General features: G+C 63.2%; 40 protein-coding genes and 1 pseudogene (1 of these 41 running past the window's edge). 22 read left to right on the top strand and 19 right to left on the bottom strand.

The window, feature by feature from the left end; all coding sequences use genetic code 11:
- Window positions 1–5613: kinesin (locus X733_RS03900; protein ID WP_023819876.1), on the bottom strand; the 5613-nt coding region annotated here is incomplete at its 3' end.
- A gap of 313 nt (window positions 5614–5926) precedes the next feature.
- Between X733_RS03900 and X733_RS140305 the strand changes: the two genes are divergently transcribed.
- From X733_RS140305 to X733_RS140315, 3 genes are all read left to right on the top strand, one after another.
- Entirely contained in the window at window positions 5927–6265 is a 339-nt protein-coding gene (locus tag X733_RS140305; RefSeq protein WP_023706163.1) for an Hpt domain-containing protein, read from the top strand.
- 157 nt (window positions 6266–6422) lie between these two features.
- Window positions 6423–6743 (top strand): 2Fe-2S iron-sulfur cluster-binding protein, encoded by a 321-nt coding sequence (locus X733_RS140310; RefSeq protein ID WP_023673507.1) that lies wholly within the window; start codon window positions 6423–6425, stop codon window positions 6741–6743.
- Window positions 6744–6847: 104 nt separating this feature from the next.
- Complete coding sequence (locus X733_RS140315) at window positions 6848–7879, top strand: NAD(P)/FAD-dependent oxidoreductase (RefSeq protein ID WP_023715858.1); 1032 nt, start codon at window positions 6848–6850, stop codon at window positions 7877–7879.
- Between the two features lie 20 nt (window positions 7880–7899).
- Here X733_RS140315 and X733_RS140320 read toward each other — a convergent pair whose 3' ends face one another.
- The gene (locus X733_RS140320) at window positions 7900–9384 is read right to left on the bottom strand and encodes an MDR family MFS transporter (protein WP_023754921.1); all 1485 of its coding nucleotides are present in this window, start codon (window positions 9382–9384) and stop codon (window positions 7900–7902) included.
- A 233-nt stretch (window positions 9385–9617) separates the two neighbouring features.
- Window positions 9618–10238, bottom strand: coding sequence for a DUF922 domain-containing protein (locus X733_RS140325; RefSeq protein WP_023728091.1), 621 nt, complete (start codon window positions 10236–10238; stop codon window positions 9618–9620).
- Between the two features lie 148 nt (window positions 10239–10386).
- Here X733_RS140325 and folP point away from each other — a divergent pair, with 148 nt between their 5' ends.
- Genes folP through folK form a run of 3 tightly spaced genes read left to right on the top strand, consistent with a single transcriptional unit; the run spans window position 10387 to window position 12111 of the window.
- On the top strand, window positions 10387–11232 hold the full coding sequence (gene folP / locus X733_RS140330) for a dihydropteroate synthase (RefSeq protein ID WP_023728090.1): 846 nt from the start codon (window positions 10387–10389) through the stop codon (window positions 11230–11232).
- 17 nt (window positions 11233–11249) lie between these two features.
- Entirely contained in the window at window positions 11250–11609 is a 360-nt protein-coding gene (gene folB, locus X733_RS140335; protein ID WP_023673502.1) for a dihydroneopterin aldolase, read from the top strand.
- Entirely contained in the window at window positions 11593–12111 is a 519-nt protein-coding gene (gene folK / locus X733_RS140340) for a 2-amino-4-hydroxy-6-hydroxymethyldihydropteridine diphosphokinase (RefSeq protein ID WP_023688659.1), read from the top strand. Before folB ends, folK begins: the two co-directional genes overlap by 17 nt.
- Here folK and X733_RS140345 read toward each other — a convergent pair.
- Both X733_RS140345 and X733_RS140350 read right to left on the bottom strand, forming a co-directional pair.
- Window positions 12108–12656, bottom strand: a complete 549-nt coding sequence (locus X733_RS140345; protein WP_031193966.1) for a DUF924 family protein — start codon at window positions 12654–12656, stop codon at window positions 12108–12110. The genes folK and X733_RS140345 overlap by 4 nt on opposite strands.
- A complete protein-coding gene (locus X733_RS140350; protein WP_023700808.1) occupies window positions 12656–14503 on the bottom strand; it encodes a monovalent cation:proton antiporter-2 (CPA2) family protein in 1848 nt (615 codons plus the stop codon). Before X733_RS140350 ends, X733_RS140345 begins: the two co-directional genes overlap by 1 nt.
- 160 nt (window positions 14504–14663) lie before the next feature.
- Here X733_RS140350 and X733_RS140355 point away from each other — a divergent pair, with 160 nt between their 5' ends.
- From X733_RS140355 to X733_RS140365, 3 genes are all read left to right on the top strand, one after another.
- Entirely contained in the window at window positions 14664–15653 is a 990-nt protein-coding gene (locus tag X733_RS140355; RefSeq protein ID WP_023688656.1) for an AraC family transcriptional regulator, read from the top strand.
- Window positions 15654–15713: 60 nt separating this feature from the next.
- Entirely contained in the window at window positions 15714–16922 is a 1209-nt protein-coding gene (locus tag X733_RS140360) for an MFS transporter (RefSeq protein WP_023688655.1), read from the top strand.
- 183 nt (window positions 16923–17105) lie between these two features.
- Entirely contained in the window at window positions 17106–17372 is a 267-nt protein-coding gene (locus tag X733_RS140365) for a hypothetical protein (protein ID WP_023673496.1), read from the top strand.
- A 343-nt stretch (window positions 17373–17715) separates the two neighbouring features.
- Here the strand turns inward: X733_RS140365 and X733_RS140370 are convergent, their stop codons facing one another.
- The 4 genes from X733_RS140370 to X733_RS140385 form a co-directional block, all read right to left on the bottom strand.
- Window positions 17716–18264 carry a hypothetical protein gene (locus tag X733_RS140370; protein ID WP_023673495.1) on the bottom strand — a complete coding sequence of 183 codons (549 nt, stop codon included), beginning with the start codon at window positions 18262–18264 and terminating at the stop codon, window positions 17716–17718.
- Window positions 18265–18346: 82 nt separating this feature from the next.
- Window positions 18347–19411 (bottom strand): TIGR01620 family protein, encoded by a 1065-nt coding sequence (locus tag X733_RS140375; protein WP_023819874.1) that lies wholly within the window; start codon window positions 19409–19411, stop codon window positions 18347–18349.
- On the bottom strand, window positions 19408–20886 hold the full coding sequence (locus X733_RS140380; protein ID WP_023819873.1) for a YcjX family protein: 1479 nt from the start codon (window positions 20884–20886) through the stop codon (window positions 19408–19410). Before X733_RS140380 ends, X733_RS140375 begins: the two co-directional genes overlap by 4 nt.
- Before the next feature lie 87 nt (window positions 20887–20973).
- Window positions 20974–21477, bottom strand: a complete 504-nt coding sequence (locus X733_RS140385; protein WP_023693370.1) for a histidine phosphatase family protein — start codon at window positions 21475–21477, stop codon at window positions 20974–20976.
- A gap of 69 nt (window positions 21478–21546) precedes the next feature.
- Between X733_RS140385 and X733_RS1000000169825 the strand changes: the two genes are divergently transcribed.
- Together X733_RS1000000169825 and dksA are read left to right on the top strand one after the other, a co-directional pair.
- Window positions 21547–21726, top strand: a complete 180-nt coding sequence (locus X733_RS1000000169825; RefSeq protein WP_023706174.1) for a hypothetical protein — start codon at window positions 21547–21549, stop codon at window positions 21724–21726.
- A 5-nt stretch (window positions 21727–21731) separates the two neighbouring features.
- Entirely contained in the window at window positions 21732–22148 is a 417-nt protein-coding gene (gene dksA, locus X733_RS140390) for an RNA polymerase-binding protein DksA (RefSeq protein WP_023673491.1), read from the top strand.
- Window positions 22149–22324: 176 nt separating this feature from the next.
- Here the strand turns inward: dksA and X733_RS140395 are convergent, their stop codons facing one another.
- Window positions 22325–23041: a flagellar biosynthetic protein FliO gene (locus X733_RS140395; protein ID WP_023819872.1), complete on the bottom strand. Its 717-nt coding sequence runs from the start codon at window positions 23039–23041 to the stop codon at window positions 22325–22327.
- Between the two features lie 205 nt (window positions 23042–23246).
- Between X733_RS140395 and X733_RS140400 the strand changes: the two genes are divergently transcribed.
- Together X733_RS140400 and X733_RS140405 are read left to right on the top strand one after the other, a co-directional pair.
- Window positions 23247–25817, top strand: a complete 2571-nt coding sequence (locus X733_RS140400) for an ATP-binding protein (protein WP_023819871.1) — start codon at window positions 23247–23249, stop codon at window positions 25815–25817.
- An 84-nt stretch (window positions 25818–25901) separates the two neighbouring features.
- Window positions 25902–26612: a DeoD-type purine-nucleoside phosphorylase gene (locus X733_RS140405; protein WP_023712397.1), complete on the top strand. Its 711-nt coding sequence runs from the start codon at window positions 25902–25904 to the stop codon at window positions 26610–26612.
- A gap of 5 nt (window positions 26613–26617) precedes the next feature.
- Here X733_RS140405 and X733_RS140410 read toward each other — a convergent pair whose 3' ends face one another.
- Window positions 26618–26920: a ribbon-helix-helix domain-containing protein gene (locus tag X733_RS140410; RefSeq protein WP_023670924.1), complete on the bottom strand. Its 303-nt coding sequence runs from the start codon at window positions 26918–26920 to the stop codon at window positions 26618–26620.
- Window positions 26921–27140: 220 nt separating this feature from the next.
- Here X733_RS140410 and X733_RS140415 point away from each other — a divergent pair, with 220 nt between their 5' ends.
- The 3 genes from X733_RS140415 (at window position 27141) to X733_RS140425 (ending at window position 29764) form a co-directional block, all read left to right on the top strand.
- Window positions 27141–27536: a VOC family protein gene (locus tag X733_RS140415; RefSeq protein WP_023684616.1), complete on the top strand. Its 396-nt coding sequence runs from the start codon at window positions 27141–27143 to the stop codon at window positions 27534–27536.
- Between the two features lie 80 nt (window positions 27537–27616).
- Entirely contained in the window at window positions 27617–28141 is a 525-nt protein-coding gene (locus X733_RS140420; RefSeq protein ID WP_023819870.1) for a twin-arginine translocation pathway signal, read from the top strand.
- 51 nt (window positions 28142–28192) lie between these two features.
- On the top strand, window positions 28193–29764 hold the full coding sequence (locus X733_RS140425) for a GMC family oxidoreductase (protein ID WP_023670928.1): 1572 nt from the start codon (window positions 28193–28195) through the stop codon (window positions 29762–29764).
- A gap of 53 nt (window positions 29765–29817) precedes the next feature.
- On the opposite strand, the gene X733_RS140430 is transcribed toward X733_RS140425, so the two are convergent.
- A complete protein-coding gene (locus tag X733_RS140430) occupies window positions 29818–31731 on the bottom strand; it encodes a PhoX family phosphatase (RefSeq protein ID WP_023819869.1) in 1914 nt (637 codons plus the stop codon).
- A 117-nt stretch (window positions 31732–31848) separates the two neighbouring features.
- The gene (locus X733_RS140435; RefSeq protein ID WP_023819868.1) at window positions 31849–32244 is read right to left on the bottom strand and encodes a hypothetical protein; all 396 of its coding nucleotides are present in this window, start codon (window positions 32242–32244) and stop codon (window positions 31849–31851) included.
- Window positions 32245–32557: 313 nt separating this feature from the next.
- On the opposite strand from X733_RS140435, the gene urtA reads away from it, so the two are divergent.
- The 6 genes and pseudogenes from urtA to X733_RS1000000168650 all read left to right on the top strand — a co-directional run bounded on the left by urtA (window position 32558) and on the right by X733_RS1000000168650 (window position 39050).
- On the top strand, window positions 32558–33868 hold the full coding sequence (gene urtA, locus X733_RS140440; protein ID WP_023724348.1) for an urea ABC transporter substrate-binding protein: 1311 nt from the start codon (window positions 32558–32560) through the stop codon (window positions 33866–33868).
- Between the two features lie 112 nt (window positions 33869–33980).
- On the top strand, window positions 33981–35597 hold the full coding sequence (gene urtB, locus X733_RS140445) for an urea ABC transporter permease subunit UrtB (RefSeq protein ID WP_023819867.1): 1617 nt from the start codon (window positions 33981–33983) through the stop codon (window positions 35595–35597).
- Window positions 35594–36826: pseudogene (gene urtC, locus X733_RS01000000166610) on the top strand (urea ABC transporter permease subunit UrtC). The gene urtB and the pseudogene urtC overlap by 4 nt, the downstream one beginning before the upstream one ends.
- A 4-nt stretch (window positions 36827–36830) precedes the next feature.
- A complete protein-coding gene (gene urtD / locus X733_RS140450) occupies window positions 36831–37577 on the top strand; it encodes an urea ABC transporter ATP-binding protein UrtD (protein ID WP_023696501.1) in 747 nt (248 codons plus the stop codon).
- A 69-nt stretch (window positions 37578–37646) separates the two neighbouring features.
- Entirely contained in the window at window positions 37647–38342 is a 696-nt protein-coding gene (gene urtE, locus X733_RS140455; protein WP_023688639.1) for an urea ABC transporter ATP-binding subunit UrtE, read from the top strand.
- A gap of 531 nt (window positions 38343–38873) precedes the next feature.
- Window positions 38874–39050 carry a hypothetical protein gene (locus tag X733_RS1000000168650; RefSeq protein WP_023670936.1) on the top strand — a complete coding sequence of 59 codons (177 nt, stop codon included), beginning with the start codon at window positions 38874–38876 and terminating at the stop codon, window positions 39048–39050.
- A gap of 92 nt (window positions 39051–39142) precedes the next feature.
- Here the strand turns inward: X733_RS1000000168650 and X733_RS140460 are convergent, their stop codons facing one another.
- From X733_RS140460 to X733_RS140485, 6 genes are all read right to left on the bottom strand, one after another.
- A complete protein-coding gene (locus tag X733_RS140460) occupies window positions 39143–40288 on the bottom strand; it encodes a GGDEF domain-containing protein (RefSeq protein ID WP_023734310.1) in 1146 nt (381 codons plus the stop codon).
- Between the two features lie 315 nt (window positions 40289–40603).
- Entirely contained in the window at window positions 40604–41407 is an 804-nt protein-coding gene (locus tag X733_RS140465; RefSeq protein WP_023734311.1) for a DUF72 domain-containing protein, read from the bottom strand.
- 28 nt (window positions 41408–41435) lie between these two features.
- On the bottom strand, window positions 41436–41900 hold the full coding sequence (locus X733_RS140470; protein ID WP_023819866.1) for an N-acetyltransferase: 465 nt from the start codon (window positions 41898–41900) through the stop codon (window positions 41436–41438).
- Between the two features lie 34 nt (window positions 41901–41934).
- Window positions 41935–44856 carry an excinuclease ABC subunit UvrA gene (gene uvrA, locus X733_RS140475; RefSeq protein ID WP_023734313.1) on the bottom strand — a complete coding sequence of 974 codons (2922 nt, stop codon included), beginning with the start codon at window positions 44854–44856 and terminating at the stop codon, window positions 41935–41937.
- Window positions 44857–45638: 782 nt separating this feature from the next.
- Window positions 45639–45860, bottom strand: coding sequence for a hypothetical protein (locus X733_RS140480; RefSeq protein WP_245274511.1), 222 nt, complete (start codon window positions 45858–45860; stop codon window positions 45639–45641).
- 146 nt (window positions 45861–46006) lie between these two features.
- On the bottom strand, window positions 46007–46214 hold the 3' end of the coding sequence (locus X733_RS140485) for an ATP-dependent Clp protease proteolytic subunit (RefSeq protein ID WP_023819864.1). Its footprint extends 401 nt past the window's final position; 208 of the gene's 609 nt are visible here — the last part of the coding sequence; its start codon lies beyond the right edge, outside the window — the gene reads right to left on this strand; it ends in the stop codon at window positions 46007–46009.

The following is a 46214-nucleotide window of genomic DNA, read 5'->3' as shown; positions in this document are numbered from 1 at the left end:
CTCGGCCGGGCGCTGCACTGGCGCCTGCGGCGCCGGGCGCAGGGCGCGCGGTTCGGCATTGTCGCCGCCGCGTCCCGATTTCGCAACGATATCCGAAAGTTCCTTGAGCGCGTTGATCTGCTCGGCAACGGCACGGCGGATCGCCGAGGTCGATTCCTTGGCCTCTTCCGGCATCTCGATGACGCCCTTCTTGAGCTCGGCGCGGGTGAGGTCGAGCTCGCTCTTGATCGAGCTTGCGGTGCGCCGCATCTCCTCGGTCGCATCGGCGAACCGGCTGGTTGCCGAATCGACCACTTCCGTTATGGCGATGCGGATCTTGTCGGCTGATGCCAGCGTCTTGCCTTCGGCATTCTGCATCGTCTGGCCGACAAGGTTTTCGAACGAACGCATCACCTTCTCGAGGTCTTCCGACTTCTTGACCAGGCCGACGGCGAGATCTTCGAGCGACGATTGCCGCTCAAGCGTGTGCTCCAGATTGCTCTGCGCCGAGCTCAACAGATCCGAAGCCGAGGACAGCAAGCGGCTGTGCTCGTCGAACTTGGTGGCGATCGAGGCCACTTCGCGCAGGGTCGACGACGACAGTTCGGTAAGCCGCGTCGTGTTCGAATCGACCAGGCGTGCCGAGCTGGCGAAGGTCTGCGCGGCCTTTTCGGTGGTTGCCGCGAAGCTTTGGGTGCTGCCGCTCAGACGTTCGTCGACCTGGCCGAGGTTGATCGCCGCCTGTTCGATCAGCTCACCAAGCTGCGAGCTGGAGACGCTCATGCGGCCGATGAGGTCGGCGACGCTATCGGCGAGCGACGAGCGCGCGCCTTCGACGGCCGACAGCGTTTCGGCGGTGCGGCTGGCGAGCGCGTTGACGAGGGCGGCATTTTCGCTGCGCAGCTTCTCGGTCGCGCGTTCGGTGACCTCTTCCATGCTCTTTTGCAGTTCCGAGCCGCCCTGGGCGAAGCGCTCAACCAGCGGCCGCGCGGTTTCGTCCAGGATCTTCGCCATCTCGGCCGAACGCGCCGCCAGCATCGTGTTGAGCTCGCGGGTATTGGTGCCGATTGTCTTGGCAGCGTCGTTGGTGCTTTGGCCGATGTGCTGGCCGACCGCGGTAAAAGTCTCCGCAATCGTGTTGGCGCGCGAGATCAGCTGAGCTTCTGCGCTGGAAACCTGCTCGTTGAGCTTCTGGCCCATCGTCTCCGTCGTATAAAGAAGGCGGTTCTCGACGCTGGCGACCTGTTCCTCGACGCGCGAAGCTGCGGACGCAACGCTCGCGGCCAGCCGCTCGTCGGCGCCGGCAAGAGCCTGCTCCATCTCGCGGGCGTGGACGGCAAGTTCTTGGCCGGTCTGGCGTGCGCGTTCCGCAACGCGCTGCTCGGTGCTGGCGAAGGCACCGACGATGTTGTCGGCATGCTCGCCGATCGTCGACGTGGAGTCGGCGATGCGCGACACCAGGCGGTGATCGGCCTCGTCGAAGATGCGGCTGATCTCGGTGGCGCGTGCCGACAGCGCGTCCGAACCCTCGGCAATGCGCGAGATCAGCTGCTGGTCGGCGGCGTCGAAGATGCGGCCAAGGTCCGAGGCGCGGGCGGCCAGCGCTTCGGCGGATTCGCCGATGCGCATGCTCAGCCGCTGGTCGGCGCCCTCGAAGTTACGCAGGATGTCGCCGGCGCGGTCGGCCAGCGACTGCGCCGTCTCGACCGCGCGGGCGACCAGCTTCTGGTCGGCGGCGTCGAACGTGCCGGCGATCTCGCCGGCGCGGGCAGCCAGCCGTCCGGCCGTTTCTTCGGCGCGGGCGAGCAGCGAGTTCGACGTCTCGTCATGCCGGGCAAGCAGCACGCTCGTTGTGTCTTCGGCGCGAGCAAGCAAGGCATTCGTCGTATACTCGGCGCGAGCAAGCAGGGCGCTCGATGTGTCCTCGGCACGTGCGTGCAGACGGCGATCCGCGTCCTCGAAGGTGCGGGCGATGTCCTCGGCCCGGGCCAAAAGGGCGGCCGAGGTCTGCTCGGCACGCTCGGCGATCTTGCGGTCGGCGTCACTGAAGGCAGCACCGGCCTGTTCGTGCAGCGCGCTGGTGACTTCCATCACCTTCTCGCGCAGCGCGCCGGCAACGAAGACGGCGCTCTTTTCGAGCACGCTGCGGACATTGTCGACACCCACCGACAACGCGCGCTCCATGGTTCCGGCGCGCTCTTCGATGATGCCGGTCTGCTTGCTGAAGGCCTGCTCGATCTTCTCGACATCGGCAGCGATTGCCGCCGAGATATCGGTGCTTCTGCCGGCAATCTGGTCGATATGGCCCGACAGCGAGCGGTCGACATCCTTACGTATGTCGGCGAGCTTTGCCAGATCGTCTTCCAGCGCCTGGGTCAACATGTTGCGGCCTTCGGCCAGCTTGCCGACATGGCCGGCGATGATGTCGTCAACCTCACCGCGGCTTGCGGACAGCTTCTGCAGGTCGGCTTCCAGCGCACGCTTCAAGATGTCTCGGCCCTCGGCCAGCTTCTCGACCTGGCCCGCGACCAGTCCGTCGATGCTCGACCGGCTCTCGGCCAGCTTGGTGAGGTCGTCCTCGAGAGCCTTCGACAGCGTCGCGCGATCCCGGACGAGCTTGTCGCTGTGACCCTCGATCAGGCTGTTGACATTTTCCAAATCCGCTTCCAGCACCCGTGCGAACTCGCCACGGTTTTCGCTCAGCTTCTGCGACTGGTCGGCAATGGCGCTCCTGATCGCATTGAGATCGGCTTCGAGCGCCCGTGTGAGAATGTCGCGGCCCTCGGCGAGCTTCTCGACCTGTCCGGCGACCAGCCCATCGATGTTGGAGCGGCTCTCCGCCAGCTTGGCGATGTCGTCTTCCAATGCCTTTGAGAGCGCCGAACGGTCCTGGACGAGCCTGTTTTGATGATCGGCCATGATGCCGCTGACATTGTGCAAATCGTCCTGAAGCGCCTGGGATAGCGTCGAACGATCCTGGACAAGCCGGCTCGAGTGGTCGGTGATCAGGCTGTTAACATTCTGAAGGTCATCCTTAAGCGCCTGGGATAGCGTCGAACGATCCTGGACAAGCCGGTTCGAGTGGTCGGCGATCAGGCTGTTCACATTTTGCAGATCGGCCTCCAATGCCTTGGAAAGCTGACCGCGCTCTTCCGCCACCTTGTCGGAATGACCCGCAATGGCACCCTTGATGGTGTTGAGGTCGGCTTCGAGCGCGCGCTTGAGGATATCGCGCCCCTCGGCCAGCTTCTCGACCTGGCCGGCGACCAGCCCGTCGATGCTCGACCGGCTCTCGGCGAGCTTGGCGAGGTCGGCCTCGAGCGTCTGTGACAACAGGCCACGATCGTCGGCAAGCCGGCTCGAATGGTCGGAGAGCAGGCCCCTGATGCCGGATAGGTCGTTCTCCAGCGCCTTGCTGAGTTCGGTGCGGTCCTCGGCCAGTTTCGCCGAGTGGTTCTCGATCACGCCCTTGATGCCGATAATGTCGTTTTCGAGCGCCTTGGTCAGGATGGCGCGGCCTTCGGCGATCTTTTCAACCTGGCCGGCGACCAGCCCGTCAATCGAGGCGCGGCTGTCGGCGAGCTTGCCGAGATCGGCTTCCAGGGCGCGCGACAGAATGTTGCGGCCTTCGGCCAGTTTACCGACATGTCCGGCGACCATTTCGTCAATGATCGTACGGGCTTGCACAAGTTTTCCGGAGTCTTCATGCAAAGCCTGGTTGAGCCGGTTGCGGCCTTCTTCAAGCCGCTCGAGATGGCTGCCCAGCGACGCGTCGATGGCGGCGCGCGACTCGTTGACCTTGCGCAGATCCTCTTCCAGGGCGCGCGAGATCAGGTTGCGGCCTTCGGCCAGCTTCTGCACCTGGTTGGTTACGGCCGCATCGATGCCGGCACGGCCCTCGGCGAACTTCGCCAGGTCCGCCTGCATGGCAGCCGCCATGCGTTCGCGGCTTTCGGACAGCTTGCGGCTGTGGTTTTCGACGGCGTCCTCGATGCCGACGCGGGCATCGGCAAGACGCTGGATATCGGTGTCGAATGAGCGCGACACGACATGGCGGGCCGCTTCCATGCGGCCGGCGAAATCGCTGGCGCGGGCTTCGAGCATCGACGAGGTCGACGAGACGATGTCGGCCATGTCGGCGCCGATCTGGGTCTTGCCCTGATCGATCATCGCCGACAAATGATCCTTGCTCTCGGCAAAGGTGTGGGCGATCTCGCGGGCGCGCTCGACCAGCGTTTCGTTGATCTGGCGGGCGCGCGCCTCGAGCGCGGCGTTGAGCTTCTGCGTGCCGGTATCGAGTGCTTCGGCGCGGGTCTGAAATTCGCTGATCAGCGCCTGGCCGCGCTCGGCCAGCGTCCGCTCGATGCCGTTCAGGCTGGACTCGAATTCCGAGCTCAGGGTGCGGGCGGCGCCGCCGAGCAGCGACACCATACCGGTGGTGCGGTCGTCGAGCAGGTCGGTCAGCGACCGGGTCAGGCCGTCTGTGGTGTCCGTCAGCTTGGCGATGCGGGTGTCGAGCAGCGAAGCAAAGGCTTCGCCCGACGTCGACAGCCTGTCGGTGATTGAATCCAGCCGGGTTTCGACGGAATCGAAGATCGACATCGAGCTTTCATTGATGCGGTCGATCAGCGTGTCGCCGGAATTCGTGATCGTCATCGACAGCTTGGTCGACGCGTTGAGGATAGAGTCGCGAATAATGTCGGAGGCGGCGCCGATCTCGTCCTTCAGCGTTTCATGCGCGCCGGTGATCGAGGCGCGCACGCGCTCGGCATGAGTGACGACGGCTTCGCGCTCGCTGCCCAGCCCGTCGACCAGCGACCGGATGCGCGATTCATTCTCCGAATAGGAGCGTTCGATCTGGTTGACCTCGCTGTGGACCAGCGTTTCGAGTTCGACGGCGCGCGCCAGCGTGCGCTCGATGCCTTCGCCCATCGCCGCCACTTCACGGCGAACGGCCTGGCCGATCATCATCACGCGATCCTGGGCGAGGTTTTCCGGCTCCGCCAGACGGAAAGCCACTTCCGTCATCGACTGCGCGGCAATGCGCATTTCCTGCGCGCGGCGGATCATCGCCGCGAAGGCCCAAAACAGGACGACCGGTATGATTGCCGCGATCGCCAGGCCGATCAGTTCAGGGCGGGCCAGGATTTGATCGAATGTACGAATTTTCCAGATGCTGGGGCCAAACAGCAAATTGGCAAGGCCGCCGGCGCCGGCGATCCAGGCCAGCGACACGAACGCCACGACCCAATAGATCGTGCTAGACGCGCGCCGGTTGAGGCTGTGCAGCAGCGTCTTGTAATCTTTTTGGCGGTCATCGTTTGCCGGCTTGAAGCCGGCTGGCTGAGCGCTGTTGCGCGATTCGACCGGGCGCAGCTCGGCGGGCTTGGCTGCCGGCTTCGCACTCTGGTTTTGTTGGACGGGCGCGTTTTGAGCGGGGGCGGGCTTCTGGGGGCGGCCTTCGCGCGCCAGTTCGTCCGCGGCCTGCGATATCTGCGCTTCCAGATCTTCCATCGACGCCGCGATATCGAGATCGCCGCTGCCGTCTCCGCTGAGATCGAGGTCTAGTGCCTTTTCGAGTTCCCTGGCTACGTCGCTGTCGAGAGTTCTGGTCGTCGTTGGTTTCTTCGCCATGCCTTCGCTACCCTGTACTAGCTGCCGAGGGACTTCTTATTTTTGCCTGATTCTGGCTCGTCTTATCCCACGCAGGAGGCTGAAAATGGACCTTCGTATCGTAATGACACACAGGGGTAAAGAAAACATGCATTCCGCGAGATACGTAAAACTTTAAATATAAGGTTAACGACAACGTGATCTAACCGCCTCAGCGGCAACAATTTTCCAGCCCATTCATTAACGCGTTGGCGACGGAAATCGCTTAGTTTTTTCGGCGATCGGCACAAGGAGTTTCAAATTGGTACGCGGTGAAAGCGGCATTGCCTTCTCAATGCCGGGCGGCGATGCGTCGGGACCGGCCCGTTCGCGCCCAGTGGATCTGGCCCACCTGGCCCGTCAGACAATGGGCGATCGCGCCCTCGAACAGGAGGTATTGGCACTGTTCGTACAGCAGGCGCTTTCCGTCCGGGACAGAATAGTCGATGCCGACGTCAGGGAGCGACTGCTTCTGGCGCATGGGCTGAAAGGTTCGGCGCGCGGGGTCGGCGCCTTTGCCATCGCCGACTGCGCCACCTCGATCGAACAGCAGCCGGAAGATGCGCGCATCCTCAAGCGCCTCGGCGCCCTGATCGAGGAAGTGCGCGATTTCATCGCCGCCATCAGCCGGTAATGGCTGCCGCTCGGCAGCGGCCACCGGGATGAATCGACGGGGCCAGGGCGTGCTTTGGCCAGCTTTCCGAAAAAACGTCACAAAGCGGCGCTTTCGCGCGGCAGTTGACTTGTCCGGCGGAGTGATTATCTCGGCTGGGACTCCCTTCAGGTGACAAATGACCAAGCTGACCTTCATTGCCCATGACGGCACTCCTTTCGATGTCGAGGCCGAAAACGGCTCGACCGTCATGGAGAATGCGATCCGTAGCGCGGTGCCGGGCATCGAGGCAGAATGCGGCGGCGCCTGCGCCTGCGCGACCTGCCATGTCTATGTCGACGAAGCCTGGACGGCCGAGGTCGGCGAGCCGGAGGCGATGGAAGAGGACATGCTGGACTTCGCCTATGACGTCCAGCCGAACTCGCGGCTGTCCTGCCAGATCAAGGTGCGCGACGCGCTTGACGGCCTGGTCGTGCGCGTGCCGGCTCGCCAGGGTTGATCTCCCGTACCATCTGATTTTTCCCGCCGCCGCTTGGCAGCGGGCCAATGCTCATGCAGTCTCGCGCCAGTTTCGCCCCAGTTTGACAATGAGGCTCGCCTGGCATGACCGATATAATCAAGACGGACGCACTCATTGTCGGGGCGGGGCCGGTCGGCCTGTTCGCCGTGTTCGAACTCGGCCTCTTCGACATGAAGTGCCATCTGATCGATATCCTCGACCGGCCCGGCGGCCAATGCGCCGAACTCTATCCGGAAAAGCCGATCTACGACATTCCAGGCTGGCCCTCGATCTCGGCGCAAGGGCTGGTCGACAAACTGCTCGAGCAAATTCACCCGTTCAAGCCGGATTTTACCTTCAACCGCATGGTCTCCAGCCTGGAAAAGCTGGACGACGGCTCATTTCGGGTCACCACCGACGAGAACGAGGTGTTCGAAGCCAAGGTGGTGGTGATCGCCGCCGGTGGCGGCTCGTTCCAGCCCAAACGGCCGCCCATTCCCGGCATCGAGGCCTATGAGGGCAGGAGCGTCTTCTATTCGGTGCGCCGTATGGAGGAATTCCGCGGCCACGACCTCGTCATCGTCGGCGGCGGCGATTCCGCACTCGACTGGACGCTGAATCTGCAGCCGGTGGCAAAAAGCGTCACGCTGGTCCATCGCCGGCCGGAATTCAGGGCGGCGCCCGACAGCGTCAACAAGATGTATGCCATGCAGGAGATGAAGCAGCTGGAGTTCCGGGTCGGCCAGGTGAGCGGCCTGACCGGCGCCGACGGCGAGCTGGCCTCTGCTACCATCAAGGGCGGGCCTGACGGCGACATCGAGGTGCCGTGCACGCGCATGCTGCCGTTCTTCGGCCTGACCATGAAGCTCGGCCCGATCGCCGAATGGGGGCTCAACCTTCATGAGAACCTCATCCCGGTCGATACCGAGAAATTCCAGACTTCGGTGCCAGGCATCTTTGCCGTCGGCGACATCAACTGGTACCCAGGCAAGCTGAAGCTGATCCTGTCGGGTTTTCACGAGGTGGCGCTGATGGCGCAGGCCGCCAAGCGCATCATCAGCCCCGGCGAACGTATCGTCTTCCAGTACACGACGTCGTCGACCAGCCTGCAGAAGAAGCTCGGCGTCGTGGAGTAGGTCCTACAGGGCTTTCCGGATCACTCCACCAGAACGACCGGCGCCTCGGCGTCGTCGCGGCCGCGCAGTGACTTCTCCGGCATCAGCGCCAGCGTGATCAGCGCCAGCACGAGCGTGACGGCCGCGGCAAGGAAGATCATCATGAAGGGCGTCGCCGAGACGATCTGTCCGGCAGCCGGCGCGCCTTCGCCGGCAAGCGGCAGGCCATAGCCGAGCGCGACGGCGCCGAGCATGGCGACACCGAGCGCGCTGCCCAGCGAACGCAGGAAGGTCAGCGCGCCGGTGGCAACGCCGAGATGCGCGCGGTCGACGGCGTTCTGCACCGATACGGTGGCGACCGGGAAGGTGGTGCCGCTTCCAAGGCCGATGCAGATGGTCAAGAGCTCGACCACCAGCAGCGAGGCGCGGCCGGCGACCAGGCTGAGCACGCCAAGACAGATAATGGCGAAGAGAACGCCGACCATGGCGATACGCTTGTAGTGGAAGAAGCGCGGTATCGTGCGGCCGCTGAACGTCGCGCCGGCGACCGTTCCGAGCAGCAGGCCGAGCATGGCAAGGCCCGACTGGCTGACCGACAGGCCGATGATCGACTGCAGATAGACCGGCAGGTACACCGACAGGCCGATATTGGCCGCCTGCAGCAGAAACATCGACGCCGTGCCGGCAAGCACGATCGGATTGCTCAGCACTTCAAGCGAAATCAGCGGCTCGGCCGCACGCATCAGCCTGAGCGCGAACGCACCCCAGAAGACCGCCGAACAGGCGAGCAGGCCGACGATCTCGCGGGAGACCCATGGATAGGCGCTGCCGCCCCAATTGAGGGCCAAAAGCAGCAATGCCGTCGCCACCACCAGAAGCAGCGCGCCCAGCGCGTCGATGCGATGCCGCTTTGCGGCGACCGGCAGTTTGCGCAGCGGCTTGTTGATGATGGCCATGGCCAAGATGCCGAGCGGGATATTGATCCAGAAGATCAGCGACCAATGCAGATGTTCGGCAAATCCGCCGCCGAGCAAAGGCCCGGCGATGCTGGCGACAGCCCAGGTGCCCGAAATCCAGGCGGCATAACGCGCGCGTTCACGCGGCGGCACCAGGTCGCCGATGACGATCTGCGCCAGGGCGAACAGGCCGCCGCCGCCCGCACCCTGGATCGCCCGGCCGACAACCAACACGAACATATTGGGGGCCATGGCGCTGACCAGCGATCCCAGAAGGAAGATCAGGATCGCCGCATAGACGGTCGGCCGGCGGCCATAGACGTCGGAAATCTTGCCGTAGAGCGGCGCCATGGCCGTCGCCGTCAGGAGATAGCCGGTCACGATCCACGGCAGGTAGTCGGCATGGCCGAGCGAACGCCCGATGGTCGGCATGGCCGGCGCGACGATTGTCTGGTCGAGCGCCGCCAACAGCATCGACAAAAGGATGCCGGCGATGATGACGTTCTTCTCGCTTTCCGTCAGCGGCGCGGCGGGGGGCAGCCTAGCCGGCTTGTCGACAGCCTGGTCCATATCAGTTCATCCATAACGTTTGAGAGCGATTGCGCGGCGCCAAATGGCCGCTCCGCTACACGCCGCCTCAATTGGTCTTGATCTGGTGTTTCGAAGCTCGGGCCTTGCCAGCCTGACATATCTTGCGAGCCTGACATATGTCGTCCCGTATAGGCCGATTTCGACCTATGCCCGAAAATTTTCTGGGGCTGGCCTCATGTTTCGGCAGAATTGGCTTCGTATCAGTCCGTGTTTCAGCCGGGCGGAAGCTGGCCGTTCTCGACGCGCTGCATGCGGTAGCGCAGCAGCCGCAGGATGCGGCTTTCGAAATTCACGCCTTCGACGCGGTCGAAGCGCAACTGGTCCTGGTCATGCCTGGCGAGTTCGGCCGCGGTGATCTGCGCCGCCTTCGCCTTTGCCCCGGCGCAGGTCTTTTGCGCAAAGCTCGCGTTCAGCGCGTCTTCGAGCAGACGGCCGTGGTTCTTGGCGATCTCGACATGACGCTCCTCATGGCGCTTGATGTCGGCCGACAGCGTGTCCCAGAACAGCCTGACATCGGGATCGGCCTTGCGCGGCCTGCGCCACTCCGGAAGGATGACCTTGACCTTGACGGTGACGGCGGCCTTGGCGATGCGGCAGGTGTCTGCGGTTTGCGCGTAGCTGATGCGGGTGGTGAACGCCATCTGGGTGGCGCCTGGATGCCGCATCCCGGTGCTTTTCACCTCGGGTCCATGCTTCGACAATTGCGTCTCGATGTCATCGAGCGTGCTGCCGCCGATGGCAAAATAACTGTAAGTCTTCACCAGATTGGCAGCATTCGCCGGCAGGACGGTCAAAGCCAGCATCAGGGCGCAGAGCAGGGGTCGTTTCATCATGTTGCCTCTTCACTCACCTTGCTTTACGGCCGTTGCCGGCGCAACGGAATTGATCTTCCACCGATCACGCATCGTTGATGGATTGCAAGCGCTCGATGAGCCACATGCCAATGAGCCACATGCCAATGAGACACATGGTTGAAGGACAATGACGACAAGGCGATGGCAACTGGCGCATAAGTGCCATCTCGACCTTGGCGAGAAAGCCATTGTGGTCGGCATTCTCAACGTCACGCCGGACAGTTTTTCGGATGGCGGACTGTTCATCACGCCTGACCAGGCGGTGGCGCAGGCGCACCGCATGGTGGAAGAAGGCGCCGCCGTCGTCGATATCGGCGGGGAATCGACGCGCCCCGGCGCCTCGCCCGTGACGCCTGAAGAAGAGCAGACCCGCATCCTGCCGGTGATCGCAGCACTCGCCGGTTCAGGCGAAGCCCTGATTTCGGTCGACACCTATCGCGAGGAAACCGCGCGCCTCGCCGTCGCCGCCGGCGCGCATATCGTCAACGATGTCTGGGGCTTGCAGCGTGAACCCGGCATCGCCCGCGTCGCCGCCGAGACCGGCGCCGGACTGGTCATCATGCATACCGGGCGCGAGCGGCAAAAACTGCCCGACGTCATCGCCGACCAGTTTTTGTTCCTCAAGGCTTCGCTGGAAATCGCCAGGCGCAGCGGCGTTGCGGACGATCATATCGTACTCGATGCCGGCTTCGGCTTCGCCAAGGAGACGGCTGAGGAAAACCTCGACCTGATGGCGCGGTTTTCCGAGCTTAAGGAGCTCGGTTTTCCCTTGATGGCCGGCACCTCCAGAAAACGCTTCATCGGCACCGTCACCGGCCGCGAAGCCGGCGCGCGCGCCGCCGGGACGGCAGCCACCAGTGTCATCCTGAGGCTGAAGGGCGCCGATCTGTTTCGCGTTCACGATGTCGCAATCAACATGGACGCACTGGCCGTCGCCGATGCTATGCTGGCGCGCGAAAAGCCAGGACGCTGAGCCCAGGACACTAAGAAATGTACGTCATCCGCATGAAGAACTGCGCCTTCTTTGCCCGGCACGGCGTGCTGGATGAGGAAGAGGCGCTTGGCCAGCGTTTTTATGTCGATGCCGAGTTGACGGTCGAGCCCAGCCGCCCGCTGGAGGATGATTCCATCGAGGATACCGTCAATTACGGCATCGCCTTCACGGTGATTGAAAAGATCGTCACTGGACATCGCCGTTTCCTGATCGAGGCGCTGGCGCTCGAAGTGGCGAAGGCGCTGACTTCACGGTTTCCGCAGATCAGGAAGGCCGAGATCACCGTGCGCAAGCCCAACGCACCGGTGCCCGGCGTGCTCGATTATGTCGAGGTGACCGTTGTCTGGCCAGAGTAACAATAACACGGTCTATCTCAGCCTTGGCGGCAATCTCGGCGATCCCTCGGCCTCGATGGCCACGGCGCTGCGCCTGCTGGACGCCGACGAGAACACGCGTGTCATCGCCGTCTCCTCGCTCTATCGCACGCCGCCCTGGGGCAAGCTCGACCAGCCGGATTTCCTCAACGCCGCTGCCGAAATCTCGACCTCGCTGGCGCCAAGGGCGCTGCTCGACCTCTGCCTCGAGGCCGAGCGCAAGCTGAAGCGGGTGCGCGAGGAGCGCTGGGGTCCGCGCCTGATCGACATCGACATATTGGTGTTCGGCGACCGCACAATCCACGAAACCGGGCTGGAGGTGCCGCATCCCCGAATGGTGGAGCGCGCCTTCGTGCTGGCGCCCTTGGCAGAGATCGCGCCGGATCTGGCGGTGGGCGGCAGGAGCGTGACCGAGCGGCTCAGCGCCGTCGATACGTCAGGCATAGAGCGGCTGGCTTCCGGCCGCGATTGGTGGCTGGGTTAACCGGAGAAGCCGCCGCCATCGAGAAATGCCTGTTCGTCCGCCGTCGTCTCGCGGCCAAGCATCTTGTTCCTATGGGGAAAGCGGCCGAAGCGCTGGATGATGTCGCGGTGCTCGACCGCGTATTTCACATAGTTCGGCGCCCTGGCGGCGGTGAGTTCGACCGATTTGTCCTGGTCGGCGGGCAGTTCCGAATGTTCGTAGGGCAGGTACAGGAAGACGCGCAGGTTTTCTTCCAGCGAAAGGTCATGGCCTGCCGCAATCGCCTTGGCGGCAAAGTGCCTTGCCAGCGGATCGGTGGCGTACATATGGCCTGAGCCGCGAAAGCAGTTGCGTGGAAACTGGTCGAGCAGGATCATCAGCGCCAGCGAACCCTCGGCATGCTCCGACCATGCGTCGCACTCGCGCCGCGCGGCGGCAAAGTGCAGGTCGAGAAACCTGCTGCGGAAATTCGCGTCGAAGGCGTCGTTCTTCTCGAACCACGCGTCTTCGCCGGCCTCGCGCCAGAATTTTGTGACGGCGAGCGCGCGCTCATCCAATGCGGCCATCAGCTTTCCCCCTGATCGGCGGGCTCGGGCTTGTGCAGCACGCCGGCCGTCTCTTCGTTCAGCGCCTGGCCGGGCCGGCGCGGTTGCGTCAGCGGCGTCGGGATCGGCGTGCCGGTATTGCCCCTGAGGAAACGTTGCCCGGCGCGGACGCCTTCGGCCAGCTGCGTCTCCAGTCGGGCATTGTCGCGCCGTCGCACATCCTCGATGACATCGGCGACATCTTCCGGCTCGACGCCCAAAACCTCGAGCGCGGAACCGCCGAAGACGAGGGCCGATTCGAAGGTCTCGCGCAGCTGGAAGTCGACCCCGGCGCGGATGAGCGACAGCGCGGTGCCGCGATCGAAGGCACGCGCCAGGACAGTCAGCAACGGGAACTCCGCCTTGATCAGTTCCGCCATGCGCACGGCGGCGTCCGGCTTGTCGACGCAGATCAGCACGGCGCGCGCGCGGCCTGCACCTGCGGCGCGCAGAATGTCGAGCCGCGTGCCGTCGCCATAATAGACCTTGAAGCCGAAATCGGCGGCCGCCTGGATCATCTCGACATCATTGTCGATGATCGACACGTCGATGCCGCGCAACAAAAGCGGCTGGCTGGCGATCTGGCCGAAACGGCCGAAGCCGATGACCAGCACGCTGCCGCTAAGACCGTCGGCGATGTCGACGCCTTCAAGCGACTGCTCGTCGCGCGGCGTCAAATATTTGAGCGCAATGATGGCTAGCGGCGTCAGCACCATGGAGATGATGATGATAGCGGTCAGCGTTGCGTTGGCCCGGCTGTCGATGATGCCAACCGCCGCTGCGGCCGAATAGAGGACGAAGGCGAATTCGCCGCCTTGCGCCATGATCACGGCGCGTTCCAGCGCTTCACGATGACCGCTCTTCAGCATGCGGGCGACGAGGTAGATGCCGAGCGCATTCATCGCCATGTAGGCGACGACATAGACGGCGATCAGCCGCCAGTTGTCGGCCACCACATGCAGGTCGAGCGACATGCCGACGGCGAGGAAGAACAGGCCAAGCAGGATGCCGCGGAATGGCTCGACGTCGGCCTCCAGCTGGTGGCGGAAAGTCGATTCCGACAACAGCACGCCGGCCAGGAACGCGCCCATCGCCATCGACAGGCCGGAAAGCTGCATGACCAGCGCCGACCCCAGCACGACCAGAAGTGCTGCCGCCGTCATCACCTCGCGCGCCTTGGCGTCGGCCAGGATGCGGAAGAACGGGTTGAGCAGATAGCGGCCGGCCACCACCAGCCCGACGATGGCGCCAAGACCGATGCCGATTTCGGTCAGCCTTTGCTGCAGGGTCATCTCGCTGCCGCCCGGCGCCAGGAAGGCGACCAGCGCCAGAAGCGGCACGATTGCCAGATCCTCGAGCAGCAGGATGGACACGATGCGCTGGCCCTTGGGGCTGGCCATCTCGCCACGCTCTTCCAGAAGCTGCATGACGATCGCCGTCGAGGTCAGGACAAAGCCGGCGCCGGCAACGAAGGATTGCGCGATCGGAAAGCCGCCGGCGAGACCAACACCGGTGAGCAGCAAGGCGCAGACGCCGACCTGCAGCGCGCCGAGGCCGAAAATCTCGCGGCGCAGGCCCCATAGCCGCGACGGCTGCATCTCCAGCCCGATGATGAACAGGAACATGACCACGCCGAGTTCGGCGACATGCAGGATGGCTTCCGATTCGGAAAAAATGCCAATACCGAACGGGCCGATGACCACGCCCGCGGCGAGATAGCCGAGGATCGAGCCCAGCCCCATGCGTTTGAAGATCGGAACGGCGACGACGCCTGCGGCAAGCAGCGCCACCACCTGAATGAGATCGCTGCCCGATGCTTCCGCTGCCATGCCTCTTGTCCCTGTGTCCGACAGCACTCCTTGCATGCACTGGGAGCGGGAGGCAAGGGCGGGAAGCCTGCCAGGATGGGTAGGGTGCCGCGGCAGCGATTCCCCGGTGGAACAACAGTCTGCGCTTGCCTGTCGGACGGCCGGTATCTATATCTGACAAATGCCTGATTATTCGTCCCGGCCGTCGCCGCTGCCACATATCCCGATGGATGCGCTCAGCGAAGTTCTGCAAGACTTTCGCTTGAGTGGTGTCAACTATGGCCGCTGCGAACTCCGGCACCCATGGAGCATAGACTTTCCGCAACAACAACTGCTTCGTTTTCACTTTGTCGGCCAGGGTCCATGCTGGATTCACACCGAAGCGCAAGGCTGGCAGGAGTTGCGCGATGGCGATCTGGTGCTGCTGCCGCAAGGCATCGCCCATCGGCTGGCGAGTGCGCCGGACGTGGTGGGCGATTCGCTCGAGGGCTGCCAGGTGATCAAGTTGGGCGGCAACGTTTGCGAAGTGATACGGCAGGGAACGGGCGCGACAAGCACCCTTTTCTGCGGCTCCATGTCTCTCGGCTCCTATGCGCTCAATCCGTTGATCACGTTGATGCCGCCTCTCATCAAGGGTTGCGACGTGGCCGGCAATGACCCGATGGTCGGCCCTTTGCTGGCGGCCATGACGGTGGAGGCCGCGCAACCGCAGATGGGCAGCGCCACCATCCTGTCGCGTATGGCGGATTTGCTGACAGCCAGGCTCATACGCTGCTGGGTCAATTGCAACGGCGCCTCGACCATCGGTTGGCTTGCAGCCATCCGCGACCCCCATATAGGGCGCGCTCTGGCGGCCATGCATCGCGACCCCGGCCACAGCTGGACGCTGGGAAGCCTGGCCGGCGTGGCAGGCCAATCGCGTTCGATTTTCGCCGAGCGCTTCAGCGCGGTATTGGGGGAGGGCGCCGCACATTATCTCGCCCGCCTGCGCATGCAGCTTGCCCGCGAATTGCTGGGCCAAAACGGCTTGTCTGTTGCCGAAGTCGCTACCCGTTTGGGCTATGATTCCGAGGCGTCCTTCGCCCGCGCGTTCAAGCGCATCACCAATGTCTCGCCAGGCGTTGTGCGCCGCACAATTCCCGGACGAATGGATATGAATTTCGGATTTTAAGGTACATAACATCCGGGCGGACTCGCCTATCTAAGATCTCCAAACTGTGGAGATCTTCCCGTGACTGACACAACATTACAGCTTGAAGACGCCGCCATTGGCCTTGATGCCGATGCACCAGCCGCGTGGAGCGCGGCCACCTGGTTCGCGGTCCTTTCATTGGCGGCCACCAGCTTTGCCCTGGTGTCTGCCGAATTCTTGCCGGCAGGTCTGTTGACGCCGATGGCGCGCGATCTCGGCATCAGCGAGGGAACGGCCGGACAGGTCGTCACCGCCACCGCTTCCGTTGGCGCCGTGACGGCCATGTTGAGCAATGTTCTCATCGGTCGATTGAACCGCAAGGCGGTGCTGGTTGGCCTCATGGCCCTGGCGGTCGGTTCCAATATTCTTGCGGCGCTGGCGCCCAATTTCTGGCTGTTGTTGCTGGGCCGGGCCGGACTGGGGATTGCTCTCAGCGCTTTCTGGGCACTTTCCGTTGCCGTCGTGGCGCGGCTGGTCGGCGCCAATGCGACAGGTCGCGGCATGGCGATCGTGACCCTCGGCGTCTCGCTCGCGACCATTGCCGCGCCGTCGATGGGTGCGTTGATCAGCGACTGGCTGGGATGGCGCAGCGCGATGGCCATGACGGCGGGGCTGGCCGCGCTTGCCATGCTGCTGCAGCTTCTCAGCCTGCCGACCTTGCCTGCGGCGGCAAGCAACAGCCTTGCAGACGTCTTTCGGCTGACACGGCGGCGTGGCATCCAACTCGGCATGCTTGCCATTGTTCTGCTGATGACCGGGCATTTTGCCGGCTCGGTCTATGTGCGCCCGTTCCTCGAACAGGTGACGCTCCTCACAACCGGGCCGATTGCCCTGGCGCTGCTCGGGTTCGGCATCGCCGCTGTGATCGGCAATATTGCCGGTGGCCGCCTGGCCGACACCAACATCCACATGGCCCTCGCAGTTACCGCCGCGTTGATGGCGTTTGCGGCACTCGCTTTGGTGCTTTGGGGCGCGCAAACCGGCGTTGCCTTCGGCTTTGTTACGCTGTGGGGCTTCGCCTTCGGCATGGCGCCGGTGGTGCTGCCGACCAATATGTCCCGCGCGGCGCCTGATGCGCTGGAAGCAGCAGGCAGCCTGATGGTCACTTCCTTCCAGGTTGCCATCACCGTCGGCGCGGTTGTCGGCGGTTATGTCGTGGACACCTATGGCGCTACTGGGCCTTTGACCCTAACCGCCGTCCTTGCCGCGGCGACGGCCGCACTGGCGCTGCTGCAGCCTCGTGGCTGAAACCTTGCTTCGTCTGACACGGGCGGCCTCAATCAGGCCGTCCGCGCCGTTGCAGCAGCGCTGCACAAGTTCATGCGCCGCACACGTTGCGTTTTGCCGCAATCGGCGGCTATGGGACGCCAGGCTTCGGCCGTTGGAAGGCAGCGACGATCAAGTTCTGCCTTCGTGAGGAGAATGACTGACATGAAGAAGTTTTTGCTCGTCGGCGTGGGTGTCGCCATGCTTGCCGCATCGGCCTGTTCGAAGGCGCCTGAATGCACGCAGGAAATCGCGGCCAAGAAGGCGCAGGAAATGACCGCCGCGCTGCAGGAAGCGATCACCAAGGATCCGACGAAGGCCGCCGACCTGACCGCCAAGGTGCAGGCGGTGACGACAAAATATCAGGGCGCCACCACGCCGGCCGACGCCTGCAAGGCCTATGACGAGCTGACGGCCGCCATCAAGGGCTGATTCTTCGTTCGGAAATTGAGAAAGGCGGTGGCTCGAGTAGCCGCCGCCTTTTTTGCTGGTGTTCTTAAAGCGCATCGCGCTGACACGAAGGACGGCCGGCACGCACAGGACCCTGACACGTTGGCCTTGCTGTGGCTTGGGCCGTCGGAGACGCTGACATCGTCGGTTGCGCGCCACATGTCCGATCGCGGCAGAAAGGTGCCGCACCGAGCGGCCCGTGCTTGAGGAGCGCCGACCCGGCCGCAAGGTGGCCTGTCATTTCCCGACATCGAGCTGAGCGGAATCGCTCAGCTATCGCGCAGTGCAACCCCGTTCCGCGCTTTTTGGGGGAACCGCTTGAGAGTCAGTTTTTGGCGATGGAGCCAACTTCGACGGCATCGACGCGCTTGAGGCTCATACCGATGACCGGCACCAGCTGCTGGTCGACGCGCACGGCGATGGTCACCGTCATCGAATTGTCGTCGGGAATGCGGGCCTGCATCACGCCGCGCAGCTGGTTGCGGTTGATGGTGAAGACGACTTTGCGGGCATCGACCACGTTGCCGCCGATGATGTCCAGGCCCGACCCCGCGGCGCCGCCCATGAAATTGCCCTTGTAGTCGCGGCCCTTGCGCTCGACGGTCGCCGACATTTTCTGGGTGAAGACACCGACGCGGCAGTCGCCATCGAGCGTCATGCCGGTCTTGTTATCCGGCGTCGAGCCGTCGAAGCTGCAGGTGAACTTCGTGCCCTTGTATTTGCCGGCGATGATTTCGCCCGGGCCGACCCATTTGCCTTCAACGGTGCGGAAGAACTGCTTGTCGGGCTCCGCTGCAAAGGCTTTCCCGGTCGGGCCCAGAGGTGCTGCAAGCGCGACCAGGGGCAGGACGCAGGACAAGATTACGCTTTTCATAGACGACACCCGGCAACAAGGAGGCTGTTGTTGGACGACCATGAACAAGATTGGTTAATGCTTGGTGACCGCGAGAGGGCGTTTACTTGCTCGAGGCGGGTGCTTCATTCTCTTTTTTGGCCGCAAACGAGGTCAGCGCCGACAGGAAATCGCCCATACCCGGCCGCCTGCCGGCAATGAAGGGCAGGGGCCGCGCCGTCTCCATGGCAGCGATGCCGATACGCGCCGTCATCATGCCGTTTACCACGCCTTCGCCGAGTTTCGCCGACAGCCGGGCGGCAAGGCCATGGCCGACGATCTGCTGGACGAAGCTGTCGCCGACGGCGATCGAGCCGGTCACCGCCAGATGGGCAAGAACGCTGCGCGCCAGCCGGAAAAAGCCCAGCGTGCCCGGCCTGCCGCCGTAGAGCTCGGACAAGCGGCGGATCAGGCGCCCGGCCTCGAACACGACATAGGCAACGTCTACGAGTGCGCGGGGGCTGACGGCGGTGACCAGCGACACGCGTTTGGCTGTTTCGAGGATCATCACCTTGGCTCTCGCATCGAGCGGCCCGAGAATCTCGGCCTCGGCCAGTCGCACCAGATTGCCGCCGTCGATGATCTCGCCGCGCAATTCGGCCAGGGAGCGCCTGCCGGCCGCGGTTTCGGGTTTCGCAGCGACAAAGGCCGAAAGCTCTTCGACGACGGCCCTTGCAGCCTTCGGATCGTCGCGCGCCACGGCATCGAGCGCCCGCTTTTGCAGTTTTTCGACCTCGGCCAGCCGGGCAATAGCCAGGAATTCCCGCACCAGCACGACCGCGAGCGCCAACACGACAATTGCGGCCATTGCCGCTGCCAGCCAACCCAGCCACTCTGCGCGCTCGAACAGGTCGCGGATGAGCTGGTCGGTCCACAGGCCGACGGCGAGCGAAACCAGCACGCCGGCCGCGCCGAAAAACAGGCTGGAAAACAGCGAGCGCCTGCGCGGTGCGGTCGCCGGCGGCGGTTCGGCGGCGACAATGTCGGGTTCGTCGAAGACATCGATCTCGGCCGGCACGACGACGGCGCGCGGCTTGCGCGGCGGCTCGGCATGGGGGCGGCGCGTTTCCTGCTTCGGTCCGGCCTCCGGCTCGATGCGGAAAGCTGCCGGTCTGCGGGGCGCGGTCATGCCAGATGGTCTCCGATCAGGAACTGCAAGGCGCGGTCGAGCCTGATATGCGGCAGCGACAGCGTGACGCCTTCGGCGGTGCGTTCGAGCTTTGGTGGGCGAAAGCGCACGAAACGGATCGCCGGATCGTCGCTGCTCTGCCGATGGTCAGATTCGGAAACGTCGAAAACCTCATCAATTTTTTCCGGCAAGTCCCCCGGAAATATCGCGGTTTCGGTTTTGCCATCGAAGGTTTCGTCGTTGATCTTCTCGCCTTTCAGCGGCGTGCCGATGATCACCGGCAGGGTGTCGCGGCCTTGCTTGACCGTGCCTTCGCGCGTCGCGCGCACCGCCGCCATGGCGACCACGTCGACATCGGCACCGGTGAAATTTGCCCGCGCCACGGCGCGGTCGGCAAGCCGCCGCACGATTGCCTGCAGCCGGTCATGGCTTTCGTGATGCAAATGGTCGGCCTTGGTCGCGGCAACCAGGATGCGGTCGATGCGGCGTGAAAACAGGTCGGTGAGGAAATTGCCTCGGCCAGGACGGAAACAGGAGAGGATTTCGGTCACCGCGCGTTCCAGGTCGGCCATCGCGCCAGGGCCGGCGTTCAGCGCCTGCATGGCGTCGATCACCACGATCTGGCGGTCGAGGCGGGTGATGTGTTCGCGGAAGAACGGTTTCACCACATGCGTCTTGTAGGCCTCGTAGCGTCGCTCCATCATCGCTTGCAGCGAGCCGGACCGCGGCCGTTTCTCACCCTTGAGCAGCAAGGGCGCGAAGGTCAGCGCCGGCGATCCCTCGAGGTCGCCAGGCATCAGGAAACGGCCGGGCGGCAAGGTCGAAAGCGCCCGCTCGTCGAGCTTGCAGGCCTTGAGGTAGGCGGCAAAACTCTCGGCGAGGCGCCGCGCCGTCATCTCGTCGGCGTCGGCATTGGGTTCGATCCTCGCCGACAGCGCCCGCCAGTCCTGCGACAGGTCGGCCCGCACCGGCAGCATCGCCATCTCGAACGCCTCGCGCGAAAAATCGGCGAAGGATTTGCCGAGCAGCGGCAGGTCGAGCAGCCATTCGCCGGGGTAGTCGACGATGTCGACCGACAATCGGCCGCTGGAAAACATCCGGTTCCAACCGGAGGCAGACTCATATTCGATGGTGAGCCTGAGTTCCGAAATGGCGCGCGTCGAGTCCGGCCAGATGCGGTCGTTGACCAGGGCGGAGATATGGTCCTCGTACTGAAAACGCGGCACGGCATCGTCCGGCTGTTCCTCGAGGAAGGCGCGCGCGGTCCGTCCCGACTTCTGCGCCTCGAACAGCGGCAGGCGCCCGCCATGGATGAGATTGTGGACGAGAGCCGAGATGAACACCGTCTTGCCGGCCCGGGACAGGCCGGTGACGCCCAGCCGAAGCGACGGCGAAAAAAGCCCGCTCGCACGCCCCGACAGCGTATCCAGGGCAATTCTCGCTTCGTCGGTGAAAGTGGTCAGCGATGATGCCAAAATCTGTTCTCTCAGGCGTGCTCTCTTGCGCCGATATAGGCTTTGCGGTTCAAGTTTGAAATGGCGCCCGGCCTCGGCCGGCTCGGCTCAGAGATCGACGGGCGTCAGGAAGGCTTCGAGGTAGCCCGCGCCTTGCGCAGCCTCGGTGAGGGTGCCGTCGAAGCGCACGACCGCAAGGCCGGAGGTCGGGAAACCATGGTTCATGATGGCCCGAGCAGCCTCGTCGCCGTCGCCCGAGACCGCCATGGCAAGGTCTTCCGTCATCGGATTGTGGCCGATGACCAGCAGCGAGCCGGGGCCGCCATTGCTGCGGATGATGGCGAGGTAGCCGGCGGCATCCTCGCTGTAGAGCGTGTCGAAGAACAGCACCCGGCCGGTATCGGTGTGGCCGGCGATGCCTTCCAGCGTCTGGCGCGCCCGCTTGGCGTTGGAGCAGAGCGTGATATCGGGGATGTAGTTGCGGGCACGCATCGCCGTCCCCATCATTTCGGCATCGGCAATGCCGGATGCGTCGAGCGGGCGATCGAAGTCGCGCACGCCGGGAAGGGCCCAGCCAGCCTTCGCATGCCTCAACAGATACAGTCTGCTCACCGGACCCCCAATGGTGTGCTGCCCACCAATGACACAACTGGATTAGCCACGAGAAAGGCCTGAGGCACAATGGGCGGCGACGCCCAAGCGCAGCGAATCATGTGCGAATTCGCCCGCGCCCTTCCTATGGAAGGCTTTGCTGAGGATCGCCCGCGCGGCATTAACAATTGCGTGAAACGCGCGCGGATTACGCTTGTGCAGCCTTCTCTGCGCGAATATATAGGCGCCAAATTTGGGGTTGTTGGGTGAGTCGAATGAACGATATCGTTACAGCCAATTACGTACCCTCCGAAGACGAGCCGTTCATGAACGAACGGCAGAAATCCTACTTTCGCCTGAAGCTCGTCACCTGGAAGACCGACATACTGCGCGAAGCGCGCGAAACCCTCGAAATCCTGCAGCAGGAAAACGCCAACCATCCCGATCTCGCCGATCGCGCTTCCTCGGAAACCGACCGCGCCATCGAGCTTCGGGCCCGCGACCGCCAGCGCAAGCTCATTTCAAAGATCGATTCGGCGCTGCAGCGCATCGATGAAGGCACATACGGCTATTGCGAGGAAACCGGCGAGCCGATCGCGCTGAAGCGGCTGGATGCGCGTCCGATCGCGACCTTGTCGATCGAAGCGCAGGAGCGCCACGAACGCCGCGAGAAGGTCTATCGCGACGATTGAGCCGCTGCCGTCAGGCAGGACTGTTTCATCGAAATGGCCGGGTTTCCCGGCCATTTGTGTTTTTAGCGAAGGGTTTAATCGCACGAAGTTAAAGCGCGTCGCACTGAACGGATTTGTGCGACGCGCTTTAAGCGGCGTTCCGATCGGGAATCGGCAAGATGACGGTTCGCCGGGCTTTATCGTTTCTGGCTGGCGAGTTCGCCGAGCAGCTTGGTCATCTCGTCGTCGAGAGACTGCGGTGCCTTCGCGGCCGGCTTGCTTGCCGGTTTGGGGTGCGAATCGTCGAGCGAGACCTCGAGTTCTCGCATCAGCGTATCGTCGATAGACTCATGCTTCGGTGGCGGGGCCTGCCGGGCAGTATTGGCGGCGGAGCCATAGGCCGGCAGCGGTGTCACATTGCTCGCCTGGTAGATTTGAGCCGGTTTCGGCGCCGGTGCGGCCTGGCGCGGCGGAACGGCGGCTGGAGCAGCCCTTACCGGTTGCGGCGGTGGCGCCTGCCTTGCGGGCGCGGTGGGAGCGGGTTGTGCTGCGTGCGGCCGCGGCGCCTGTTGCTGCTGGCCAACACCGCCATCGCCGGTCAATGCCGGACGGCGTGGCGCTGCAAGTCTGATATCGCGCTCGACGACAACGTCGGTCGGGCCACCGATCAAAAGCAGGTGTTCGATGTCGTCGCGACGGATGAGCACCAGCCGGCGGTGGCTGTCGACCGCCGTCGCGTCCATGACCGCCAGCCGTGTCTTGCGGTTCCTGCCGCCGGCAACGAAGGTGCCGAAGGTCAGGTTGCGGACCAGCCTGATGATGATGAGCACGATCACCAGCAGGACAAGGGCAGCAAACGTCCACAGCAGCGCTGCGGCATATCCGGGACCCGCCACATTATCCAGCCACTGCATCGGTGCCCCCAATCGGCTTTTGAAGTGGAGGGACACTAGACCGTTGCGGCCAGCCACCGCAAGTTGCCTTCACGCTTCGTGAACAGCTTGAAAACACCGACGCGTCATTTTTATCCGACATTTGCCGCCAAGGCCTTTTCCGGATTAGGAGAATGTGATTCAACCGGCCGGGGGCGGTGTCGGACAACTCACGAGCAGGGGGCATATGGCCAGGGAAACGCGAGGCGATTTCTATCCGGTACCGATCGTCGATCAGAACACGCGGCCAGGCGCGGTTACCCGGCTCATCGTGTTCATCATCGTCCTGACTGGGGCCGCGATCGTTTTCGGCATTTTCCGCGAGCGTCTTGGCGATCCGTTCCTGCTCGGCATGCTGGGCGTGCTTGCCATGATCGGCGTCGGCTTCCTGTTCGCCACGGCCATCGGCTTCGTGCAGATCGCGCCGCGTTCGACCGGGGACGAACTGTCGAAGGCCTTCGTCGATTCGATGTCGCAGGGCCTGATCGTCACCGACACCAAGGGCCGCGTCGTCTACGCCAACCGGGCCTACGCCGAGATGACCGGTGCTGCGTCGGCCGCCGATCTGAAGACGGTCGAAGGCCTGCTTTCCGATGTCCCCGAAGCTTCGGTGACCATATACCGGCTGGCCTCGGGCTTGCGCGATGGCCAGGCCGGCGACGGTGAGTTCCGGCTAGCACAGTCGATCCGGCCGGGCGCCGAACCCGGCGCGCGCTGGTACCGGGCGCAGGCCCGGACCTTCAGCGTTCCCGGTCAGCGCCTGCCGATGCTTGCCTGGCAGCTTGCCGATATCTCGCAGGAACGGGCCGAGCAGGAGCGTTTCTTCCTCGACTTGCAGAAGGCCATCGACCATCTCGACCATGCGCCGGCCGGTTTCTTCTCGGCCGACCAGGAAGGCCGTGTAACCTACATCAACGCCACGCTCGCCGAATGGCTGGGCATCGATCTGGCGAGCTTCACCCCTGGCGCCGTGACACTCCCGGAAATCGTCGCCGGCGACGGCATGGCGCTGGTGCGCTCGGTCAAGGCCGATCCCGGCACCACCCGCAACGCCGTCATCGATCTCGATCTGACGACGACAACCGGCGAGGCGGTGCCGGTGCGCTTCATGCATCGGGTCTCGGCCAGCCGCGAGGGGACCAACGGTCCGACCCGCACCATTGTGCTCAACCGCACCCAGGGCGAGGACGCATCGGCCGACCTTCGTGCTTCGGAAGTGCGCTTCACCCGTTTCTTCAATTCGACGCCGATGGCCATTGCTGCCGTCGACAATGGCGGCCGCATCCTGCGCACCAACGCGCCGTTCCTGTCGCTGTTTTCCTCCGTCGTCGACGGCGACGCGGTTGACCGCCGCGTGCGGCTGGACACCGTGATCCATGAGCGCGACCGGCCGGCCTTTGCCGCCGCCTTCGAGAAGGCGCGGCTGAGGCAGGCCGACATCGAGCCGATCGACACGCTGCTGCCCGGCAATGAGGAGCGTCACATCCGCTTCTACGTCAACGCCGTCGCCGACGGCACCGGCGAGGGCGCCGACGAATCGGCCATCGTCTATGCCGTCGAGACCACCGAGCAGAAGGCGCTCGAGGGCCAGATGGCGCAGAGCCAGAAGATGCAGGCTGTCGGACAGCTTGCCGGCGGCATCGCCCACGACTTCAACAATGTGCTGACCGCCATCATCATGGCGTCGGATCTTTTGCTGACCAATCACCGTCCGTCGGACCCATCCTTCCCCGACATCATGAACATCAAGCAGAATGCCAACCGGGCGGCCTCGCTGGTGCGGCAGTTGCTCGCCTTCTCGCGCAAGCAGACTTTGCGGCCGGAAGTGCTGAACCTGACCGACGTGCTTGCCGATCTCCGGATGCTGCTTGCCCGCCTGGTCGGCAACGAGATCAAGCTGAAGGTCGACCACGGCCGCGATTTGTGGCCGGTCAAGGTCGATATCGGCCAGTTCGAGCAGGTGGTGGTCAACCTCGCCGTCAACGCGCGCGACGCCATGCCGGCCGGCGGCGACCTCACCGTGCGCACCCGCAACGTCACCGCCGAACAATGCAAGAGCTTCTCCTACCGCGAGCTCACGCCTGCCGACTATGTCGTGGTCGAGGTCGAGGATAGCGGCTCGGGCATTGCCCCGGACGTGCTGAAGAAGATTTTTGAGCCGTTCTTCACCACCAAGGAAGTCGGCAAAGGCACCGGCCTTGGCCTGTCGATGGTCTATGGCATCATCAAGCAGACCGGCGGTTTCATCTTCTGCGATTCCGAAGTCGGCAAGGGCTCGACCTTCCGCATCTTCTTGCCGCGCCATATCGTGGAGGCGAAGAAGCCCGGCGACGTCAGCGAGGCGCCGGCTGCACCGGTGAAAGCCGCCGACAGCGCCAAGGACCTGTCGGGCTCGGCCACTGTGCTCCTCGTCGAGGACGAAGACGCCGTGCGCATGGGCGGCTCGCGGGCGCTGACCTCGCGCGGCTATACCGTCCATGAGGCCTCCTCGGGCGTCGAGGCGCTGGAAGTCTTCGAAGCGCTCGGCGGCAAGGTCGATATCGTCGTGTCCGACGTGGTGATGCCGGAAATGGACGGACCGACGCTGCTCGGCGAACTGCGCAAGCGCCAGCCCGACATCAAGTTCGTCTTCGTGTCCGGCTATGCCGAAGACGCTTTCGCCAGAAACCTGCCGCCGGGCGCGCAATTCGGCTTCCTGCCGAAGCCGTTCTCCCTCAAGCAGCTGGCCACCGTGGTCAAGGATGTGTTGGAGTCTTAGGGCGCCCTAATTCAAAGCTTGCGCAATGACGTGACGCTGCCATGATTGCAGGCGAAACGGGCGGCGGGTATTGGGGAGCATGTCGTGACGCCGCACAACGAGGCTGCCAGGGGCGACTATGCCGCAACGGTGCTGTTACCGGGCGATCCGCAACGCGCCGAGTGGATGGCAAAGACATTTCTTGAGGCACCGCGCTGCGTCAACCGCCGCCGGGGCGCACTCGGCTTCACTGGTCTCTATCGCGGCCGTCCCATCAGCATCCAGGCCACCGGCATCGGTGTCCCGTCCTTCCTGGTCTATGTGCATGAACTCCTGGATGTTCACGGCGTCAAAACGCTGATCCGCACAGGTACCTGCGGCGGCCTGACACCCCGCGTGCCGCTGCGCTCCTTGGTGATCTCGCAGTCGGTGCGCGCCGAAAGCGACCAAAGCGGCCAGGTCTTCGGCCTCTACGATGCTGCCGCCGGGCCCGATCCCGGCCTGTTCGCCCACGCTTTGGCCTGCGCCGCCCAGCTCGGCATCGACCACCAGGCCGGGCTGACCATCTGCAGCGATGTCTTCTACCACCCTGTAGGGCGCGACCGCTTTGCCGAAGCGCAGGCGCTTGGCGCTCTCGCTGTCGATATGGAAACCAGCGCACTCTACCGAATCGCGGCGCATTTCGGCGCCCGCGCGCTGTCGCTGCTGACCGTCGTCGACAACATCGTGACCGGCGAACAGACTGCCTATTCCGAACGTCAGGCGCTGTTCACCGATATGGCGCGGCTCGGGCTCGACGTTGCGGCGGAAGGCTAGCTTCCTCAGGCCGCTTCGCGCTTCGGCGTCAGCTCATCCATGTCTGGCCGGTGACCGCGCAGATAGAGCGCGCAGGTGGTACGCAGCATCGACGCGAAGTTGGGAATGGCGCCGTTGATCTCGATCGCCTCGTCATAGAGTTTTGAGATGAACTTCGGCGTCGTCAGGCCCTGGCTGTCGGCAATTTCGTCAAGCAGCGCCCAGAACGTTCCTTCAAGCTGGATACTCGTAGAGTGACCGTCGATGCGGATCGACCGGTTGATCTGTCGATAGCCTTCCGGATCCTGCCCGGCAAAAACCCTGCACATCCTTACCTCCCGATATTGTTGGTTTTGGGCGCAGCGTGTCGCGCCTTCAAGTTGTGGTTGTCCCTGCATGTTCGGCCTTGTGGGCCGAATCGGCAATCGGACTTTCGTCTTTAGGCGCTGGCATAGCAGCGATTGCAAATTTAGCCGTGGTAACCGGCTGCCACCACCTTTCGCGCGTGCCGCCCATAATCGCCTCCAACATGCAGCGGCGGAGACTGATTTGGCGAAGGCAATCCATTCCATGATCCGGGTTCTCCAAGAGGCCAGATCCGTCGATTTCTACAGAAACGCTTTCGGGCTCGACGTCGCCGACAGGCTGGATTTCGAGACATTCACGCTGATTTACCTTGCCAACGCCGAAACGGGGTTCGAGCTCGAACTCACCGTGAACAAGGGCCGCACCGAGCCTTATGGGCTTGGCGACGGTTACGGCCATCTGGCGGTCTCGGTGTCCGATCTCGACAGCGAACACGACCGGATCGGCGCGCTCGGCCTCAACCCCAAGAAGATCGTCGAATTCAACCGCGACGGATCGCTGATCGCCCGCTTTTTCTTCATCGAGGACCCCGACGGCTACAAGATCGAGGTTCTGCAGCGTGGAGGGCGCTTCCAGTAGGGGATTATCAGCCGCATTCAGCCGCGCGGCGCCAGCAACGGCGCTGTTCAAGGGCGCAAACAGCAAGCAGGGAGGAACAAATGGTCACGATCTATGACGCGAGGCTCTCACGTCGTGAACTTCTCAAACGCGGCGGCATCGGCGCGTTGCTCGTCATTTCCGGCAGCGCCGTCATCAGCCCTGAAAATGCCTGGGGGCTCGAGACATCGGCGCTCAAGCCCGAAACCATGGCGACGCTGATCCAGATGGCGCGCGACATCTATCCGCACGATCAGGTGCCCGACAAATACTACGCCATCGCCGTAAAAGGGGATGATGAGCAGGCCGGCAAGGACGCTGCCTACAAGGCGATGATCGAAGACGGCATCGCCGACCTCGACAAGAAGTCGGGCGAGGGCGGCTATCGCGGCCTCGGCTGGGAGGAGCAGCGCGTTGCCGTGCTGCAGCAGATCGAGGCGACGCCGTTCTTCCAGTCCATCCGCGGCGGCCTCGTCGTCAGCCTCTACAACCAGCAGGAGGTGTGGCCGATCTTCGGCTACGAGGGCGAATCCTACTCCAAGGGCGGCTACATCGCGCGCGGTTTCGACGACATAGAGTGGCTCTGAGCCCTTCCGTCGTTCTGAAACCCGGCAAACAGGAATTCATGGGAGGAAACCATGGCAGCTTCATTTGATCTCAACAACGACGGCGTGGTCGTGATCATCGGCTCCGGCGCCGGCGGCGGCACGCTCGGCAACGAACTCGCCCAGAAAGGCGTCGATGTCGTCATCCTCGAGGCCGGCGCGCGCCACGAATACGAGGATTTCATCAATGATGAGTGGGGTTCCTTCAGCCAACTCGCCTGGACGGACAAGCGCACGACGTCCGGCGACTGGCGGGTGTCGAAGGATTTCCCCAATTTGCCGGCCTGGATAGTCAAATCGGTCGGCGGCTCGACCACGCACTGGGCCGGCGCCTCGCTGCGCTTCCAGGAGCATGAGTTCAAGACGCTCTCGACCTACGGCAAGCTGGAAGGCGCCAACCTGCTGGACTGGCCGGTCACATTGGCCGAGATGGAGCCGTACTACGCCAAGGCGGAAGCCAAGATGGGCGTCACCGGCACCAATGGCTGGCCGCGGCTGCCCGGCAACAACAATTTCAAGGTGCTCAAGGCCGGCGCCGACAAGCTCGGCTACAAGGAATGTCATACCGGCAACATGGCAATCAATTCGGTCGAGCGTGATGACCGGAACTCCTGCCAACAGACCGGCTTCTGCTTCCAGGGCTGCAAATGGGGCGCCAAATGGTCGACGCTCTATACCGAGATCCCCAAGGGCGAGGCCTCCGGCCATCTCGAAGTCCGGCCGAATGCCATGGCGATCAAGATCAACCACGACGCCTCAGGCAAGGTGACCGGCGTCGTCTATGCCGACAAGGACGGCAAGCTGCAGGAACAGAAGGCCCGCATTGTCGCCGTCGCCGGCAACTCGATCGAAAGCCCGCGCCTGCTGCTAAACTCCGAGTCAGCGAAGTTTCCGCAAGGGCTTGCCAATTCGTCGGGGCAGGTCGGCAAGAACTACATGCGCCACACCACCGGTTCGGTCTACGCCATTTTCGACCAACCGGTGCACATGTATCGCGGCACCACCATGGCCGGCATTATCCGCGACGAGGCGCGGCACGATCCCTCACGCGGCTTTGTCGGCGGCTATGAATTCGAGACGCTGTCGCTCGGCTTGCCCTTCATGGCCGCCTTCCTCAACCCCGGCGGCTGGGGCCGTTCATTCACCACCGCGCTCGACCACTATGATCACATGGCTGGCCTGTGGATCGTCGGCGAGGACATGCCGCGCGCGGAAAACCGCATCACGCTGCACAAGGACGAGAAGGACGCGCACGGCATGCCGATCGCCGACGTGCATTTCGATGATCATCCCAACGACACGGCGATGCGCAACCATGCCTACAAGCAGGCCACAGCGCTTTACGATGCGGTCGGCGCGACGCGCTCCTTCCCGACGCCGCCCTATCCCTCAACCCACAATCTCGGCACAAACCGGATGAGCGAAAAGGCGGAAGACGGCGTCGTCAACAAGCACGGCCAAGCGCACGACATCAAAAACCTGTTCGTGTCGGACGGCAGCCAGTTCACCACCGGTGCGGCTGAAAATCCGACGCTGACGATCGTGTCGCTGGCTATCCGCCAGGCCGAATACATCGCTTCGCAAATGTCGGCCAAGACGATCTGAGCCGTCCTCCCGGAACGCGCATGGCGCGTTCCGCCCTTTTTTCCTAGGACTCACTATGCGCCGACCGGCTGTCCGTCCTTGCGGCGGATGGCGACGACGGACGGTCGCGGCAGCTGGCCATCCCTGAAGTCGGGCCACAGCGTCTGCGCCTTGTCGAGCGTCTCTGCATCTTCCGCAGGGTGCTGCACCGACAGGAACAGAGTCGTGCCGTCCGGCGTGAAGCATGGGCCGGTCGCTTCGGCGCCATGCGGGCAGGTGAACAGCAGCTTCGGCAGGCCGCGCGCCGCACCTTCGGTGTCGACGCCATAGACGCCGTCCGGCAGGTCGAAATCATTGGCGCCGTCCGTCGCCACCCACAGCCGCCCCGCCGGGTCGAAGGTGATGTTGTCGGGGCAGACGAACCAGCCATTGTCCGACGTATCCGGATGAAAAGTGGCGCCGACCTTGGCATCTTTCGGGTTGCCGCAGAGCACGAACAGGTCCCAGGCATAGTTTTCGGCCGTGTGGTCGGCGTCCGCGCCGCGGCCGCCAGGCGGGATCAGTTCGACAATATGGCCCCAGAGATTTTCCGGTCGCGTGTTGGCCGGATTGACCTTCGACTGGTCGCGCTTCTTGTTCTTGGTCATCACCGCATAGACGCGGCCGGTCACCGGATTGGTCTCGATGTCCTCTGGCCGGTCCATCGGCGTGGCGCCGAGCGCATCTGCCGCAAACCGCGTCTTCAACAGCACCTCGGCCTGGTCGGCAAAACCGTTCTCGGCGGTAAGCTTGCCCTGGCCGTGCACCAGCGGCAGCCACGTCATCGAGCCATCGGCATCGAAGCGGGCGACCGACAGCACGCCATCGTCGAGCAGATCGGCGCCGGAGGCCGGATTGGCCCTATCATAGGCCTTGGCCGAGACGAAGCGGTACATGTATTCGAAATAGTCGTCATCACCCATATAGACGACGACGTGGCCGTCCTTGTTGAGGACCACGGTCGAGGCCTCATGCGACATGCGGCCAAGTGCCGTGCGCTTCACCGGCCTGGACTTAGGATCGTAAGGGTCGATCTCGACCACCCAGTCGAAGCGGTTGGCCTCGTTCGGTTCCTTGTCGAGGTTGAAGCGGTCATGGAAGCGGCCGCGGCCATAGATGTCGGAGCCGTCGAAGCCGTAACGGTCGAGCAGGTCGGCAGTCGGCGCCTTTTTCGGGTCGCCGCCGAAAATGTCGGACACGCCTTCCTCGCAGGTCAGCACCGTACCCCAGGGGGTGAAACCGCCGCTGCAGTTGTAGCTGGTGCCGAGCACTTTCGTGCCAGTCGCGTCGGCCGAGGTCTTCATCAGCGCATGGCCGGCAACCGGTCCGGAAACGGTCATTTCGGTGTTGGCGGTGATGCGGCGGTTGAGCGGGCTGTCCGCCACGCTTGCCCACTTGCCGTCCTTCAATTGCACCTCGACGATCGAATGGCCCATCGCGGCCATACCGAGATCGACCTGTTCCTTGGTCATCGTCTTGCCGGCATCGCCCTCGGTCATCCCCGGAAACATCACATTGGGCGAGATGTATTCGTTGTTGACGCAGAGCAGGCCATGATCGGAATTCACCGTACCCTTGGGCAGCGGCATGAAGGCGATGTAGTCGCAATTGTAGCCGAAGCGCTTTTCCTGTTCCTCCGCCGCGACCTTGTTGCCGTCGAATTCGGCGAGGCCGGCTGCAAGCGGGTCGCCCCAGCGCGCGACGATGGCCGTCTCATAGCCTTCGGCGGCGGCATGGGTCTTGCCGTAGACCCGTTTCAGCTCGGGAAAGCCGAGCGTCGACTGCGCTGTGGCGGCATGCGTTTCGCCGGCAAACAAGGAGCCGACAAAGCTGCCGCCGGCAATCAGCGCGCCGGAGGCGAGGCTGCCTTTCAAAAGAGACCGGCGCGAGACGCGCTCGGCAATGATTTCGCGGATGACGGGGGAGGATGAAGACGGTGTATTGGCCATGGTGTCTGCCTCTAAGGGTGGATGTTACGGCGCACCGTTGCCCTAGTCTGCTTAGGCAACATTCACATGACATAAGAGGAAGGTTTTGCCGCAACTGGGCGCGGCACTACGCATCGCTCAGCCCTTGGTGCAGGTCGAGGCGGTGAAGGCGCCGTCGGGCTGCTTCAGAATGATGTCGAATGACGGGGCGGTCTCGCCGTCCAGTGTTGCCTGTGTCATGGAGACGGAGTTGCCACCGGTGGTATAGCCGCCCAGCGGCCCGAGCCAGGTGATCTCGCCATTGGCGTTCATCTGATAGTTGTAGCCTTGCAGCGCCGTTCCGAACGTCACCGGGCCGGTATAGACATTGCCCTTGATAGTGATGTCGCCGAGGTTGAGGAAGGCGCCGAGCAGGTAGACCTCGCAATGATAGGTGCCGTCAGGAAGTTTGCCCTCGCTGAAATCGGCGCGCGCGGCGCCGCTCGTTGTCATCAGCAGCAGGATGCCGGAAATGCGTGAGATGCGAGATGTCATGACGTCTCTCTTTTGAAGGGCGAGCTTGCCCTATTTTTGCGCGGTGCCGCAACATTGTTCGCCCGGAACCCACGGCCGGAGATCAAAAACTAGGCATTTGTCTCAATTGGGCGAAAATTAGGCAAAAGTCGTGTGCGCTGCGCAAATTTGCCTCAATCAATTTTACCGGCTGCCTTTGTTGTTTCCCCAGGCTAATATACCAACCGGCTGATAACGCTCGGCTATTCCATCTTTGTGAGCGGCGCCTTCGCGTTTGGCACGGCAGTTGCTTTGCATTGTCGCGGTGCAATCAAACAGCTTGGGAGTCTTCGGTATGAGGGGTAATTTCTCCACAATAACAAAAATGTTTTCGGCGGGCGTGATCGCCGCCGGCCTGTCGATGTCGTCTCCGGCCAAGGCCGCCGAAGACACGATCAAGGTCGGCATTCTGCATTCGCTATCGGGGACCATGGCGATTTCGGAGACGACGCTGAAAGACGCCATGCTGATGCTCATCGAAGAGCAGAATGCCAAGGGCGGTCTGCTCGGCAAGAAGCTCGAGGCGGTCGTTGTCGATCCGGCCTCCAACTGGCCGCTCTTTGCCGAAAAGGCGCGCGAGCTGATCTCGAAGGACAAGGTCGCCGCCGTGTTCGGCTGCTGGACCTCGGTGTCGCGCAAATCGGTGTTGCCGGTGTTCTCGGAACTCGACAACATCCTGTTCTACCCCGTCCAGTATGAGGGCGAGGAAAGCGAGCGCAACGTGTTCTACACCGGCGCCGCCCCGAACCAGCAGGCGATTCCTGCCGTCGATTATCTCATGAGCGAGGACGGTGGCTCGGTGAAGCGCTGGGTGCTGGAAGGCACCGACTACGTCTATCCCCGCACCACCAACAAAATCCTCGAGGCCTATCTGAAGGCCAAGGGCGTCGCCGCCGAAGACATCATGGTCAACTACACGCCGTTCGGCTTCTCCGACTGGCAGACCGAAGTCTCCGCAATCAAGAAATTCGGCTCGGCCGGCAAGAAGACCGCCGTCGTCTCGACCGTCAATGGCGACGCCAACGTTCCGTTCTACAAGGAACTCGGCAACCAGGGCGTCAAGGCCGAGGACATCCCGGTCATGGCCTTCTCGGTCGGTGAGGAAGAACTGGCCGGTCTCGATACCGCGCCGCTGGTTGGCCATCTCGCTGCCTGGAACTATTTCGAGAGCGTCGACACACCCGAAAACAAGAAGTTCATCGCCGACTGGCACAAGTTCATCAAGAACGACAAGCGCACCACCAACGACCCGATGGAAGCTCACTATATCGGCTTCAACATGTGGGTGAAGGCGGTCGAAAAGGCCGGCACCACCGATCCCGACAAGGTCATCGACGCCATGGTCGGCGTGTCCGTGCCGAACCTCACCGGCGGCTATTCGACCATGATGCCGAACCATCACATCACCAAGCCGGTGCTGATCGGCGAGATCCAAGCCGACGGCCAGTTCGAGACCGTGTCGCAGACGCCCGGCCTCGTGATGGGCGACGAATGGTCCGACTATCTCCCCGACTCCAAGGACCTGATCTCGGATTGGCGCGCGCCTCTGTCCTGCGGCAACTTCAACGTTGCCACCGGCAAATGCGGCGGCAAGGGCACGAACTGATCCCTCCCGGGACTGACCGATCGTGGACGCGTCCACGATCGGTACCGCCAAGCGTCCGGGCGCTTCAGCCCGCCCGGGCGCGGAATTTCCCCACAGAAGAGTATCTGAACGGATGATCCTGTTGCGCACTCTCGGCCTCATGCTGGTGTTCCTGGTGGCAAGCCTATTGCCGTCGAACGCAGCCGAAGCCGATCTGCGCGCCATCGTCGCCAAATTCGCCACGGGCACGGGCTTTGCCGCCACTGAGGCTGTTGTGCGCGAACTTGCCGCCACCGGCGATCCGCTGGTTGAACGGCCGCTTGCAGCCCTCGCCGAAGGCAATCTCTACATGCGTAAAGCCGATTCAGCCGTCTTCGTCGGCAGTGAGGCCGCCGACAGCGTCACGCTGCTCGACCCGCTGAGCGGCGAGAAAGCCGGCGACGCCGCCAAGGCCGACATCACGAAGATCAAGGTCAACAACACGCTGCGTCGTGTCATCCGAGATGCGCTGGGAACGCTGACGTTGCGCGCGAAAGATCCTTCTGTCCGCATCGCCGCCGCCGACACCATGTTCAAGACCCCCGATCCCGCCAATATCGAGCCGCTCGATGCAGCCATCGCCGCCGAGACCGACGCCAAGGTCAAGGCATTGTTCGAACAGGCGCGCGCGGCATCGGTGCTGGTCTCCGACAAGCCGGAGGCCGACAAGCTTGCCGCCATTGCCCTGATCGGCGCGCGCGGCGACCGCGACGCGGTCTCGCTGCTCACCGCGGTCGAGGCCAATGCGCAAGGCGCGGTCAAGGATGCCGCGACGGCGGCAATCGCCAGCATCAATTCGAGCCTGGCGCTGTGGGATGCCGGCCAGAACATATGGTACGGCATCTCGCTTGGCTCGGTGCTGCTGCTGGCCGCCATCGGCCTCGCCATCACCTTCGGCGTCATGGGCGTCATCAACATGGCGCATGGCGAGATGGTGATGCTCGGCGCCTACACCACCTTCGTCGTCCAGCAGGTGATCCGAACCTCATTCCCCGGCCTGTTCGACTGGTCGCTGGTGATCGCGCTGCCGCTCGCCTTCCTGGTTGCCGCTTCCGTCGGCCTGATCATCGAGCGCGGCGTCATCCGTTTCCTCTACGGCCGGCCGCTGGAAACGCTGCTCGCAACCTGGGGCGTCTCGCTTGTCCTGCAGCAGGCGGTGCGCTCGATCTTCGGACCGACCAACCAGGAGGTCGGCAACCCCTCCTGGATGTCGGGATCGTTCGATGTCGGCCAACTCGCCGTCACCTGGAACCGCCTCTGGATCCTGGTCTTCGCGCTCACCGTCTTCGGCGTGCTGCTCTTTGTTATGAAGCGCACGCCCTGGGGCCTTCAGATGCGCGCCGTCACCGCCAACCGCCGCATGGCCGCCTCGATGGGCATCAGGACGCCTTGGGTCGATGCGCTGACCTTTGCGCTCGGCTCCGGCATTGCCGGCATTGCCGGCGTCGCGCTCAGCCAGATCGACAATGTCTCGCCCAATCTCGGCCGCGGCTACATCATCGACAGCTTCATGGTCGTGGTCTTCGGCGGCGTCGGCAATCTCTGGGGCACGCTGGTCGGCGCCTTCTCGCTCGGCATCGTCAACAAGGTTCTCGAACCCTATGCTGGCGCGGTGCTCGGCAAGATCGTCGTGCTGGTGCTGATCATCCTGTTCATCCAGAAGCGCCCGCGCGGCCTGTTCGCGCTCAAGGGCAGGGCGGTGGAAACATGATCACGGGACGCTTCTTCGCCGCGGGTGCCGACCGTCGCATCGCCATCACTATTTTCATCCTGCTGACGGCCGCCATTATCGTGCCGCTGCTCAACCTCGAAGTGTCGCCGCAAAGCGCGTTCTATATTCCGTCCTACATCGTCGCGTTGACGGGCAAGTACCTCTGCTATGCATTGCTTGCCTTGGCGCTCGATCTCGTCTGGGGCTATTGCGGCATCCTCTCGCTCGGCCATGGCGCCTTCTTCGCCCTCGGCGGCTATGCGATGGGCATGTACCTCATGCGCCAGATCGGCTCGCGCGGCGTTTACGGCAATCCGATCCTGCCCGATTTCATGGTGTTCCTGAACTACAAGGAATTGCCCTGGTTCTGGACCGGTTTCGACCACTTCTGGTTCGCCGCCATCATGGTGCTGGCGGTGCCCGGCCTGCTCGCCTTCGTCTTCGGCTGGTTCGCCTTCCGCAGCCGCGTCACCGGCGTCTATCTCTCCATCATCACCTAGGCGATGACCTACGCGCTGCTGCTCGCCTTCTTCCGCAACGACATGGGTTTCGGCGGCAACAACGGCTTGACCGATTTCAAGGATATTCTGGGCTTCAACGTGCAGGCCGACGCCACCCGCTCGGCCCTGTTTGCCGCCAGCGCCATCATACTCGCGCTCGCCGTCTTCATCACCTGGGCGATCGTCGGCTCCAAATACGGCAAGCTGCTGATGGCGGTGCGCGACGCCGAGAGCCGCACCCGCTTCCTCGGCTGGCGGGCGGAGAACGTGAAGCTGTTTGCCTTCACCGTCTCGGCTGTCATGGCCGGCATCGCCGGCGCGCTCTATGTGCCGCAGGTCGGTATCATCAATCCCGGCGAATTCGAGCCGTCCAATTCCATCGAAGTCGTGATCTGGGCAGCCATCGGTGGGCGCGGCACCATTGTCGGCCCGATCGTCGGCGCGCTGCTGGTCAACGCCGGCAAATCCTGGTTCACCGGCCTGCTGCCGGAGTTCTGGCTGTTTGCGCTCGGCGGCCTGTTCGTCGCCGTAACCCTGTTCCTGCCCAAGGGCATCGTCGGCATGTGGGATTCCTGGCGCGGTAACGCTCGGGCGATGCGGGCTGCAGCGATTGCAGAGGAAGCGGGCACAGACCCTGATGCCGCGCCGCCATTGAAGATCGTGCGCAGCGCAGCAACAACGCCCGGTGCCTGGTCCGCGTCCGGGCCTGAACCGCAGCCGGCGGAATAGAGCGATGTCGAAGTCCAACACCATCCTCTATCTCGACGGCGTCTCGGTCTCCTTCGACGGTTTCCGCGCCATCAACAATCTGTCGCTGGTGCTCGACAAGGGCGAGATGCGCGCCATCATCGGTCCCAACGGCGCCGGCAAGACGACGATGATGGACATCGTCACCGGCAAGACCCGGCCCGACGAGGGCGAAGTGTTCTTCGACGGCCAGGTCGATCTGACCCGGCACGACGAGGCGGAGATCGCCATGATGGGCATCGGCCGCAAATTCCAGAAGCCGACCGTCTTCGAAAGCCACAGCGTCGAAGACAATCTGATGCTGGCGCTGAAGGGCCCGCGCTCGATCTTTCCGGCGCTGTTCCATCGCCGCTCGGCCGCCGAAGCCAGACAGATCGACGACATCCTCGGCATCATCCGGCTGGGCGACAAGCGCCACGATCTGGCAGCCAATCTCAGCCATGGCCAGAAACAGTGGCTGGAGATCGGCATGCTGCTGGCGCAGGACCCGAAGCTGCTTTTGGTTGACGAGCCGGTCGCAGGGATGACCGATGCCGAGACCGAGGAAACCGCGCGGCTGCTCAAGGACATAGCGCGCGACCATTCGGTCATCGTCGTCGAGCACGACATGCATTTCGTGCGCGAACTCGGCGTCAAGGTCACCTGCCTGCATGAGGGCTCGGTGCTGTCGGAAGGCTCGCTCGATTTCGTCTCGGCCGACGAGCGGGTCGTCGAAGTTTATCTCGGGAGATGAGCATGGTCTGGCGGGTGCAATTCCATCGCTTCGACTTTTCGTTCCTCCGCTTCTGGAGAAGGCGCTGACATGCTCGAAGTTTCCAACGCCACGCTCCATTACGGCGCTGCTCAGGCGTTGCGCGGTGTGTCGCTGACGGCGGGTGCCGGCAAGATCACCTGCGTGCTCGGCCGCAACGGCGTCGGCAAGACCAGTTTGATGAGATCGATCGTCGGCCACCACCGGCTGACGAGCGGAAGCGTTGCCTTCGAGGGGAAGGCGCTCGACCGGAGCGCGGCGTATGATCGCGCCCGGTCGGGCATCGCATTCGTACCGCAGGGCAGGGAGATCTTTCCGCTGCTGACGGTGCGCGAAAACCTGGAGTCCGGCTTTGCGCCGTTGAAGCGCGCCGACCGCAACGTGCCGGCGCATGTCTTCGAACTGTTTCCGGTGCTGAAGCAGATGCTGGGGCGGCGCGGCGGCGATCTCTCAGGCGGCCAGCAGCAGCAGCTCGCCATCGGCCGGGCGCTCGTCATGCGGCCGAAACTGCTGGTGCTCGACGAGCCGACCGAAGGCATCCAGCCCTCGATCATCAAGGACATCGGCCGCGCCATCCGCTATCTGCGCGACCAGGCCGGTATCGCCGTTCTGCTGGTCGAGCAATATCTGGATTTCTGCCGCGAGCTCGCTGACGAGGTCAACATCATGGACCGCGGCCAGATCGTCCACACCGGCCCGGCCGAAGATCTCGACCGGGCGGACGTCAGGAAGTTTCTGACGGTTTAACGCAGGTCGACGGCTGCACGGATCGTACACGTCGAAGATTGGCTGAAATGCCCACAATCACTTCGTCATTCTAGGGCGAAGCAAGGAGCGGAGCGACGCGCGCAGACCCCAGAATCCATGCCGCGACATCAGCCAAAGAGTGCCGCGATGCAGAACAAGATCGCTTCTGCGGCACATTGGCCATTCCACATTCTGCCCCGTTAATGACGCTTCTTCGTCCCGGCATGGATCCCTGGGTCTTCGCTCCGCTTCGCGTCGCTACGCCCAAGGATGATGAAGTCGCGAAGGTCCGCGCCCGTTGCGTCGGACTTTCCTCGGAGGCCGCCACACTCTGGCACGCCGAATACTGCATGCTAGTCTTTCCTAGGCCTCGGTGAGTCGGCCGCTTCCGTATCAGTCTGGTTCTGTAGCAGATCGAGGGAATATGCTGGCTCAGCCTGCAAGTTCCACGCAAGCAAGCCACCCTAGCTTCCCTCGCAGTTCTGATTGTCGGTCAATGCGTTCAGATAATCTTGCCAGGAGAATAGGGCTATGGAACGGTTCGTCGAGGACCACCAGAAACGACGGCTGACAGAGCGTGTCGACATCATCACCGCCATCAACATTCTGCGCTCGCAAGGCTACCAGCAGGATGAGCTGATCGGCGAAATCACCAAGGTTTTCTACGTCGACCTCGACACTTACAACGAGATCGTCATAGCGGCCTAAAAGCGCGTCGCGCCTGAACGGCCTCATGCGACGCGCTTTGGGGTGTTGTTTTACGTGTGGTGAGGTTCAGGCCGGCTGAATATCAGCCCAGCCTACCCGGCGCGCCGGAAGGCGAGCACACGGTTGCGGCCGCCGCGCTTGGCGCCGTAAAGCGCTTTGTCGGCGGCGCTGAGCACCTTGTCGAATTTGGTGCCGCCCTCGCTGCCGAAGGCGTAGCCGGCGCTGACGGTGCAGGACAGCAGGCGGGTCTCGGTATCGATCCGGCGCATGGCAAAACTGGCCCGGATCCGCTCGGCTATGAATTCCACCTTTTCAGGCAAGGTGCGATCGAGCACCAATGCAAATTCCTCTCCGCCCATGCGCGCGGCGACATCGCCCGGCTGGAGATTGGCGGTCAAATCCTTGGCGAACAGTTTCAGCACCTCGTCGCCGGTGGCATGGCCGAACTCGTCATTTATCGCCTTGAAGCCGTCGAGATCGAACACGATCACGGCGGTGAAGGACCGGACAGGTGTTTTGCCGTGCAGGTCGAACAAAGCGCGCCGGTTGAGCAGTCCGGTCAGCGGATCGGTCAGCGCTTCGCGGCGATGATACTGCGCCAGGCGTCCCTGGTTGAGCGCCAGCGAGAGCGCGCCGATGCCGGTCATGCACGCGATGACGACGATGAGGCTGAAATCCTCGGCCCAGTTGCTCGGCGCATGGCCAAGCACCAGCCTGCCATCCCAGACAAGCGCACCGGAGCACAGCACGAAGGAAATTGCGGTGGCTGTGTAGAGCCCGGCAATGCCGAGGATCGGGGCCGGGAATTCGGTGCGGCCCTTCCAGTATTCAGAGGCCGTCGCAAACAAAAGCAGCGCGGCGAAGGCATTCTCCAGCATGAAGCCCAGCCCGTCATAGCCAAGCGCCATCGGCGGCAAGGCGACTGCCAGCGAGACGCCGGCGCCGACAGCAATGCGGGGCAGCGGTGACCTCCCTGTCGTGAACTGATGGGCCGCGCCCAGCATGGTCGCGAAGCCGAGCAGCAGGAACGTGAAGCTGGCGAGGCCGAGCAGGCGTCCGGGCGCGTCGATATAGGCCTGGTAGGCGAAGACGTCGGCGACGATCAGAAGCACGCTGACCGCCCAGGTCAGCAGGAATTTTTCCGAGCGCGCGGTAAGCCAAATGCCGAACAGCGTCAGGCCGAGGCAAGCGGCGGAAAACCCGACAGCCAACAGAAGGGAACTGTAGTCGAGCGACATGCCCTCGTCCTTGCGCGCGGCGGCCGGCCTCTAGAAAGGACCCGCACCGGATTTATGCAGGATGGAGGTATCGATAAGGTTACGATGCGCATAAGCTATCACGCTTCGGTTCATCGTAGCAATTCTGGGTTGAAACCCTTTTCAAGGGAAAGCGCTGCCCGCTTTCCCGGGAAAAACGTTCCACACTTTTCCTGGAATTGCTCCTAATGCATGTCGCTCAGAAGTGTGCCGCGGTTCTGGGACAACGGCATGCATCAAGACAAAGACTTAAATCGCGTCGTATGAATCCGTTTCAGCGCTACGCGCTTTAACCGATCAGCTCACCCTCTTCATAAGCGCCATGGCGCCGAACGGCGCGCGCACCTTGCCCTCGGTGATGAAGTAGACGAACACATCGCGCGGTTTCACCGGCGCGTCGAAAGTCGGATCGGCGCGCCGCAGATCGGCCGGCTGCTTGCCTTGCGCCCAGGTCTTCACCCGCGCTGCCCATTCGTCCAGGCCCTTCGGCGTATAGCAATCCGGATTGTCGTCGCTGCCGGTCTGCAGCCGCGCATAGATAAAATCGCCGGTGATGTCGGCGATACCAGGATATTTGGCATGGTCGGCATAGACGATCGCCGCCTTGTATTTGCGCGCCAGGCTCACAAATTCCGGCACGCTGAAACTGTCGTTGCGCACTTCCAGCGCATGGCGCAGCGCCACGCCATCCTGCTTTTCCGGCAGCAGCTTCAGGAAGGCCTCGAAATCATTGGCGTCGAACTTTTTCGTCGGCGCGAACTGCCACAGGATCGGGCCCAGCTTGTCGCCCAGCGCGGCAATGCCGGAGCCGAGGAAGCGCGTCATGGACTCGCCGGCTTCGCCAAGCACGCGCCGGTTGGTGACGAAGCGATTGCCTTTCAGCGAATAGACGAAACCGTCCGGCGCCTCGCTCGCCCATTTGACGAAGGTCGGCTCCTTGAAGCTGGAATAGTAGGTGCCGTTGACCTCGATGCTCGGTACCTGGCGGGTGGCGTAACTTAGCTGTTTGGCCTTGGAAAGCTTGTCCGGGTAGAAAGACGTATCCCAGGGTTCGAAAGTCCAGCCGCCCATCCCGGCGCGGATTGTTCCTTGGCTGATCATCGTCTTCCTCCCAGTTCTAAAAATGCGGTCAGGCTATTTTTCCAACCGGTTTGATCATGTCGACCACGGTCCATCCGGGACGGTGGGGATTGGCTCGGCGGCCCGTTTCGTGGAAGCCATAGGCCGTATAGATCTCGATGTTCCGCTCCATGCGCGAATTGGTGTGGAGCCGCACCTCCGGCACACCCCATAGCCGCGCCTGTTCCTGGGCGAAGTCGAGCAGCGCGGTACCGAGTTTCCTCCCCTGAAAAGCGGGGGAGACCGCGACGCTGAAGATCATCACATGATCGGGGTGGCGCTCAATAACGATCAGCCCGGCGAGCTCAGCGTCGCTCTCCAGCAGCCAGACCTCGCCTCGCTCGATGCGTGGCGCATAGCCCTCGGTGACTGGGATCGGCGGCGCGCCGAACAAGGCGGTGTAATGCCCATAGGCGGCTTCCGTCAGCGAAACGACTCCGTCGAGATCACCGGCAAGCGCCTGTCGGACTGTCATTCAAAGCTCTCCAGGCGCCCGGCCGGTCTGCCAGTCACTCCGCCGCTTCGCGCTTGCCTCCGGGGCGCCGTTCCAGCAGTTCCTTCAGGAAGTGGCCGGTGTAGCTGCGCTTTTCGCGCACGATCGCTTCCGGTGTGCCTTGGGCAACCAGCTCGCCGCCGCCATCGCCGCCTTCGGGGCCGAGGTCGAGCACCCAGTCGGCGGTCTTGATGACTTCGAGATTGTGCTCGATCACCACCACCGTGTTGCCCTGGTCGACCAGTTCGTGCAGCACTTCCAGCAACTTGGCGACGTCGTGGAAGTGCAGGCCGGTGGTCGGCTCGTCGAGGATGTAGAGCGTCTTGCCGGTCGCCTTGCGCGACAATTCCTTGGCGAGCTTGATACGCTGCGCCTCACCGCCCGACAGCGTCGTCGCCTGCTGGCCGATATGGATGTAGCCGAGGCCGACCTGCTTCAGTGTGTCGAGCTTGTCGCGCACGCCGGGCACGGCGGCAAAGAAATCGACACCTTCCTCGACCGTCATGTCCAGGACGTCGGCGATCGACTTGCTCTTGAACACGACATCCAGCGTCTCACGGTTGTAGCGCTTGCCATGGCAGACGTCGCAGGTCACATAGACGTCGGGCAAGAAGTGCATCTCGATCTTGATGACGCCGTCGCCCTGGCAGGCTTCGCAGCGGCCGCCCTTGACGTTGAAGGAGAAGCGCCCCGGCTGGTAGCCGCGGGCCTTGGCTTCGGGCAGGCCAGCGAACCAGTCGCGGATCGGTGTGAAGGCGCCGGTGTAGGTGGCCGGGTTCGAACGCGGTGTGCGGCCGATCGGCGACTGGTCGATGTCGATGACCTTGTCGAGGAATTCGAGGCCCTCGATGCGGTCGTGATCGGCCGGATGCTCGCGCGAGCCCATGATGCGGCGCGACGCCGCCTTGAACAGCGTCTCGATCAGGAAGGTCGATTTGCCGCCGCCAGACACGCCGGTGACGGCGGTGAAGGTGCCGAGCGGGATTTCGGCAGTGACGTTCTTGAGATTGTTGCCGCGCGCGCCGACGATCTTCAGCCGGCGGTTCTTCTTGGCCTCGCGCCTGACACCGGGCGTGGCGACTTCGAGCGCGCCCGACAGATATTTACCGGTGATCGAGTTGGGATTGGCCATCACCTGCTGCGGCGTCCCCTGGGCGATGATCTCGCCGCCATGAATGCCGGCGGCCGGACCCATGTCGACGACATAATCGGCATGCAGGATGGCGTCCTCGTCATGCTCGACGACGATCACCGTGTTGCCGATGTCGCGCAGATGCTTGAGCGTGTCGAGCAGGCGGGCATTGTCGCGCTGGTGCAGGCCGATCGACGGCTCGTCCAGCACATAGAGCACGCCGGTGAGGCCGGAGCCGATCTGCGACGCCAGCCTTATGCGCTGGCTCTCGCCGCCCGACAGCGTGCCGGAATTGCGCGACAGCGTCAGATAGTCGAGGCCGACATCGTTGAGGAAGCGCAGGCGGTCACGGATTTCCTTGAGAACGCGCACCGCGATCTCGTTCTGCTGGTCGTTGAGATGTGGCGGCAGTTCGGTGAACCACTGGTCGGCCTTGCGGATCGACAGCTCTGTGACTTCGCCGATATGCTTGCCGGCGATCTTCACCGCCAGCGCTTCCGGCTTCAGCCGGTATCCCTTGCAGACCGGGCAGGGCGTCGCCGACATGAAGCGCTCGATCTCCTCGCGCATCCAGGCGGATTCGGTTTCCTTCCACCGCCGTTCGAGATTGGGAATGACGCCCTCGAACGTCTTGGTGGTCTTGTAGGAGCGCAGGCCGTCATCATATTGGAAGGTGACCTCGCGCTCGCCGGTGCCGCGCAGGACGGCTTCCTTGGCCTCTTCGGTCAGGTCTTTGAACTTGTCGCCGAGCTTGAAGCCGTATGCCTTGCCCAGCGCTTCCAGCGTCTGCGCATAATAGGGCGAGGTCGATTTCGCCCACGGGCTGACGGCGCCGTCGCGCAGCGAGACGTTTTCGTCCGGCACGATCAGGCTGGCGTCGATGGCGCGCTGATTGCCGAGGCCGTCGCAGGTCGGGCAGGCGCCGAACGGGTTGTTGAACGAGAACAGCCTGGGCTCGATCTCCGGAATGGTGAAGCCGGAAACCGGGCAGGCGAATTTTTCCGAGAACAGGATGCGCTCATGCGTCTCGTTCTTCGATTTGTTGACCGAGTCCTCGCCGGTCTGGCTGGCGTCGAGCGGCCGGTCGGCGAACTCGGCCACCGCCAGCCCTTCGGCGAGCTTCAGCGCCGTTTCGATGGAATCGGCAAGCCGTGTCGCCAGGTCGCCGCGCACGACGATGCGGTCGACGACGACGTCGATGTCGTGCTTGTACTTCTTGTCCAACGCCGGCACATCGGCGATCTCATAGAAGACGCCGTCGACCTTGACGCGCTGAAAGCCCTTCTTCTGCAGCTCCAGCAGTTCCTTGCGATACTCACCCTTACGGCCGCGCACGATCGGCGCCAGCAGGAAAAGGCGCGTGCCTTCCTCGACCGCCAGCACCCGGTCGACCATCTGTGAAACCGTCTGGCTCTCGATCGGCAGGCCGGTCGCCGGCGAATAGGGGATGCCGACGCGCGCGAACAGCAAGCGCATGTAGTCGTAGATCTCGGTGACGGTGCCGACCGTCGAACGCGGGTTCTTCGACGTGGTCTTCTGCTCGATCGAGATGGCCGGCGACAGGCCGTCGATCTGGTCGACATCCGGCTTCTGCATCATTTCGAGGAACTGGCGCGCATAAGCCGACAGGCTCTCGACGTAACGGCGCTGGCCCTCGGCATAGATGGTGTCGAAAGCAAGCGACGATTTGCCGGAGCCCGACAGGCCGGTCATGACGATCAGGCTGTCACGCGGCAGGTCGAGATCGACATTCTTTAGGTTGTGTTCGCGTGCCCCGCGAATGGAAAGGTATTTATGGTCGGCCATCGCCGGTCGCCGCCTCAGGTCTGGTGTCAGTGGGATCGGCGGGTTTTCCCGGCCATTCCCTATGTAGGTATTTTTGCCGCCACGTCGAGAGACGCCACACTTCTCGACCAAAGCCGTTTAACCGTCTTTCGCGCGAACGGGCAAGCGGAAAGAACAAAGACCGAACACGCTCCTGACAACGCTGTGCAGAAACTGACAAGGGTGTTTCAGAAACTGACCCTGACGTAAGCTCCCGACGATCACATTTTCCGTAACCGGCTATTCAAGGTTGACGCCGTCGAATCAGGGGCGCACTCTGCCGGAGTCAACGGAGCCGGCCGTCTTTGATGGCCTCGCCGCCCATAGCGGCCTGCGAGACGCCGCAGGTTTTTGCGATTTGTGCTTCGGATTGACACCAGTCGCAACGGACATAGGAGCGGAGCATGACGCCACCGGATAGTCCCTTGAGGCTCCACCTGCTAGTGGAGCCGCGGCGGGCATAAGTGCCAGGTAGTTTCAAGGCATTGGAGTGTATGCGTCCAAACGAACGCATCGCGTCAGTCCAACAAACCACCAGACAAACCGTGACCTGCCGAATCCCACAAAAATCAGAGACGGCTAGTCGGATCGTCGGCTGAATGCCGCGAAGCATCCGAAATCAAAGTCGGTATAACACTACCGGCAGTTTGGATTTGGAATCCAAAAAAAGCCCCGACCGTTAGCGGAAGCAACGGCGGGGCTGTTCTTTTGCGAGGAAGTCGTCGGCGCAGGCTTTCTCTCCCGTATAGTAGCTGGGAGAAGGGCTACCGGCGCGGCGCCTTGATCCCACCCGTGCCGACATCGACAGTGATGCTGCCGGAAATCCTGACATCGGTGTCGCCGATCTTGAACGTGCCGTTCTCGCCGGCAGACAGCGCGTCGTCCGGCTCCGGCTGCGGCGCGGGCTTGGCGATGCGGTAGTCGCCGGTCACGCCGGGCAGGGCGCCTTTCCGCGACGTGCTGGTGCTGCCCCCGGCAAAGGCCATGCTCGATGTCGCCGCCGTGATGGCAAAGGCTATGGTCAGTCTGTTCAGGTGGTAGCGCATGGCAAGACTATAGTGCCGCGCTCAAGGCGAGGCCAGACCAGCGGCGTTGAAATTGAGGGAACACCGGCCTGCATTCAATCCGCCGATCAGGCCGCTGCCTGCTTGCGGGTGTCGAAGACGTGGTCGACGAGGCCCCAGTCCTTGGCCTCCTTCGCGGTCATGAAGAAATCGCGGTCGAGCGTGCGTTCGACATCTTCGTGGGTGCGGCCGCAATGGTGAGCGTAGAGGTCGGCCATGTGCCGCTTGGTGCGCAAAATGCCTTCGGCGTGACGCTGGATGTCGGAGGCCTGGCCC

Source organism: Mesorhizobium sp. L2C066B000, from assembly GCF_000502335.1.
Classification (GTDB): Bacteria; Pseudomonadota; Alphaproteobacteria; order Rhizobiales; family Rhizobiaceae; genus Mesorhizobium.
Note: the sequence above shows the minus strand (reverse complement) of the source record. Positions and strands in the feature narration are given on the sequence as shown.

Excerpts from the sequence above, each read along its gene's own strand:
- X733_RS140305 (WP_023706163.1), top strand. The coding sequence starts at position 5,927 with ATGCCGGGCGGCGATGCGTCGGGACCGGCCCGTTCGCGCCCAGTGGAT.
- X733_RS140310 (WP_023673507.1), top strand. The coding sequence starts at position 6,423 with ATGACCAAGCTGACCTTCATTGCCCATGACGGCACTCCTTTCGATGTC.
- X733_RS140315 (WP_023715858.1), top strand. The coding sequence starts at position 6,848 with ATGACCGATATAATCAAGACGGACGCACTCATTGTCGGGGCGGGGCCG.
- X733_RS140320 (WP_023754921.1), bottom strand. The coding sequence starts at position 9,384 with ATGGACCAGGCTGTCGACAAGCCGGCTAGGCTGCCCCCCGCCGCGCCG.
- X733_RS140325 (WP_023728091.1), bottom strand. The coding sequence starts at position 10,238 with ATGATGAAACGACCCCTGCTCTGCGCCCTGATGCTGGCTTTGACCGTC.
- folP (WP_023728090.1), top strand. The coding sequence starts at position 10,387 with ATGACGACAAGGCGATGGCAACTGGCGCATAAGTGCCATCTCGACCTT.
- folB (WP_023673502.1), top strand. The coding sequence starts at position 11,250 with ATGTACGTCATCCGCATGAAGAACTGCGCCTTCTTTGCCCGGCACGGC.
- X733_RS140345 (WP_031193966.1), bottom strand. The coding sequence starts at position 12,656 with ATGGCCGCATTGGATGAGCGCGCGCTCGCCGTCACAAAATTCTGGCGC.
- X733_RS140350 (WP_023700808.1), bottom strand. The coding sequence starts at position 14,503 with ATGGCAGCGGAAGCATCGGGCAGCGATCTCATTCAGGTGGTGGCGCTG.
- X733_RS140355 (WP_023688656.1), top strand. The coding sequence starts at position 14,664 with ATGCCTGATTATTCGTCCCGGCCGTCGCCGCTGCCACATATCCCGATG.
- X733_RS140365 (WP_023673496.1), top strand. The coding sequence starts at position 17,106 with ATGAAGAAGTTTTTGCTCGTCGGCGTGGGTGTCGCCATGCTTGCCGCA.
- X733_RS140370 (WP_023673495.1), bottom strand. The coding sequence starts at position 18,264 with ATGAAAAGCGTAATCTTGTCCTGCGTCCTGCCCCTGGTCGCGCTTGCA.
- X733_RS140375 (WP_023819874.1), bottom strand. The coding sequence starts at position 19,411 with ATGACCGCGCCCCGCAGACCGGCAGCTTTCCGCATCGAGCCGGAGGCC.
- X733_RS1000000169825 (WP_023706174.1), top strand. The coding sequence starts at position 21,547 with ATGGGCGGCGACGCCCAAGCGCAGCGAATCATGTGCGAATTCGCCCGC.
- dksA (WP_023673491.1), top strand. The coding sequence starts at position 21,732 with ATGAACGATATCGTTACAGCCAATTACGTACCCTCCGAAGACGAGCCG.
- X733_RS140395 (WP_023819872.1), bottom strand. The coding sequence starts at position 23,041 with ATGCAGTGGCTGGATAATGTGGCGGGTCCCGGATATGCCGCAGCGCTG.
- X733_RS140400 (WP_023819871.1), top strand. The coding sequence starts at position 23,247 with ATGGCCAGGGAAACGCGAGGCGATTTCTATCCGGTACCGATCGTCGAT.
- X733_RS140410 (WP_023670924.1), bottom strand. The coding sequence starts at position 26,920 with ATGTGCAGGGTTTTTGCCGGGCAGGATCCGGAAGGCTATCGACAGATC.
- X733_RS140420 (WP_023819870.1), top strand. The coding sequence starts at position 27,617 with ATGGTCACGATCTATGACGCGAGGCTCTCACGTCGTGAACTTCTCAAA.
- X733_RS140425 (WP_023670928.1), top strand. The coding sequence starts at position 28,193 with ATGGCAGCTTCATTTGATCTCAACAACGACGGCGTGGTCGTGATCATC.
- X733_RS140430 (WP_023819869.1), bottom strand. The coding sequence starts at position 31,731 with ATGGCCAATACACCGTCTTCATCCTCCCCCGTCATCCGCGAAATCATT.
- X733_RS140435 (WP_023819868.1), bottom strand. The coding sequence starts at position 32,244 with ATGACATCTCGCATCTCACGCATTTCCGGCATCCTGCTGCTGATGACA.
- urtA (WP_023724348.1), top strand. The coding sequence starts at position 32,558 with ATGAGGGGTAATTTCTCCACAATAACAAAAATGTTTTCGGCGGGCGTG.
- urtB (WP_023819867.1), top strand. The coding sequence starts at position 33,981 with ATGATCCTGTTGCGCACTCTCGGCCTCATGCTGGTGTTCCTGGTGGCA.
- urtD (WP_023696501.1), top strand. The coding sequence starts at position 36,831 with ATGTCGAAGTCCAACACCATCCTCTATCTCGACGGCGTCTCGGTCTCC.
- urtE (WP_023688639.1), top strand. The coding sequence starts at position 37,647 with ATGCTCGAAGTTTCCAACGCCACGCTCCATTACGGCGCTGCTCAGGCG.
- X733_RS1000000168650 (WP_023670936.1), top strand. The coding sequence starts at position 38,874 with ATGGAACGGTTCGTCGAGGACCACCAGAAACGACGGCTGACAGAGCGT.
- X733_RS140460 (WP_023734310.1), bottom strand. The coding sequence starts at position 40,288 with ATGTCGCTCGACTACAGTTCCCTTCTGTTGGCTGTCGGGTTTTCCGCC.
- X733_RS140465 (WP_023734311.1), bottom strand. The coding sequence starts at position 41,407 with ATGATCAGCCAAGGAACAATCCGCGCCGGGATGGGCGGCTGGACTTTC.
- X733_RS140470 (WP_023819866.1), bottom strand. The coding sequence starts at position 41,900 with ATGACAGTCCGACAGGCGCTTGCCGGTGATCTCGACGGAGTCGTTTCG.
- uvrA (WP_023734313.1), bottom strand. The coding sequence starts at position 44,856 with ATGGCCGACCATAAATACCTTTCCATTCGCGGGGCACGCGAACACAAC.
- X733_RS140480 (WP_245274511.1), bottom strand. The coding sequence starts at position 45,860 with ATGGCCTTTGCCGGGGGCAGCACCAGCACGTCGCGGAAAGGCGCCCTG.